General features: G+C 63.1%; 51 protein-coding genes (2 of these 51 only partly in view). 30 read left to right on the forward strand and 21 right to left on the reverse strand.

Features of this window, described 5'->3' with window-relative positions:
* Positions 1–4,765, forward strand: partial view of an alpha-2-macroglobulin family protein gene (locus tag K1T73_RS00645; protein ID WP_220602090.1) — the 3' portion only. 665 nt of this gene lie to the left of the window's left edge; only the last 4,765 of its 5,430 coding nucleotides appear in the window; the start codon falls outside the window, past its left edge; the stop codon is at positions 4,763–4,765.
* A 77-nt stretch (positions 4,766–4,842) separates the two neighbouring features.
* Entirely contained in the window at positions 4,843–6,891 is a 2,049-nt protein-coding gene (gene pbpC / locus K1T73_RS00650; protein ID WP_220602091.1) for a penicillin-binding protein 1C, read from the forward strand.
* 37 nt (positions 6,892–6,928) lie between these two features.
* On the opposite strand, the gene K1T73_RS00655 is transcribed toward pbpC, so the two are convergent.
* The 6 genes from K1T73_RS00655 to K1T73_RS00680 form a co-directional block, all read right to left on the reverse strand.
* On the reverse strand, positions 6,929–7,582 hold the full coding sequence (locus tag K1T73_RS00655) for a sugar transferase (protein WP_220602092.1): 654 nt from the start codon (positions 7,580–7,582) through the stop codon (positions 6,929–6,931).
* A 75-nt stretch (positions 7,583–7,657) separates the two neighbouring features.
* Entirely contained in the window at positions 7,658–8,839 is a 1,182-nt protein-coding gene (locus tag K1T73_RS00660; protein ID WP_220602093.1) for an acetyl-CoA C-acyltransferase family protein, read from the reverse strand.
* Between the two features lie 131 nt (positions 8,840–8,970).
* Positions 8,971–9,312, reverse strand: coding sequence for a DUF2853 family protein (locus tag K1T73_RS00665; protein WP_220602094.1), 342 nt, complete (start codon positions 9,310–9,312; stop codon positions 8,971–8,973).
* A 245-nt stretch (positions 9,313–9,557) separates the two neighbouring features.
* Positions 9,558–10,406: a PRC-barrel domain-containing protein gene (locus tag K1T73_RS00670; RefSeq protein ID WP_220602095.1), complete on the reverse strand. Its 849-nt coding sequence runs from the start codon at positions 10,404–10,406 to the stop codon at positions 9,558–9,560.
* Positions 10,407–10,537: 131 nt separating this feature from the next.
* Positions 10,538–11,938, reverse strand: a complete 1,401-nt coding sequence (gene ahcY / locus K1T73_RS00675) for an adenosylhomocysteinase (RefSeq protein WP_220602096.1) — start codon at positions 11,936–11,938, stop codon at positions 10,538–10,540.
* 90 nt (positions 11,939–12,028) lie between these two features.
* Positions 12,029–12,343, reverse strand: a complete 315-nt coding sequence (locus tag K1T73_RS00680; RefSeq protein ID WP_220602097.1) for a hypothetical protein — start codon at positions 12,341–12,343, stop codon at positions 12,029–12,031.
* Positions 12,344–12,547: 204 nt separating this feature from the next.
* On the opposite strand from K1T73_RS00680, the gene K1T73_RS00685 reads away from it, so the two are divergent.
* Both K1T73_RS00685 and K1T73_RS00690 read left to right on the forward strand, forming a co-directional pair.
* A complete protein-coding gene (locus K1T73_RS00685; RefSeq protein ID WP_220602098.1) occupies positions 12,548–13,150 on the forward strand; it encodes an HD domain-containing protein in 603 nt (200 codons plus the stop codon).
* A gap of 54 nt (positions 13,151–13,204) precedes the next feature.
* The gene (locus K1T73_RS00690; RefSeq protein WP_220602099.1) at positions 13,205–13,759 is read left to right on the forward strand and encodes a hypothetical protein; all 555 of its coding nucleotides are present in this window, start codon (positions 13,205–13,207) and stop codon (positions 13,757–13,759) included.
* Here the strand turns inward: K1T73_RS00690 and K1T73_RS00695 are convergent.
* Together K1T73_RS00695 and K1T73_RS00700 are read right to left on the reverse strand one after the other, a co-directional pair.
* Positions 13,756–14,307: an ActR/PrrA/RegA family redox response regulator transcription factor gene (locus K1T73_RS00695; protein ID WP_220602100.1), complete on the reverse strand. Its 552-nt coding sequence runs from the start codon at positions 14,305–14,307 to the stop codon at positions 13,756–13,758. The two genes, K1T73_RS00690 and K1T73_RS00695, sit on opposite strands and share 4 nt — an antisense overlap.
* Positions 14,308–14,379: 72 nt before the next feature.
* Positions 14,380–15,018: an SCO family protein gene (locus K1T73_RS00700; protein ID WP_220602101.1), complete on the reverse strand. Its 639-nt coding sequence runs from the start codon at positions 15,016–15,018 to the stop codon at positions 14,380–14,382.
* A gap of 107 nt (positions 15,019–15,125) precedes the next feature.
* Here K1T73_RS00700 and regB point away from each other — a divergent pair, with 107 nt between their 5' ends.
* The 11 genes from regB (at position 15,126) to K1T73_RS00755 (ending at position 30,459) form a co-directional block, all read left to right on the forward strand.
* On the forward strand, positions 15,126–16,514 hold the full coding sequence (gene regB, locus K1T73_RS00705) for a sensor histidine kinase RegB (RefSeq protein ID WP_220603555.1): 1,389 nt from the start codon (positions 15,126–15,128) through the stop codon (positions 16,512–16,514).
* A gap of 95 nt (positions 16,515–16,609) precedes the next feature.
* The gene (locus K1T73_RS00710; RefSeq protein WP_220602102.1) at positions 16,610–18,082 is read left to right on the forward strand and encodes a PAS-domain containing protein; all 1,473 of its coding nucleotides are present in this window, start codon (positions 16,610–16,612) and stop codon (positions 18,080–18,082) included.
* Between the two features lie 30 nt (positions 18,083–18,112).
* Complete coding sequence (gene tsaE, locus K1T73_RS00715; RefSeq protein ID WP_220602103.1) at positions 18,113–18,595, forward strand: tRNA (adenosine(37)-N6)-threonylcarbamoyltransferase complex ATPase subunit type 1 TsaE; 483 nt, start codon at positions 18,113–18,115, stop codon at positions 18,593–18,595.
* The gene (locus K1T73_RS00720) at positions 18,582–19,601 is read left to right on the forward strand and encodes an aminoglycoside phosphotransferase family protein (protein WP_220602104.1); all 1,020 of its coding nucleotides are present in this window, start codon (positions 18,582–18,584) and stop codon (positions 19,599–19,601) included. The genes tsaE and K1T73_RS00720 overlap by 14 nt, the downstream gene beginning before the upstream one ends.
* The gene (locus tag K1T73_RS00725) at positions 19,601–20,272 is read left to right on the forward strand and encodes a nucleotidyltransferase family protein (protein WP_220603556.1); all 672 of its coding nucleotides are present in this window, start codon (positions 19,601–19,603) and stop codon (positions 20,270–20,272) included. The genes K1T73_RS00720 and K1T73_RS00725 overlap by 1 nt, the downstream gene beginning before the upstream one ends.
* Entirely contained in the window at positions 20,265–23,216 is a 2,952-nt protein-coding gene (addB, locus tag K1T73_RS00730) for a double-strand break repair protein AddB (protein ID WP_220602105.1), read from the forward strand. The genes K1T73_RS00725 and addB overlap by 8 nt, the downstream gene beginning before the upstream one ends.
* On the forward strand, positions 23,209–26,505 hold the full coding sequence (addA, locus tag K1T73_RS00735; RefSeq protein WP_220602106.1) for a double-strand break repair helicase AddA: 3,297 nt from the start codon (positions 23,209–23,211) through the stop codon (positions 26,503–26,505). Before addB ends, addA begins: the two co-directional genes overlap by 8 nt.
* Positions 26,506–26,569: 64 nt before the next feature.
* Complete coding sequence (gene trxA, locus K1T73_RS00740; RefSeq protein ID WP_220602107.1) at positions 26,570–26,890, forward strand: thioredoxin; 321 nt, start codon at positions 26,570–26,572, stop codon at positions 26,888–26,890.
* A gap of 121 nt (positions 26,891–27,011) precedes the next feature.
* The gene (hslV, locus tag K1T73_RS00745) at positions 27,012–27,569 is read left to right on the forward strand and encodes an ATP-dependent protease subunit HslV (protein WP_220602108.1); all 558 of its coding nucleotides are present in this window, start codon (positions 27,012–27,014) and stop codon (positions 27,567–27,569) included.
* A 103-nt stretch (positions 27,570–27,672) separates the two neighbouring features.
* Positions 27,673–28,983, forward strand: a complete 1,311-nt coding sequence (gene hslU / locus K1T73_RS00750; protein WP_220602109.1) for an ATP-dependent protease ATPase subunit HslU — start codon at positions 27,673–27,675, stop codon at positions 28,981–28,983.
* Between the two features lie 252 nt (positions 28,984–29,235).
* Positions 29,236–30,459 carry an MFS transporter gene (locus K1T73_RS00755; protein WP_220602110.1) on the forward strand — a complete coding sequence of 408 codons (1,224 nt, stop codon included), beginning with the start codon at positions 29,236–29,238 and terminating at the stop codon, positions 30,457–30,459.
* On the opposite strand, the gene K1T73_RS00760 is transcribed toward K1T73_RS00755, so the two are convergent.
* From K1T73_RS00760 to K1T73_RS00770, 3 genes are read right to left on the reverse strand one after another with little or no spacing between them, the layout of a single operon-like run.
* Positions 30,442–31,017 (reverse strand): Smr/MutS family protein, encoded by a 576-nt coding sequence (locus tag K1T73_RS00760; RefSeq protein WP_220602111.1) that lies wholly within the window; start codon positions 31,015–31,017, stop codon positions 30,442–30,444. The two genes, K1T73_RS00755 and K1T73_RS00760, sit on opposite strands and share 18 nt — an antisense overlap.
* The gene (locus tag K1T73_RS00765; protein ID WP_220602112.1) at positions 31,014–32,054 is read right to left on the reverse strand and encodes a murein transglycosylase A; all 1,041 of its coding nucleotides are present in this window, start codon (positions 32,052–32,054) and stop codon (positions 31,014–31,016) included. The genes K1T73_RS00760 and K1T73_RS00765 overlap by 4 nt, the downstream gene beginning before the upstream one ends.
* On the reverse strand, positions 32,051–32,707 hold the full coding sequence (locus K1T73_RS00770) for a Tim44/TimA family putative adaptor protein (RefSeq protein WP_220602113.1): 657 nt from the start codon (positions 32,705–32,707) through the stop codon (positions 32,051–32,053). The genes K1T73_RS00765 and K1T73_RS00770 overlap by 4 nt, the downstream gene beginning before the upstream one ends.
* A gap of 112 nt (positions 32,708–32,819) precedes the next feature.
* Here K1T73_RS00770 and K1T73_RS00775 point away from each other — a divergent pair, with 112 nt between their 5' ends.
* The gene (locus K1T73_RS00775; protein WP_220602114.1) at positions 32,820–33,311 is read left to right on the forward strand and encodes an FxsA family protein; all 492 of its coding nucleotides are present in this window, start codon (positions 32,820–32,822) and stop codon (positions 33,309–33,311) included.
* A 59-nt stretch (positions 33,312–33,370) separates the two neighbouring features.
* Positions 33,371–33,865, forward strand: coding sequence for a protein-export chaperone SecB (gene secB / locus K1T73_RS00780; protein WP_220602115.1), 495 nt, complete (start codon positions 33,371–33,373; stop codon positions 33,863–33,865).
* Here the strand turns inward: secB and dnaQ are convergent.
* From dnaQ to K1T73_RS00800, 4 genes are read right to left on the reverse strand one after another with little or no spacing between them, the layout of a single operon-like run.
* Positions 33,856–34,554 (reverse strand): DNA polymerase III subunit epsilon, encoded by a 699-nt coding sequence (gene dnaQ / locus K1T73_RS00785; protein ID WP_220602116.1) that lies wholly within the window; start codon positions 34,552–34,554, stop codon positions 33,856–33,858. The two genes, secB and dnaQ, sit on opposite strands and share 10 nt — an antisense overlap.
* Positions 34,547–35,140 (reverse strand): dephospho-CoA kinase, encoded by a 594-nt coding sequence (coaE, locus tag K1T73_RS00790; protein WP_220602117.1) that lies wholly within the window; start codon positions 35,138–35,140, stop codon positions 34,547–34,549. Before coaE ends, dnaQ begins: the two co-directional genes overlap by 8 nt.
* On the reverse strand, positions 35,137–35,970 hold the full coding sequence (locus K1T73_RS00795) for a shikimate dehydrogenase (RefSeq protein WP_220602118.1): 834 nt from the start codon (positions 35,968–35,970) through the stop codon (positions 35,137–35,139). The genes coaE and K1T73_RS00795 overlap by 4 nt, the downstream gene beginning before the upstream one ends.
* Before the next feature lies 1 nt (position 35,971).
* Complete coding sequence (locus K1T73_RS00800; RefSeq protein ID WP_220602119.1) at positions 35,972–36,565, reverse strand: nucleoside triphosphate pyrophosphatase; 594 nt, start codon at positions 36,563–36,565, stop codon at positions 35,972–35,974.
* Between the two features lie 373 nt (positions 36,566–36,938).
* On the opposite strand from K1T73_RS00800, the gene hemJ reads away from it, so the two are divergent.
* From hemJ to K1T73_RS00835, 7 genes are all read left to right on the forward strand, one after another.
* A complete protein-coding gene (gene hemJ / locus K1T73_RS00805; protein WP_220602120.1) occupies positions 36,939–37,421 on the forward strand; it encodes a protoporphyrinogen oxidase HemJ in 483 nt (160 codons plus the stop codon).
* Positions 37,422–37,547: 126 nt separating this feature from the next.
* The gene (gene rho / locus K1T73_RS00810) at positions 37,548–38,819 is read left to right on the forward strand and encodes a transcription termination factor Rho (RefSeq protein ID WP_220602121.1); all 1,272 of its coding nucleotides are present in this window, start codon (positions 37,548–37,550) and stop codon (positions 38,817–38,819) included.
* Between the two features lie 27 nt (positions 38,820–38,846).
* A complete protein-coding gene (mnmE, locus tag K1T73_RS00815) occupies positions 38,847–40,130 on the forward strand; it encodes a tRNA uridine-5-carboxymethylaminomethyl(34) synthesis GTPase MnmE (RefSeq protein WP_220602122.1) in 1,284 nt (427 codons plus the stop codon).
* 2 nt (positions 40,131–40,132) lie between these two features.
* Positions 40,133–42,010: a tRNA uridine-5-carboxymethylaminomethyl(34) synthesis enzyme MnmG gene (mnmG, locus tag K1T73_RS00820; protein ID WP_220602123.1), complete on the forward strand. Its 1,878-nt coding sequence runs from the start codon at positions 40,133–40,135 to the stop codon at positions 42,008–42,010.
* Positions 42,007–42,627 (forward strand): 16S rRNA (guanine(527)-N(7))-methyltransferase RsmG, encoded by a 621-nt coding sequence (gene rsmG, locus K1T73_RS00825; RefSeq protein ID WP_220602124.1) that lies wholly within the window; start codon positions 42,007–42,009, stop codon positions 42,625–42,627. The genes mnmG and rsmG overlap by 4 nt, the downstream gene beginning before the upstream one ends.
* Positions 42,611–43,420: a ParA family protein gene (locus K1T73_RS00830; RefSeq protein ID WP_259400381.1), complete on the forward strand. Its 810-nt coding sequence runs from the start codon at positions 42,611–42,613 to the stop codon at positions 43,418–43,420. Before rsmG ends, K1T73_RS00830 begins: the two co-directional genes overlap by 17 nt.
* 13 nt (positions 43,421–43,433) lie before the next feature.
* Positions 43,434–44,357: a ParB/RepB/Spo0J family partition protein gene (locus K1T73_RS00835; RefSeq protein ID WP_220602126.1), complete on the forward strand. Its 924-nt coding sequence runs from the start codon at positions 43,434–43,436 to the stop codon at positions 44,355–44,357.
* Here K1T73_RS00835 and K1T73_RS00840 read toward each other — a convergent pair.
* From K1T73_RS00840 to rph, 4 genes are read right to left on the reverse strand one after another with little or no spacing between them, the layout of a single operon-like run.
* Positions 44,326–44,685, reverse strand: a complete 360-nt coding sequence (locus tag K1T73_RS00840; RefSeq protein WP_220602127.1) for a YbaN family protein — start codon at positions 44,683–44,685, stop codon at positions 44,326–44,328. The two genes, K1T73_RS00835 and K1T73_RS00840, sit on opposite strands and share 32 nt — an antisense overlap.
* Before the next feature lie 3 nt (positions 44,686–44,688).
* A complete protein-coding gene (gene hemW / locus K1T73_RS00845; protein ID WP_220603557.1) occupies positions 44,689–45,843 on the reverse strand; it encodes a radical SAM family heme chaperone HemW in 1,155 nt (384 codons plus the stop codon).
* Positions 45,839–46,447, reverse strand: coding sequence for an RdgB/HAM1 family non-canonical purine NTP pyrophosphatase (gene rdgB / locus K1T73_RS00850; protein ID WP_220602128.1), 609 nt, complete (start codon positions 46,445–46,447; stop codon positions 45,839–45,841). The genes hemW and rdgB overlap by 5 nt, the downstream gene beginning before the upstream one ends.
* Positions 46,440–47,156 (reverse strand): ribonuclease PH, encoded by a 717-nt coding sequence (gene rph / locus K1T73_RS00855; RefSeq protein WP_220602129.1) that lies wholly within the window; start codon positions 47,154–47,156, stop codon positions 46,440–46,442. The genes rdgB and rph overlap by 8 nt, the downstream gene beginning before the upstream one ends.
* A 119-nt stretch (positions 47,157–47,275) precedes the next feature.
* Between rph and hrcA the strand changes: the two genes are divergently transcribed.
* Positions 47,276–48,340, forward strand: a complete 1,065-nt coding sequence (gene hrcA, locus K1T73_RS00860) for a heat-inducible transcriptional repressor HrcA (protein ID WP_220602130.1) — start codon at positions 47,276–47,278, stop codon at positions 48,338–48,340.
* A gap of 11 nt (positions 48,341–48,351) precedes the next feature.
* Positions 48,352–48,912, forward strand: a complete 561-nt coding sequence (locus K1T73_RS00865) for a nucleotide exchange factor GrpE (RefSeq protein WP_220602131.1) — start codon at positions 48,352–48,354, stop codon at positions 48,910–48,912.
* A 133-nt stretch (positions 48,913–49,045) separates the two neighbouring features.
* Here K1T73_RS00865 and mutS read toward each other — a convergent pair whose 3' ends face one another.
* A complete protein-coding gene (gene mutS, locus K1T73_RS00870) occupies positions 49,046–51,667 on the reverse strand; it encodes a DNA mismatch repair protein MutS (protein ID WP_220603558.1) in 2,622 nt (873 codons plus the stop codon).
* A gap of 155 nt (positions 51,668–51,822) precedes the next feature.
* Between mutS and K1T73_RS00875 the strand changes: the two genes are divergently transcribed.
* Positions 51,823–54,078: an NADP-dependent malic enzyme gene (locus tag K1T73_RS00875; RefSeq protein WP_220602132.1), complete on the forward strand. Its 2,256-nt coding sequence runs from the start codon at positions 51,823–51,825 to the stop codon at positions 54,076–54,078.
* 46 nt (positions 54,079–54,124) lie between these two features.
* On the opposite strand, the gene msrA is transcribed toward K1T73_RS00875, so the two are convergent.
* A complete protein-coding gene (msrA, locus tag K1T73_RS00880) occupies positions 54,125–54,793 on the reverse strand; it encodes a peptide-methionine (S)-S-oxide reductase MsrA (protein ID WP_220602133.1) in 669 nt (222 codons plus the stop codon).
* Positions 54,794–55,046: 253 nt separating this feature from the next.
* Between msrA and K1T73_RS00885 the strand changes: the two genes are divergently transcribed.
* The 3 genes from K1T73_RS00885 to K1T73_RS00895 form a co-directional block, all read left to right on the forward strand.
* Positions 55,047–55,955: a D-amino acid aminotransferase gene (locus K1T73_RS00885; RefSeq protein WP_220602134.1), complete on the forward strand. Its 909-nt coding sequence runs from the start codon at positions 55,047–55,049 to the stop codon at positions 55,953–55,955.
* Positions 55,955–56,671 (forward strand): HAD family hydrolase, encoded by a 717-nt coding sequence (locus K1T73_RS00890; RefSeq protein WP_220602135.1) that lies wholly within the window; start codon positions 55,955–55,957, stop codon positions 56,669–56,671. Before K1T73_RS00885 ends, K1T73_RS00890 begins: the two co-directional genes overlap by 1 nt.
* A gap of 98 nt (positions 56,672–56,769) precedes the next feature.
* Positions 56,770–57,671: the 5' portion of a Hint domain-containing protein gene (locus K1T73_RS00895; RefSeq protein ID WP_220602136.1), read on the forward strand. The gene runs 70 nt beyond the window's last position; 902 of the gene's 972 nt are visible here — the first part of the coding sequence; it begins with the start codon at positions 56,770–56,772; its stop codon lies off the right edge, out of view.

The raw sequence follows: 57,671 nt of genomic DNA on the forward strand, positions 1-57,671 counted from the left end.
CGCGCTGGTCGTCCTGGCAGAAGCGCTCGAACAGGACGGGCAAGGCCGCGACATGATCCGTGCCCTTCGGCTCGCGGAGGATATCCAACCGCGGGACGACGTGCTCGCCATGCTTGATGAGGCTATCGGCAAATATGGCTTCCGCATCGTCGAACATCGTGCCGACAACGAGGCCGCGACGCCCCGTATCTGCGCCGAGTTCTCCGAACCCCTTGTCGAAAGCGGCATCGATTACGCGCCCTTCGTCAGGCTGCCCGATTCCGGCCTCGTGGTGCAGGCAGACGAGAACCAGCTTTGCATCGACGGCGTGCAACATGGCGAACGCTACACCGTCACCTTCCGCGAAGGCATGCCCGCCGCGAGCGGCGAAGAGCTGGCCAAGGATGTCGACATCTCGCTCTACATCCGTGACCGCTCGCCCAAGGTGAACTTCCCGGGCCGCGCCTATATCCTGCCCCGCGCGGCGGATGCGGCTCTCCCGATCGAGACGGTCAACCTCGACAAGGTGGAACTCACGCTCAATCGCGTCTCGGATCGCAATATCCTCCGCGCGATACAGGAGGATCTCTTCGGCCGGCCGCTTTCGGAATACGATGTGGAGTATTTCGAGGACGATATCGCCGAGAAGGTCTGGACCGGCACGGGTGAGGTTCAGAACGAGTTGAACCAGACCATGACGACGCGCCTGCCCCTGGGCGACGTGCTGGCCGACATGGAGCCGGGCATCTACACCCTCCGCGCCCGCATCAAGGGCGTGCCGATCTACGACGATCCGGGTGCGACGCAATGGTTCGTCCTGACCAACCTCGGGCTCACCACGCTCGCGGGAACGGACGGGCTGCATGTGTTTGCCCGCGGTCTTTCCGACGCTGATGCGCTCGAAGGGATAACCCTGACGCTTCTGTCGCGCTCGAACCGGGAGCTTGCCACGGCCACCACCGACGCCAACGGTCACGCGCGTTTCGAGCCGGGCCTCACCCGTGGCACGGGCGGCGCGGCGCCGGCCATGGTGCTCGCGCGCCAGGGAGAGCAGGATTTCGCGTTCCTGTCTCTCACCGACCCCGCCTTCGATCTTTCCGATCGCGGCGTCGAGGGTCGCCCTGCCGCGCCCGCGATCGACGTGTTCCTCGCCACCGACCGCGGCGCCTATCGTGCCGGCGACGTGATCCACGCAACGGCGCTCGCCCGGGACGCGCTTGCCGAAGCCGTTCCGGGCCTGCCGCTCACCGCGATCCTGACGCGGCCCGACGGGGTGGAGTACTCCCGCCATCTTTCCTCCGATGATGCGGCGGGCGGCCATGTTTTCGAGTTGCCTGTCGCGACCACCGCGCCGCGCGGCACATGGCGCCTCGACATCAAGGCCGACGTGGACGCCGATCCCCTGGCCACCGAAACCGTCCTGGTCGAGGATTTCCTGCCCGAGCGCATCGACTTCGACCTCGCGCTTCCCGAGACTCCGCTGCGTCCCGGTGAGGTCGTGCCGCTCACCATCGACGCCCGCTATCTCTTCGGCGCGCCCGGTGCCGGCCTGACCGCCGAAGGAACGATCACGCTTCGCGCCAAGCGGGAGCTGGATGCGTTTCCGGGCTACCTCTTCGGCCGCCACGACGAGGGGGCCTATCCCGTGTCGACCTACATGGGCGACGGCCCGACCGACGCAGCGGGCCGCCTCGTGACCGAGATCGAGCTGCCCGAGGCCGAGGTCGCGGACCGGCCGCACGAGGCCACACTCACCATACGCGTGAGCGAGGGCTCGGGCCGCCCGGTCGAGCGCCGCCTGACCCGCATGCTGGCCCCGTCGCAAACGATGATCGGGATCAAGCCGGCCTTTGACGGCGTCGTGCCCGAAGGCGCCGAGGCGTCGCTCGAGGTAATCGCCGTCGGGCCCGACCTCGACCGGAAGGCGCTGCCGATCAGATGGACCGTCAACCGCGTCATGACCCGCTACCAATGGTATCAGCAATACGGCAACTGGAACTGGGAGCCGATCACCACGCGCGAACGTGTCTCGACCGGCGAGGCCACGACCGGGCCCGATCCGCTCACGGTCATGGCCCCGGTCGAATGGGGCCGCTACGAGCTTGTCGTCGAAAGCACCTCGGGCGACTATGTTTCGGCCTCGCATGATTTCTACGCCGGCTGGTATGCCCCTGCGGATGCGTCGCAGACGCCCGACACGCTGGAACTCTCGCTTGATCGCGAGAAATACGCGCCGGGCGACACCGCGCAGCTTCGCATCGTGCCGCGCTACGCCGGCACCGCGCTCGTCACCGTGATGTCGAACCGCGTGATCGACATGAAAGCGGTCGAGGTGCAGGAAGGCGAGAACACGGTGTCCCTGCCCGTCACCGACGACTGGGGCGCGGGCGCCTATGTCACGGCCCAGGTCATCCGTCCGATGAACGTGGCCGCCGATCAGAATCCCGCGCGCGCACTCGGCCTCAGCTATGCCAGCATCGATCCGGGCGACAGGAAGCTCTCGGTCACGATCGACGCGCCCGACACGATCCGCCCGCGCGGTCCGCTCGAAGCCACGGTCAATGTCGGCGGGGTGCCGCAGGACGAGACAGGCTATGTCACCCTTGCTGCGGTCGATGTGGGCATCCTCAACCTCACCGGCTTCGACGCGCCCGATCCATCCGCGCACTATTTCGGCCAGCGGCGCCTCGGCGTCGAGATCCGCGACCTCTATGGCCGCCTCATCGACGGAATGAACGGCGCCCCCGGCCAGGTCAGGTCGGGCGGTGGCGAAGACAGCGGGATGAGCATGGAATCGCCACCCCCGACCGAGGACCTCGTGGCCTATTTCACCGGCCCGCTCACGATCGGCCCGGATGGCACGGCATCGGCCAGCTTCGACATCCCCGACTTCAACGGCACGGTGCGTCTCATGGCCATCGCGTGGACACCGAAGGCGGTGGGCGAGGCAGAGACCGATGTGCTGATCCGCGATCCGGTGGTCGTGACCGCATCGCTCCCTCGCTTCCTCGCCCCCGGCGACCGGAGCGAGATGCTTCTCGAGATCGTCCATGCCGACGGTCCCACGGGGCGCATGGGCCTCGACATCTCGGCCGATGGGGTGATGATCGGCGACGGAACGCCATCGGGCATCGACCTGGGCGATCAGGAAAAGGCCACGCTCAGCGTGCCGGTGTCGGCGGACGAGGTGGGCGATCACGCCATCCGCATCGCCCTCACCACCCCGGACGGACAGCAGCTCACCAAGTCCCTCACACTACCTGTGCGTGCCAACGATCCGGCCGTGTCCAGAACGCGCCGCTTCTCCCTTGCGGGGGGCGACACCTTCACGCTCGACGAGGCGGTCTTCGCGGGCTTCCGCCCCGGCACCGCCGAGGCGGTTCTCTCCGCCGGCCCCCTCGCGCGGCTCGACGCGCCGTCACTCCTGCAGTCGCTCAACCGCTACCCCTACGGCTGCACCGAACAGGTCGCCTCCCAGGCGATGCCGCTTCTCTATTTCAACGAGGTCGCCTCGGCCCTCGGCCTTGGCGATGCGGACCGGATCGAGCAACGCATCAACGACGCCGTGAACCAGATCATGACCCGCCAATCCTCGAACGGGGCCTTCGGTCTCTGGCGCGCGGCGTCGGGGGATTTCTGGCTCGACGCCTATGTCACGGACTTTCTCAGTCGCGCCCGCGCCGAAGGACACGAGGTGCCTGACCGCGCCTTCTCCATGGCGATGGACAACCTGCGCAACCGCGTGAACTACGCCCCCGACTTCGACGACGGCGGCGAGGATATCGCCTACGCGCTCATGGTTCTGGCCCGCGAAGGCGCGGCCAAGATGGGCGATCTGCGCTACTATGCCGACGTCAAGGCCAACGATTTCGGCACACCCCTGGCGCTTGCCCAACTGGGCGCGGCGCTTGCCTCCTACGGGGATCAGACACGGGCCGACCGCATGTTCCGCGCGGCACTCGATCAAGTGTCGAAGGTCACCGAGGCCGAGGGCCAGGTCTGGCGCTCGGACTACGGCACGCGCTATCGCGACCGCGCGGGCGTCATCGCACTCATCACCGAAGCCCGAAGCGAAGTGGCCGACAGCGCGACCTTCGATACCGCGCTGGGACGTACCGGGCCGCACATGTCCACGCAGGAGCAATCCTGGACGCTGCTCGCCGCACATGCGCTCATCGACACGCCCGGCAGTTCCGAGCTCACGCTCAACGACGCGCCTGTGGCCGGATCTCTCGTGACGAGATTCGACGCGGAGACGATGACGCCGAAACGGATCGGCAACACCGGCACGTCCGAGGCCGACATCACCCTCACCACGATCGGCGTGCCCGACGTGCCTGAACCCGCCAGCGGCTACGGCTACATGATCGAGCGTGCCTATTTCGACCTCGACGGAGAGCCCGCATCGGTTGCCAACGTGGAAAGCGGCACAAGGCTCGTCGCGGTGCTGACCGTTCGGCCCTCCAACGATGCCGAGGCGCGGCTCATCATCGACGATCCGCTGCCAGCGGGGCTCGAGATCGACAACCCCAACCTCCTGCGGTCGGGCGACGTGAACGGGCTCGACTGGATCAAGACCGTTTCCACCGAAACGACAGAGTTCCGCTCGGACCGCTTCATCGCGGCGGTGAACTGGCGCGGGGATGAGGCGTTTCGCCTCGCATATATCGTGCGCGCGGTGTCGCCGGGGACGTTCCATCATCCGGCGGCAACCGTCGAGGATATGTATCGCCCCGAGTACCGGGCGCACACCGATACCGGCCGAATGAACGTCGGACGCCGGTAAGCCGGCGAGAGGATCAGCGTGGGAGGCCTCTTCACCTCCCCACGCCGAAGGGGAAACCACCCGAGGGGTCGCTTGCGATGCGCATGGCGCGATGGATGACAGTGACGGCGGTTCTGCTCTTCGCGGCGGGACTGTCCCGCGATGTTATCGACAAGTGGATAGACGCGACAGTTCTTCCCCCGCTCCTCTCCGAAACTTCGGTCGAGGTGCGCGACCGCAACGGCGATCTCCTGCGCGTCTATACGGTGGCGGATGGACGCTGGCGGCTGGCGGTGTCGCCCGCGCAGGTCGATCCGGGCTTCGTGTCCATGCTGATCGCCTACGAGGACAAGCGGTTCGCGGATCACTCCGGCGTTGATCCCCGCGCAGCCCTGCGCGCGGTGGCGCAGGCGCTCCGGGCGGGCGAGGTCGTTTCGGGGGGCTCGACCCTTACGATGCAGGTCGCGCGCCTGCTCGAGGACAGCGGCACGGGCCAGCTCTCCGGCAAGCTCCGGCAGATCCGCGTCGCTCTCGCGCTCGAGCGGGCGCTGACCAAGGATCAGATCCTCGCGCTCTATCTCACTCACGCGCCCTATGGCGGCAATATCGAGGGCATACGCGCAGCCACCCTCACGTGGTTCGGAAAAGAGCCCCACCGCCTGACACCGGCCGAATCCGCGCTCCTCGTGGCGCTGCCGCAATCCCCGGTCGCTCGCCGCCCCGATCGCCATCCCGAGGCCGCCCGTGCTGCGCGCGACCGTGTGCTCGACCGCGTGGCAAGGGCCGGTGCGCTCGACCGAGATGAGGCTCGCGCGGCGCAGGGCGATCTCGTGCCGCGGGCACGGCGGGCTTTCCCGGCGCTTGCCCCCCACATGGCCGACCGTGCGCTTGCCGAGGCACCCACGCTTTCCACCCACCATCTGACACTCGATGCGACCTTGCAGCACAAGCTCGAGCGTCTGGCGCGTGACGCGACGCGGGGACTGCCGCCCGAGACCTCCGTCGCCGTCGTGCTGGCCGACCACCAGACGGGCGAGATCCTCGCATCGGTCGGCTCCGCCGGGTACAACGCCCGGGGCACGCGGCAAGGATTCGTCGACATGACATCCGCGCTGCGCTCGCCGGGCTCTACGCTGAAGCCCTTCATCTACGCCATGGCTTTCGATCGCGGGCTTGCCCATCCCCAGACACTGATCGACGACCGCCCCGTCGCCTTCGGATCCTATGCGCCCCGCAATTTCGACGGGGCTTTTCGGGGCGAGCTGACGATCACCGACGCGCTGCGGCAATCGCTCAACATTCCGGTCGTTCTCCTGCTTGACGAGATCGGGCCGGCCCACCTGATGAACCTGATGCGCCGCGCCGGGGTTTCCCCGGTACTTCCGGGCGATCAGGCGGGTCTTGCCATCGGGCTGGGTGGGCTCGGCGTGACCCTGACCGACATGACGCAACTCTACGCCGCGCTCGCGCGGGGCGGCGTCGCGGTGCCGCTTCGCTGGCGCGCGGACGAGGCTGCCCCGATGACCGGCCGTCGCATCTTCGACCGGGCTGCCGCATGGCAGGTTTCCGACATCCTCGCGGGGCTCGCACCACCTGCGGGCGCGCCGCGCGGGGCGCTAGCCTACAAGACCGGCACGTCCTATGGGCACCGCGATGCCTGGGCCCTCGGGTTTGACGGCCGCCACGTGGCCGGGGTCTGGATCGGGCGGCCCGACGGTACCCCGGTGCCCGGCGCATTCGGCGGCGATCTGGCCGCGCCGATCCTGTTCGAGGCGTTCCAGCGCCTTCGGGACGAGGTCACGCCCCTCGCGCCGCCACCGCCCGAGACCCTCATGGTCTCGACCGCGCGGCTTCCCCAGCCGCTTCGCCGCTTTCATGGCCGAAACGCCGCGTTCGAACCCGCTTCGGATGCGCCCAAGCTGATCTTTCCGCCCGATGGTGCCCGGCTCGCCCTCGGGTCGGGCAACCTTCCGGTCAAGCTGCGCGATGGCACGCCGCCCTTCATCTGGCTGGCGAATGGCGTTCCCGTCCTGACCGGGAGCCACCGGCGCGAGGTCGCTCTCCCGGGGCTGACTGCGGGCTTTTCACAGGTATCGGTCATCGATGCCCGTGGCCGCGCCGCGCGCGTCTCGATCCGGATCGATTGACCCGCCTTCCGCACGATGCCCGGAAGGAGGTTTCGCGTCATAAGCCCTTCCCTCCGACGACCACCGCGACGGTGCGAAGCACGATCCATAGATCAAGCCCGAGGGACCTGTTGGCGACATAGGCCCGGTCGAGCGCCACCCGCGGCTCGTACCCACCGGACCCGGCGACCGTGACCTGCCACAACCCGGTCAGGCCGGGGCGCACGCTCTTGTAGCTCCGCCTCCCCGCCCCGCCGTAGTGAAGCCGCAACTCCTCTGCCATGACCGGACGCGGTCCGACAACGCTCATCTCGCCGCGAAGGATGTTCCAGATCTGCGGTATCTCGTCCACGCGATAGCGGCGAAGCCACCATCCGATCCGCGTCACCCTCGGGTCACGTGCGAGCTTCCGCGTCTCACGCCATTCGCGCGCCTGCGCCGGATCCCGCCGCAATATCTCGTTGAGGGTCTGCGCCGCACCCGGCCTCATCGTTCTGATTTTCCAGAGACGAAAGGGCACACCCCCACGCCCTACGCGCATTTGCGAATGCAAGGGGGAATACCCGTCAAGAATAGTGACCAAGGGCAGGATAACGAGCAGGACCGAGAGCACGACGGGCAAGCTCAGCACCACCAGGCACAGGTCCACCAAGCGCTTCGCGTCGACCGGCGAATGCCGAATCGACCAGACATGACCAAGCTCGACCTGCATGCAGCGCACCTTCCGCGAACCAAAGACCGCGAAAGGCTAGCCTGCAAAGGTAAAGAAGCCGGAAACGCCTGACAGTCAGCCGCCGGTCCGCTCGATGGCAAGTGCGATCCCCTGACCGCCGCCGATGCACATGGTCACGAGGGCGCGCGTCCCGTTGATCCGCTCCAACTCGTAAAGCGCCTTCACGGTCAGGATGGCGCCCGTCGCCCCCACGGGATGCCCCAGCGCAATGGCCCCGCCATTCGGATTCACCTTCGCCGGATCCAGACCCAGCGCACGATTGACCGCAATCGCCTGCGCCGCGAACGCCTCGTTCGATTCGATGACGTCGAAATCCCCGGCTGACAGGCCCGTCCGTTCAAGCAATGCCTCGACCGCCGGCACGGGGCCGATCCCCATCACCTCGGGCCGGACACCCGCATGGGCATAGCCGAGAACCTTCGCACGCGGCGTCAGCCCCGCGCGCTCCGCCGCTTCGCCGCGCGCAAGGACCAGCGCGGCCGCGCCGTCATTGATCCCGCTGGCATTTCCCGCCGTAACGGTGCCGTCCTTCTGGAACGCCGGCCGCAACCCGGCCAGCGCCTCGGCGCTCGTGTCCTTCGGATGCTCGTCCACCTTGAATTCGACACTATCGCGCCTTTGCTGCACCTCGACCGGCACGATCTGATCGGCGAACCGCCCTGAATCGAGCGCCTCTTTCGCGCGCTTCTGGCTTTCGAGCGCGAAAGCATCCTGGTCCTCGCGCGATACGCCGTGCTCGGCGGCGACATTCTCCGCGGTCACGCCCATATGCCCGGTGCCGAAGGGACAATTGAGCGCACCCAGCATCATGTCGAGCGCACGCATGTCGCCCATCTTCTTGCCCCACCGTGCATCCGGCAGCACGAAGGGCGAGCGGCTCATGCTCTCGGCTCCGCCGGCAACGGCGAAATCCGCGTCGCCCAGCGCAAGCGCCTGCACCGCCGAGACGATCGCCTGCGCCCCCGATCCACATAGCCGGTTGACGTTCATCGCCGGCGTGGTCTCGGGGATGCCTGCCTCCATCGCCGCGATCCGTGCAAGATACATGTCTTTCGGTTCGGTATTGATCACGTGTCCGAACATCACCTGGCCGATACGATCACCGGAGACAGCCGCGCGCTCCAGCGCGGCGCGCGTCACGACGGCGCCCAACGCGGTCGGCGGTATCGCGGCAAGCGATCCACCGAAGGTGCCGATGGCCGTGCGGGCGCCCGAAAGAATGACGATTTCATCCATGTGCTTCTCTCCTCGTTTGGACCACTTTACGCCCGGCACCCCGCCCGCGTCCACGACGACCCTTCGTCAGGACAGCACAAAAAAACACCCGCGGCAGACGCGGGTGTCTTTCGAAAGATCTGTAGCGGGTGTCACCGATAAACGGATTCCTTCCCGAAATGCTTTGTCAGCATGTAGTAGATCACGGCGCGATACTTGTTCCGCTCGGACCGGCCATAGGTGTCGATCACTTGGTTGATCGCGTCCATCAAGGCCGGGCTGTCGGCAAGGCCAAGCTTCTTGATGAGGAAATTGTTCTTCACCGTTTCGAGTTCACCTTCCTGCGTCGCCGCCACAGTGGACGCATCCGCGTCATAGATCGCGGGGCCGCAGCCTATCGTGACCTTCTCCAAAAGATCCATGTCGGGTGTCATACCGCACTTGGTGCGCAGGTCCTCGGCATATACGGCGATCAGATCGTCGCGTTTTCCCATGAAATTTCTCCCTCGTCGCCGGCGCTTCGCCTGGCATCATTTTCGGTCCAGCCCTTTGCAGGCATATGTCACATGATAACCAAGAGCCCCTGTGCGACAAAGGGAAAACTTCCTGCCCGAACCTCTGCGCGCTACGCGCACAGGCGGCGATACGCCGTGCGGATTGGGAAAAGGGCATGCCCCCGCGGCATCGCCGCAGGGGCCTCTTGATCGATGACACCGGCTCAGCTGCCGGTGGCGAACCCTCAGTTCTGAACTTCGGGTTCTTCCTCGGTCTCCGCTTCGGTGTCGGCCGAAGCGTCCGCGTCGGCATCGACTTCGGCGTCCGCGTCGACATCCGCGCCGTCCGTCGTTGCCTCGGCATCCGTCCCGGCCTCGGCGTCGGCCCCGTCCGTCGCGGCGTCGCCTTCGGTCTCGGCATCCGCGCCATCGGTGCTCATGTCGCTGTCCGAACCTTCCGTTTCGGCATCCGCTCCGGCGTCCGTGTCTGCACCGTCCGCATCACCTGCGTCGGCATCCGTATCCGTTGCGGCATCGGTGTCTCCACCGTCTGAATCCGCATCGGTTTCCACGTCGGTTTCCACGTCCGCGGCGCCATCGCTATCCGCACCTTCGTCGCTCGCCATGAGCAGGTCCGCGACCGGGGTGTCGTCAGGCAGGCTTTCGGCCCCGCTTTCATCGAACTCGGGCTGCTCTTTCAGGGCATCCTTGTCACGGTCCACGACAAGCGACCACTCCTCGGGATTCAGCTCGAACTCATCGAGCGGAAGGGCCACGGTATATTCACCCAACCCGAGAAAACCGCCGATGCCGATCACCGCCGAAGCCGACTGGCCGTCACTGATCACGTAGTCGATCTCGCCGATCGACTCGGCATTCTTGTTGAAGACCTGCATGCCGAGCACGTCCCCGACGGTCATTTCCTCGAGACTCGTGATCTGCTTGCCTTCGGTTGCGTCCGCGTAACCGGAATCCTGATCGACGGCTTGCGTGTCATCCGACATGGTCGTGTCGTCGGTCGTCGTCTGCGCGCCTGCCGTTCCGGCCAGGAGGGCTGCGGTCGCCGCACTCATGAGAAAGCTCTTGATGGTCATGATCAAACTCCCTTTCATCGCATGATCTGAAGGAAAGACCCACGACGTGAGGATTCGTTCCGACCACGAAAAAAAGCAGGCGGAATGCTGCGCATTGCCACCTGCAAGTTATTGATAACAAATGGTTTGTATCAGTAGCGGTAATGCTCGGGCTTGAACGGCCCTTCGGGCGAGACGCCGATATATTCCGCCTGATCCTTGCTCAACTCGGTCAGTTTCACGCCGATCCGGTCCAGGTGAAGCCGCGCCACTTTCTCGTCGAGATGCTTGGGAAGGATGTAGACGTCGTTTTCGTATTCATCGCCCTTCGTCCAAAGCTCGATCTGCGCAAGCACCTGGTTGGTGAAGGACGCACTCATGACGAAGCTCGGGTGCCCGGTGGCATTGCCGAGGTTCAGAAGGCGACCCTCGCTCAGGAGGATGATGCGATTGCCCGACGGCATCTCGATCATGTCCACCTGGTCCTTGATGTTGGTCCACTTGTGATTCTTGAGGCTCGCCACCTGGATCTCGTTGTCGAAATGGCCGATATTGCCGACGATCGCCATGTCCTTCATCTCGCGCATATGCTCGATGCGGATCACGTCCTTGTTGCCGGTCGTCGTGATGAAGATGTCGGCGCTGTCGAGCACGTCTTCCAGCAGCACCACCTCGTAGCCGTCCATCGCCGCCTGAAGCGCACAGATCGGATCGACCTCGGTCACCTTCACGCGCGCGCCGGCGCCCCGCAGGCTGGCGGCGCTGCCCTTGCCCACATCGCCGTAACCGCAGACCACCGCGACCTTCCCGGCCATCATGGTATCGGTCGCGCGGCGGATACCGTCCACGAGACTCTCCTTGCAGCCGTACTTGTTGTCGAACTTGGACTTCGTCACGCTGTCATTGACGTTGATCGCCGGGAACGGAAGACGCCCGGCCTTCACGAGCTCGTAGAGGCGGTGCACCCCGGTGGTCGTCTCTTCCGAGACACCCTTGATCGCGTCGCGTTGCTTGGTGAACCACCCGGGGCTCGCCTCGAGACGCTTCCTGATCTGGGCGAAGAGATATTCCTCTTCCTCCGATTTCGGCACCTCGATCAGGTCGGTCTCGCCGTTTTCGACACGCGCACCGATGAGGATGTACATCGTGGCATCGCCGCCATCGTCGAGGATCATGTTGCAGGTGCCGCCCTCGCCGCCAAAATGGAAGATGCGGTCGGCATAGTCCCAGTATTCCTCGAGCGTCTCGCCCTTGACCGCGAAGACCGGCGTGCCACCCTCCGCGATCGCCGCCGCCGCATGGTCCTGCGTCGAGAAGATGTTGCACGAAGCCCAGCGCACATCGGCACCCAGCGCCACCAGCGTCTCGATCAGGACCGCCGTCTGGATCGTCATGTGCAGCGATCCGGCGATCCGCGCGCCCTTCAGGGGCTGGCTTGCGCCATATTCCTCGCGCAGCGCCATGAGGCCCGGCATCTCGGTTTCCGCGATATCCAGCTCCTTGCGCCCGAACGCGGCAAGGGAAATGTCTTTCACGATATAGTCTTTGGCCACGGTCTGCTCCTCGGCAATGCTTTTCAAGTCAAGCCAAGTAGCACTCCGAAGGGGGTCTGGCAACTTGCGCGCGGCCCGTGCCGCCCGCGCCTATCCCTGTACGCCAGCGGGCCTCGCTTCGGGGTCGGTGAAGAACGCGTCCGTGCCTGCCGCGAGAACACAGCTCGTCCCGTCCGCGCGCGTGACCAGAACGGTGAACGTCCCCGTTTCCTCCGAGGTCCAGAGCTCCATCATCGCGTGCTTGCCGCGCGTGGCCTGCAATCCGCCCATCCGCATCTGTTCAAGATACTTGCCCTGCAACTTGTCGACCAGATCTTCGCGTTTCCCGCAAGTCTGCGCCGTTGCCATCGTCCCCGTGAGTGCCAGGGTAGCCCCGGCCGAGATCGCCATCAATCGCTTGAACATCCCATGCTCCTTTCGTTACAGCTTCCCAACTGAAAGGGGCACTTCACCGGGTCTGGTTCCACGCCCCCCGGTTTGTCGATCCAAGTCCATATCCGTTCCGGCCCGTCCCTTGGCCCTATCGGATGGCAGCATGGGATTTGGATCGATGACCAGACTGCGCCGCAAATGTGGCAAGAACATGGCAACGGTCAGAGGCATGGCAGAATGGCAACAGAAGTCAGGGCATGGCAGCGGATGTTGTCGGGGCGGCGGCTCGACCTGCTGGATCCCACCCCCGTGGACATCGAGATCGAGGATATCGCCCACGGCCTCGCCTTCGTCGCCCGCTGGAACGGGCAGACCCATGGCGATTTCGCCTATTCCGTTGCCGAGCATTCGCTGCTCGTCGAAACGCTCTTTCGCCGCATCGCACCCAAGGCACCGGCGAAATGGCAGATGGCAGCACTTCTGCATGACGCGCCCGAATACGTCATAGGCGACATGATATCCCCGGTGAAGAACGCGGTCGGCCGCGGCTACGGAGAGCTCGATCAACGGCTTACCGATGCCATCCACATCCGCTTCGGCCTTCCCGCCCAGATCCCCGCCTCGATCAAGAAACAGATCAAGCGTGCGGACAAGCTCAGCGCCTGGATGGAGGCCACCCGGCTTGCGGGCTTCACGACAAGCGAGGCCGACAGGTTCTTCGGCCGGCCACGCCCCGACCTGATCGAGGGACTTGACCTGCGCCTGCGTCCCCCGCTCGAGGTGCGCGCCGATTACACATCACGTTTCGGCGAGTTACAGCTTGCCATGGGCCGAGGTTGATGGACGTCCCGGTCCCGGCCCCCTACGGTTGCCGAAACCTCCGGGAGCTTTCTCATGCGCGCCTTGCTCATCTTAGCGACCCTGCTATTGGCTGCGGGGCAGGCGCAGGCCGATGTCGCCACCTGCGCGGCGCTGTTCCGGAACGCTCCCGATGCGCTCGGCGGCCACCGTCTGACCGCGCGAACCGTCTACGAGCGGAAATCGCCCGGTTCCGGCTATCATCTTCGCTACGCTCGCAATGACCGTCAGCTTGCCAGCGTCTTTCTCTACGACCGCGGCCGCGACACGTTCAGCGAAAGGATGCTTGCAACCGAGCTTTCCGTCACCACGAGCCAGGTTTTCCGAATGCGCGCCGCGGGACGCAACGTGACCGATGGCGATGTCTTCTTCGACCGCACGAAACCCGCCCGACGGGGGCTCTTCGGGATCGGCTTCATTCATATCGAATATGACGGGCGCCGCCTGCAACATGATTTCATCACGCTCGGGCCAGTCGATGGATGCCTGGTCAAGCTCGTCTATTCGTCCCCCGGCAACCGCTATTTCGCCACCCGTCGCTTCGACCGGGTGCTCGCAGACCTGCTCGGCTACGTGGGCCAGAAGCGTTAGCGCGGCGACCGCTTGGCGAGGATACGTTGCAGGGTTCGCCTGTGCATGTTCAATCGCCGCGCAGTCTCGCTCACGTTGCGATCACAAAGCTCGTAGACACGCTGGATATGCTCCCATTTGACGCGATCCGCGCTCATCGGGTTTTCCGGCGGTGGCGGCAATTCGTCATCCCTTGCCAGAAGCGCGTTGGTGATGTCGCGCGCATCGGCAGGCTTCGAGAGGTAATCCGTGGCGCCGATCTTCACTGCCGCGACCGCGGTCGCGATGGCGCCATATCCCGTCAGAACCACGATCCGACAATCCGGCCGTTTCTCGCGCAGCAGTTCCACCACGTCGAGGCCGTTGCCATCCTCCAATCTCAGGTCGCAGACCGCGTAAGCTGGCGGCCGTGCCGTGGCGATGGCGGTTCCCGCGGCGACCGAGTCGGCGGTCTCCACCTCGAACCCGCGCTTTTCCATCGCCTTCGCGAGCCGCCGGAGGAACGGCTCGTCGTCATCGAGGATCAGAAGCGTTCGGTCCTCGCCGAGTTCTTCCAGAGCGTCGGCCATGCGGCATTCCCATCCTTTGACAATTAAAGGATGACTTAGGCCGTCCCTCGCCTCGGGTCAAATCCTCCGGCGTCAGCTGTTTTCGACGAAACATGCCACCTTTTCCGCCATCTCCTCCGCGTTCACGTCGCGGCGGAAGAACTCGACAAAGCCATGTTCGGGCAAGGTCAGGTAGGTGAATGTCGAGTGGTCGACGAGATAGTAATCGGGGTCCTTGGGCGACTCGGGGATGCGGTAATAGGTGCGATAGGCCTGGCTTGCCGCCCTCACCTGCTCCTCGCTTCCGGTCAGACCCACCATGCGCGGGTGCATGTATTCGGTCCACTCGGCAAGAACCTCGGGCGTGTCGCGCGCGGGATCGACCGAGATGAAGACCGGCTTGACCTCGATCCCCCGCTCTTCGAGCAAGGCCACCGCCTCCGCGTTCCGCGCCACGTCGAGCGGACAGACATCGGGGCAGAAGGTGTAACCGAAATAGATGAGCGCAGGCTCGTTCAGGACCTCCTCGCTCGTCACTTCCGTCCCCGTCTCGTCGATCAGCGTGAAGGGCCCTCCGATCTGGTCCGATCCGCCGGCCACCTTGGCCGACCGGCACGGATCAAACGGATCATTCGCCGAGGCCCGGTCGGTCCAACTCCGGTAGGGCCCGATATAGGTCAGTATGGCAAGCAGTCCGATCAGCGCCACGGCGGCAAGAACGGCAATGATCATAACGGATTTTCGTGACATCGGGCTGGCCTCATTCTCTGGGCTTTGGACGCGGCATGTGGCACATCTATCCGGATGACGCCAGCTTGCAAGAGGACCAAAGCGCGCAGATGGACAGCCAACTGACCGGTCTTGCCGGACCCCGGAACAAGGGTCACTGGATCAGGCTGCGAACGCTCGTCCTGTTGCGGTGGTGGGCGGTGCTGGGCCAGGTGACGGCGCTCGTCACCGCACATCTCGCCTATGGGCTCGTGTTCGATATCGGCCTCTGTTTCGCGGTGATCGGCGCCTCGGTCGTGAGCAATCTTGCCGTCTCGCTGATCTACCCCGCGAACAAGCGCCTCGACGAGCGCGAGAACCTCGTCTTCGTGATGTTCGACCTGTTGCAGCTCGGATTGCTTCTCTATCTCACCGGCGGCCTGAACAACCCTTTCGCGATCCTCGTCGTCGGACCGGTGGTCGTCTCGGCCTCGTCGCTATCGGCCCGTTCCACGCTGTTCCTCGGGTTGACGGCGATCGGGATCGTGACCCTGCTGCTCTGGCTGCATCTGCCGTTGCGCACGGTCGATGGCGACATCCTCCGCATGCCCTGGATCTACCGCTTCGGCTTCTGGCTCGCCATCGTGATCGCGGTGGTGTTCCTCGGGGTCTATTCGCGTTGGGTCGTGTCCGAGATGCAGGCCATGTCGCAGGCGCTGCAGGCCACGCAGATGGCCCTCGCCCGCGAACAGAAGCTGACCGATCTCGGCGGTGTCGTCGCCGCGGCGGCGCATGAACTCGGCACGCCGCTCGCGACGATCAAGCTGACAAGCTCCGAGCTGGCCGAGGAACTGCCCCCCGGCAGCGACGCGCACGAGGACGCGCTTCTCATCCGCGATCAGGCCGACCGATGCCGCGACATCCTGCGCTCCATGGGGCGTGCCGGGAAGGAGGATCGGCACCTGCGCACCGCCCCGCTCAGCGCCCTTCTCGACGAAGCGGCCGAGCCGCATCTCGATCGCGGCAAGACCGTGGTGACCGAGCACGGCGCAGGCGGGGATCTTGACGGTCAGCCGGTGGTCTTGCGCCGCCCCGAGATCATTCACGGACTCCGCAACCTCATCCAGAACGCGGTCGACTTCGCCCGCGACGCGGTGTGGATCGAATCCCGCTGGACCGCCGACCGGATCACCATCCGCATCATGGACAACGGACCCGGGTTTCCCCCGGCGCTCATGACGCGGATCGGCGAGCCCTTCGTGCGCCGCCGTTTCTTCGGATCCGAGATCCGGCGCCCGCATTACGAAGGCATGGGCCTCGGCCTCTTCATCGCCAAGACCCTGCTCGAGCGCTCGGGTGCGGACCTCAGCTTCGCCAACGGCAGCACGACCTTCGGCGCCGGACATCGAAAATCGCCGCGCTCCGGCGCGGTGGTCGAGGTCGTCTGGCCGCGGTCGAAACTCGAGGTCGAAACGAGCGATTCCCGCGCGGCACTCGGGAAGAACGAGAACCTCACCTGAGGCGTTGCGCGGGAGAGATATCGCTGTCGCGTTAACCAGTTGTTCACCTTCATTCTCCACCCTCCCGGCAAGCGCGACAAGGAAGGGTGGCTGCAATGATCTCCGAGATGATGAACTGGGTCGGCATCGTTGGTGCCGCGTTCGTCGTGACCTGTGCCACGCTTCTCTTCATCGCTCGCCTCCCGCCCAAGGCGCTTCCTCGCGGGACGCGCGAGCATGGGAACGCCTCGACGTTTCTCTTCCGCGACGGGCAGCTCGCCGATTCGGAGAATTGCGAAGACGACGACCCTTGCGGTGATTGGCCGTCCTTCCGAACCTGGATGCTGCCGCGTTTTCCCGACCTGCCGCTTACGCCCCCGGGCCGCGCCGACTCCGTGATTTTCACGGCCATCGACGACCCCGCCGACAGGCTTCGGCTCGAGACAGGCGACGGCTGGCTTCGCGCCACGCTCTTTACCGAACAAGGCGAAACCTGCGCGCATCGCCACCGCGCCGCGCTCGACCGGCTGGAGCGGGCGCGCTTCGGTGACGTGGCGGCGGCTGCACCCTACCCGATCTGGGTCGAAGACCGCGAAGGCGAGATCTTGTGGCGCAACGAGGCGAGCACGGTCTTTTTCGACCGCGGCGGCACGCGCCACGACCTCGCGCATCCCGAACCGGGCGAGAGGGCCATCGAACGGGTTGCCCTCCATCTGCCGGACTCCGGCTCGAACATCTGGTTCGAGGTGCATGGCATAGGACGCGCGGGCGACGTGATCCGCTACGCCACCGACGTGACCGAAACCGTCCGCGCGGAATCGGCACGCGGTGAATTCATCCAGACCCTGACCAAGACCTTCGCCAATCTGACCATCGGCCTCGCCGTGTTCGACAGCACGCGCAAGCTCGTCCTGTTCAATCCCGCCCTCACCGACCTGACGCGCCTGCCGGTCGACTTCCTGAGCATGACGCCCGATCTCATGAGCTTCTTCGACCGTCTCCTCGACAGCCGCGTCATGCCCGAGCCGCGCAACTATGGAAGCTGGAGAGCCCAGATCGGCGACATGATCACCTCGGCCGAGAACGGGCTTTACCAGGAAACGTGGTCGCTTCCGTCGAACATCACCTACCGCGTCACCGGCCGCCCCCATCCCGACGGCGCCGTCGCCTTCCTGTTCGAGGATATTTCCGCCGACATCCAACTGTCACGACGATACCAGTGCGAACTTGAGAAGCGCGACGCGATGCTCGAAGGGCTCGACCAGGCGATCATGATCCTCACCGCCGACCAATCCCTGTCCCTTTGCAACGCCGCCTTCCGCGACCTGTTCGGCATCGACCCCGAGGGGACGCCGCGCGACATGCGCCTTCGCGATGCTCTCGAGATCGGCGAGGCGCGGCTGCCCAATCCCGCTTTCTGGTCGGAGCTTCGCGCCATCCTCGACACGGGAGACCAGGAAGGGCAGATTTCGCATCCCTCAAGCGGCCGGGACGCACCGCCGCTCTCGGCGCGCGTCGCGCGCTTGCCGGATGGAAACCGGATGGTGGTCATGGCCCGCCGGGCGGGTGCCGAAGCGGCCCACGCTTGAAGCCGCGGGCCGCCCGTGTAACCTGCCGGGATGAGCAGCGGCAGTGTCACGATCTCCCTTCCCGGCCCCGAGGCCACCTGCAACCTGGCCCGCGCCATCGGCGCTGCGCTCGCGCCTGGTGACGCGATCCTGCTGTCGGGCGACACGGGCGCGGGCAAGACACACTTCTGTCGTTGCCTGATCCAGTCGCTTCTTGCCGCGCCCGAAGACGTGCCGTCGCCGACTTTCACTCTCGTCCAGACCTACGACACACCCTCCGGCGAAATCTGGCACGCCGATCTCTATCGGCTTGGCGACACGACCGAACTGGCGGAGCTTGGCCTCTCGGATGCCTTCGCCACCGCCATCAGCCTGGTCGAATGGCCGGATCGCTTGGGCTCCCTTGCACCGGCGAACGCCCTTGGCCTAGAGTTGACAGCGGGCGATGACCCCGAGGCGCGCACCGCCCGGCTTTCGTGGTCCCATGGAAAATGGCAGGACATTCTGAGCAGGGCGCAAATTGACGCAACGTGAAACGAAGCTGGCCGAGTTCATCGCCGCAAGCGGGTGGGGATCGGCCGACCGCAAGGTCATCGCCGGGGATGCCTCGAACCGCCGCTACCTGCGGCTTACCCGGTCATCCGGTGCTACGGCCATCCTGATGGATGCCCCGCCCGAAAAGGGCGAGGACGTCCAGCCGTTTCTCGACATCGCGCGCCACCTCACCGCGCAGGGTCTTGCCGCACCGGACATCCTGAGCGCCGACACCGATGCGGGGTTCCTCCTGATCGAGGATCTCGGCGACGACCTGTTCGCCCGTGTTCTCGACCACCTCCCCAGCGCCGAGAAAAGGCTCTATACCGCCGCGACCGACGTGCTCTTGCATCTTCATGACGCTCCCCTTCCCGAGGGCGTGCCAACTTACTCGGTCGGTCTCATGGCCGACCTGGCGGCGCTCGCTTGCGACTGGTACGCATCGGGCCTCGGCGCCGAGGATACCGACGGTCGGCAGCGTCTTCACGATGCCATGGCCGGTGCGCTGGCCCTTCTCGACGGGCTGGACGAGGTGCTGATCCTGCGCGATTACCATGCCGAGAACCTCCTGTGGCTACCCGACCGGCCCGGCCTGCGGAAAGTGGGCCTTCTCGACTTCCAGGATGCCATGCGCGGCCATCGCGCCTATGATCTCGTCTCGCTTCTCCAGGACGCGCGCCGCGACGTGAGCCGCGACACCGAAATATTGATGATCACGCATTATGTCGATCACTGGGGGGGAAACCCCGCTTCGTTCGACACGGCCTATCACGTGCTCGGAACACAGCGGAACCTGCGCATCCTGGGTGTGTTCGCCCGGCTCTGCCTCCGCGACGGCAAGGCGCACTACCTCGATCTCATACCGCGTGTCTGGGGATACCTGATCCGCGATCTCGACCACGCGGCCCTCGGCCCCCTTCGCGCCATCGTGCACGAGATCCTTCCGCCCCCGACCGAAACCGTGCTTCAGAGGCTGAAAAGCAAATGTGCGACCCGCTCGACGTGATGCTGTTCGCTGCGGGTTTCGGAACGCGTATGCGGCCCTTGACCGACTTGCGCCCGAAACCCCTCATCGAGGTTGCGGGCCGGACCCTTCTCGATCATGCGCTCGACGTCGCGAGCGGGGTGCCCGTGACCCGGATCGTCGTCAACGCGCATTACAAGGCAGACCAGATCATCGCTAATCTGGCCTCGCAAGATATCGCTGTTTCGCTGGAAGAGAGCCGCATTCTTGATACCGGTGGCGGCCTCAAGGCGGCGCTCCCGCTCTTCTCGGCCGAGACGATCGCCACGCTCAACACGGACGCGGTCTGGACCGGTCCGAACGCGCTCGGGACCCTGCTCGCCGCATGGGATCCCGCCCGGATGGACGCGCTTCTTCTCTGCGTCCCGAGCAACCGCACCGAGGGTCGCGCCGGCCCCGGCGATTTCTCCCGTGACGGCACCGGATCTCTCAAGCGCGGCGGCGACCTCGTCTATACCGGCGCACAACTCATCAAGCGGTCGGTGGTCGAGACCTGGCCCGACGACGTCTTCTCGCTCAACGCTCTCTGGAACGCCCTGCTGGACGAAAGGCGCCTGTGCGGTGTCGAACATCCGGACCACTGGTGCGACGTGGGCCATCCCGGCGGCATCGCCACGGCCGAGAAGCTGCTGGGGACAACGCAGGATGTTTGAGCGCGACGACCGTCCTCGCCTTTTCGCGCTTCCTCCCGGCGTGGATTTCAGCACCGAGCTGGTCGCGGGTCTGCGCCAGCGGCTTCGCGGCGCGCCGCCAGACGCGATGGCCCGCGCCACGCTCATCGTCAACACCCGCCGCATGGCCCGCCGACTGCGCGAGGTGTTCGATGCCGGTCCGCCGTCCTTCCTGCCCCGTATCTGCACCGTCACGTCGCTTGACGCGATCTGGCCGATGCCCCAGATGCCGCCTGCTCTCGCCCCCCTGCAACGAAAGCTCGAACTCGCCCGGCTCATCTCGGCCCTGCTCGACCGCGAAACGGATCTCGCCCCGCGCTCCGCCATCTTCGATCTCTCCGACAGCCTTTCGTCCCTCATGGACGAGATGCACGGCGAAGGAGTCGGCATGGACGCGCTCGACGCGCTGGATATCAGCGATCAGTCCGGGCATTGGGCACGTCTGACCTCCTTCCTCGCGATCACCCGCGAATTCGATGCGCGGGCCCAAAGCGCGGGGGCCGAGGCGCGCAACCGGCGCATCGTCGGCACGCTGATCGACAGGTGGCAGCGGGATCCTCCGGCGGATCCGGTGATCCTTGCCGGCTCCACCGGATCGCGCGGCACAACGCAACTGCTGCTCCGCGCCATCACGGCGCTTCCGCAAGGCGCCGTGGTCCTGCCGGGGTATGATTTCGACATGCCCGCCCCGGCATGGGAGGCGCTCGACACCGGCATGGGCGGCGAGGATCATCCGCAATACCGCTTCCGCGCCCTCCATCACACGCTCGATCTCGCGCCCGGGGACGTGCGCCCTTGGACCGACGGCAGCCCTCCGGCCACGTCACGGAACGCGGTGGTTTCCATGGCCCTGCGCCCCGCCCCCGTCACCGACCAGTGGCGCGTCGAGGGACCGGACCTTCCCGATCTCGACACCGCCATGAAGGATGTGACGCTGCTCGAGGCACCAGGCCGCCGGATCGAGGCGCTCACCATCGCGATGCGCTTGCGCGAAGCGGCCGAGACCGGCACCAAAGCGGCTCTGATAACGCCCGATCGTGACCTTACGCGGCAGGTCGCCGCCGCGCTGGACCGGTGGCGCATCCTGCCCGACGACAGCGCCGGCACGCCGCTTCATCATACCGCACCGGGTCGCTTCCTCCGCCATGTCGCCGCCTTGCCGGCTTCACGACTCTCGACCGAGGCGCTGCTGACGCTGCTCAAGCATCCGCTCACCCACCAAGGTGGCACACGCGGCCCCCACCTCCGCCTCACGCGCGAACTCGAACTCTGGTTGCGTCGAAAAGGCATCCCCTTCCCGACGCAGGCCGACCTTTCCGCCTGGGCCGCGATCCAGTCCGACGGTGCCGCGCCCGAGTGGGTTGCCTGGCTCTGCGAAACCATCTTCCGCGATCCGGCCGAGGGTCAGCATCCTCTCACCCGGCATCTTGCCGAGCATCTCGCGCTCGCCCGCCGCATCGCCTGGGGGGCGACCGAACCCGATGACGGCTGGCCCCCGGCCTGGGCCGAGAAGGCGGGGCCGCCCGTGCTTCTCGTCATGGCGGAACTCGAACGGCAGGCGGCACATGGCGGCGCTCTCGGCGCGACGGAATACGCCAACCTTCTCGACAACCTGCTCTCGTCCGGCGAGTGGCGCGACACCGAACGTGCCGATCCCCTGATCCGCATCTGGGGAACGATCGAAGCCCGCGTGCAGGGCGCCGAACTGGTGATCCTCGCCGGTCTCAACGAGGGCACGTGGCCCGAGCCGACGGGTCACGACCCTTGGCTCAACCGGGTCCTGCGCAAACAGGCGGGCCTGCTTCTTCCCGAGCGGCGGATCGGCCTGGCCGCGCATGATTTTCAACAGGCGATCGGTGCGCCCGAGGTCTGGATCACCCGCTCGATCCGTTCGGACGAGGCACAGACAGTCATGAGCCGCTGGCTCAACCGGCTCATCAACCTCCTCGACGGCCTCCCCGAGCAGGGGGGTCAAACCGCGCTCGCCGCGATGCGCGCCCGCGGTCAGCACTGGCTCGCGCGGGCCGACACGCTCGAAACGGTAGAAGCCACACCGCCGGCCCGACGCCCGGCCCCCGTGCCGCCCGTTCACCTGCGGCCCGCAACGCTTCCCGTGACCGGGATCGAGCGGCTGATCCGCGACCCCTACGCGGTCTATGCCCGGTACGTGCTGCGCCTTTCGCCCCTCGCCCCGGTGCAGCGGCTTGCCGATCCCCTCATGCGCGGCACGGCGATCCACGACATACTCGAAGCCTTCATCAGGGCCACGGCGGACGACGACAGCGGCCTGACCCCCACCCGGTTCTTCGAGATAGCAGACCCTATCCTTGCCGAACGGGTCCCGTGGGGGCAGGTGCGCCTGCAATGGCGCGCGGGGCTTGAACGCGTGATCGACGACTTCCTCGCAGACGAGGTCAACCGTCGGATCCTCGCCCGACCCGCCGCGCTCGAGGTGCCGGGGCGTGCGGAACTCACGTCCCCGCCCTTCACCCTCACGGCCAAGGCCGACCGGATCGACATCGCCGCCGATGGCGGGCTCGTGGTCTACGATTACAAGACGGGCAAGCCGCCGACCAAGCCGCAGCAGAAGAAATTCAGCAAGCAGCTCCTGCTCGAAGCCGCCATGCTGGAACGCGGCGCCTTCGCCGAAATTCCCGCCGACTCCGTCACACGCGCCGCCTATATCGGTCTCGGCTCCGACGCGGGCGAGGTCGAGGCGCCGCTCGACGACGTCCCACCTGACAAGACATGGGCCGAGCTCGCCGAGCTGATCGCCTCCTATCTCGATCCCGGGCAAGGCTACGCCTCGCGCCGCGCGATGGGAAAGATATCGGACACGGGCGACTACGATCAGCTCGCGCGGTTCGGCGAATGGGACGTGACCGCCGCCCCCGACCTCATCGAGTTGAGGCTTCCCGATGGATGACGCGACCAGACGACAGATCGAGGCCGCACGGCCCACGCGCTCCACGTGGCTTTCGGCCAATGCAGGCTCGGGCAAGACCCGCGTGCTCACGGATCGTGTGGCGCGGCTGCTGCTCGAAGGCGTCGATCCGCAGCATATTCTTTGCCTGACCTACACCAAGGCCGCCGCGTCCGAGATGCAGAACCGGCTTTTCGATCGGCTGGGCGCATGGTCGATGCTTCCTGACGAAAAGCTCCGCGACCATCTCACGAAGCTCGGAATCACTGCGACCGATCTGTCCTTGCCCCAGGCACGGCGCCTCTTTGCGACCGCCATCGAAACACCCGGCGGGCTGCGCATCCAGACGATCCACTCCTTCTGCGCCTCGCTGCTCCGCCGATTCCCGCTCGAGGCCGGGGTCACGCCCCAATTCACCGAGCTTGACGACCGCACGGCCGAGATCCTGCGCGGTGATGTGGTCGAAGACATTTCGCGCGGACCCGGAGCCGCGCTGCTGCATGATCTCATGCGGCTCTATACCGGCGCGGATTTCGACAAGTTCCTGAAGGAAATCCTCTCCAATCGCGACCGCTTCGCCGCGGACGCGGAGCCGCGGGCGGCCATTGGTCTGCCCATGAGCGTCACGCGCGAAAGCATCGCGGCCCGCGTGTTCACCGGCGGAGAAGAGGCGATCCTGCGCGATCTGATCCCCGCCATGCGTGAGGGTGGCAAAACCGATGCCCGCAATTGCGAGCTGCTATCGGGGTTGAACAGGCTCGATTTTTCCGCTCTTCCCACGCTCGAGAAGGTCTTCATGACCCAGGGCGGCAAGGCGGGCTTTCGTGCCAAGACCGGGCAAGTGCCCACCAAGCCGGTCCAGAAGAAGGTGCCCCACCTTCTCGAAGCGCTCGACGCCTGGATGGAACGCATCGCCGACGCCCGCGATGATCGCCTCGCGCTGCTCACCCTTGAACGAACCGAGGTGCTTCACGGCTTCGCGCGCGTCTTTCTGCAAGGTTACGATGCCGCCAAGGAGCGGTTCGGCTATCTCGATTTCGACGACCTGATATACAAGACCCGTGATCTCCTGCTCGACCCGGCCGTCGCCGACTGGGTTCTCTTCCGGCTGGATGGCGGGATCGACCATATCCTCGTGGACGAAGCGCAGGACACGAACCCGGTGCAGTGGCAGGTGATCGCGGAACTGGCGAGGGAACTGACAAGCGGCGCGGGCGCCCGGCCCGATACGCCCCGCACGATCTTCGTGGTTGGCGACAAGAAGCAATCCATCTATTCCTTCCAGGGGGCCGACCCCCGCGCCTTTGACGAGATGCGCGATGAATTCGCCCGCCGTCTCGAAACCGCCGAGACCCCGCTCGCCAACAGCGTTCTGGAACACTCCTTCCGCTCGTCCCGGGCCATTCTGGACGTCGTCGATGCCACCTTCGCCGGGATCGACGACAAGGCATTTACGCCGAAACAGAGCCACATCGCGTTTCACTCCGCCCTACCGGGCCGCGTCGATCTCTGGCCCCCGCTCCCCAAGCCCGAGACCAGCGAGGAGCCGCCATGGTTCTCGCCCGTGGACATGCCCGCCGAAAACGACCCCGCGATCGAACTTGCGCGCATCGTCGCCCGGCGCATCGCCGAGATGCTGGAGCGGAAGGAGCCGCTCCCCGATCCCAAGGCACCCGGCGGCTGGCGCGCGATGACGCCCGGAGACATCCTCATCCTCGTGCAATCCCGCACCAACCCGGTCTTCCAGGAGATCATCCGCGCCTGCAAAGCGCTCGACCTTCCGGTCGCAGGCGCCGACCGGCTCAAGCTCGGCGCGGAGCTCGCGGTGCGCGACCTGACCGCCCTTCTGTCGTTCCTCGTCACTCCCGAGGACGATCTCTCGCTCGCAACCGCGCTGCGGTCGCCCCTCTTCGGCTGGTCCGAGCAGGATGTCTTCGCCCTCGCCCAGCCACGTGGCACCGCCTATCTCTGGCGCGCGCTCCGGGACGCGGAGGACCGCCATCCCGAAACGCTCGCGATCCTTCGCGACCTGCGCGGCCAGACCGATTTTCTCCGCCCCTACGACCTGATCGAACGCATTCTCACTCGGCATTCGGGCCGCGTGCGCCTGCTGTCGCGACTCGGTCCCGAGGCCGAGGACGGCATCGACGCCCTCCTGTCGCAGGCGCTCCAGTTCGAGCGCAACGCGGTCGACAGTCTGACCGGCTTTCTCGTCTGGATGGAGCGCGACGACGTGGAGATCAAGCGTCAACTCGACAATGCCGGTGACCAGATCCGCGTCATGACGGTTCACGGGGCAAAGGGCCTCGAATCTCCCGTCGTGATCCTGCCCGAAACCCACAAGCGCGGACGCGGTGGCGACAACTCACTGCTGCCGCTCGGCGACACCGTGATCTGGAAGCCCCGGACCGCGGATTTTCCCCCATCGCTCCAGGCAAGCCGCGATGCCGTCCAATCGGCCCAGGACGCAGAGCGCGACCGCCTTCTCTACGTGGCCATGACCCGCGCCGAGAAGTGGCTCATCGTCGCCGCCGCGGGTGAAACGGGCGACGACGGCGAAAGCTGGCACAGCCAGATCGCGGCCGGCCTCGCTTCGTGCGAGACGTGGCCCCTCGACTGTCCGACCGGCGAGGGTCGGCGCGTTCAATTCGGCGATTGGGCTGAAACGGTGCCTGATACGACGTCGCAGGAAGACCCCGGCCGCGCGCCGCTCCCCGACTTCTTCGCGGCACACGCACCGCGGCGCACACCGCCCGAACCGACCGTCAGCCCCTCGTCGCTTCCCGGGGCGAAGGCATTGCCGAGCGAAGACGGGCGCGACACCGATACGGCGCTCCGCGAAGGGCGCGCGCTGCACGAGATGCTCGAACACCTGCCCATGATCCCGCCCGAGCATTGGCCCGAGATCGATCCCGCACCGCTCGCCCGCGCGCTCCTCGAAGCGCCCCACCTGTCGCATCTCTTCGCACCCGACACCCTTGCCGAGGTGCCGATTACCGCGGCCCTTCCCGAACTCGGCGGCCGTCGCCTGCACGGCGTCATCGACCGGCTCGTCATCTCGCCCGATCGCGTCCTCGTCGTCGATTTCAAGACGAACGCGGCGGTGCCCGCGACGCCCGAAGACTGCCCCGACGGTCTGTTGCGGCAGATGGGCGCCTATCGCGCCGCCGTGTCACAACTGTATCCCGACCGCCAGGTCGACACGGCGATCCTCTGGACGACCACCGGCGCACTGATGAACCTGCCGCACGATCTGGTGACCGGCGCGCTTGCCGACACGCCCGCACCTTGACCTTCCCCATAGGGGTCCATACGTTCGCCTCAACTCAAGTCATCCCTTTCCAAGGAGAGCAGCCATGGGCACCGTTGCCGTCACCGACGATACCTTCGACGCCGAAGTGAAGAATTCCGATATCCCCGTCGTGGTGGATTTCTGGGCCGAATGGTGCGGTCCCTGCAAACAGATCGGCCCGGCCCTGGAAGAGATCGCGGCCGAGATGGATGGCAAGGTCAAGATCGCGAAGGTGGATGTTGACAGCAACCCCAACTCGGCGGTGCAGATGGGCGTGCGCGGTATCCCCGCGCTCTTCATCTTCAAGAATGGTGAGGTCGTGTCGAACCGCGCCGGCGCCGCGCCCAAGGCGGCGCTGCAAAGCTGGATCGAAGAATCGATCTGAGCCGGAACAGAGACGGATTTCAGGCCTCGCCCCCTTGGCGAGGCCTTTTCCGTTCCGCCGCTTTGTCTGTGCAGGAATGCGCAACGTTCCCATGCGGGCCACAACGAACAGGAGACACCTCATGCACAACGACGACTTCCCCGGCTGGCACGGCACCACGATCATCGGCGTCCGAAAGGGCGGCGAGGTGGTGGTCGCCGGCGACGGCCAGGTCTCGCTGGGCCAGACCGTCATCAAGGGTACCGCACGCAAGGTCCGCAGGCTGAGCCCCGGCGGTTTCGACGTGGTCGCGGGCTTCGCGGGGTCCACCGCCGATGCCTTCACGCTTCTCGAACGGCTCGAAGCCAAGCTCGAAGCCACGCCGGGACAGCTTCAGCGCGCCTCGGTCGAGCTGGCCAAGGATTGGCGCACTGACAAGTATCTGCAAAAGCTCGAGGCGATGCTCATCGTAACGGACGGGAAGCAGCTTTTCGTGATCACGGGCGCGGGCGACGTGCTCGAACCCGAACACGACATCGCCGCGATCGGCTCGGGTGGCAACTACGCCCTCGCCGCCGCGCGCGGCCTCTATGAAAGCGACCGCGACGCCGAACGGATCGCCCGCGACGCCATGGCCATCGCCGCCGATATCTGCGTCTACACCAACGGAAACCTCACGGTCGAAACCATATCGGGGTGATCCTCCGGTTTCGGCACCCCCGCGGTTGCATGGCCTCCCGCGCTTGATATTCGACAGGTCGGGGCATAGGTCTCCGGCAACCCGACTACGAAAGACGCGCTTCATGACCGAACTCACCCCCCGCGAAATCGTCTCCGAGCTTGACCGCTTCATCATCGGCCAGAAGGAGGCCAAGCGCGCCGTGGCTGTCGCGCTTCGCAACCGCTGGCGGCGCAAGCAGCTTGCCGACGATCTCCGCGACGAGGTCCACCCCAAGAACATCCTGATGATCGGCCCCACCGGCGTCGGCAAGACCGAGATCAGCCGCCGGCTGGCGAAACTCGCGCGCGCGCCCTTCATCAAGGTCGAGGCGACCAAGTTCACCGAAGTGGGCTATGTAGGCCGCGACGTCGAGCAGATCGTGCGCGATCTTCTCGACAGCGCCATCGCCATGACGCGCGAGCATATGCGCGAGGACGTGAAATCCAACGCGAGACAGGCCGCCGAGGAGCGGGTCATCTCTGCCATCGCCGGAGAGGACGCTCGCGAAGGCACGCGCGAGATGTTCCGAAAGAAGCTCAAGAGCGGCGAACTCGACGACACGATGATCGAGCTCGACATCGCCGACACGTCGAACCCTTTCGGCATGATGGACATTCCCGGTCAGCCGGGCGGCGGGCAGATGGGCATGCTCAACCTGGGCGACATCTTCGGCAAGGCGATGGGCGGCCGGACCAAGCGGCAGCGGATGAGCGTCGCCGAGAGCTATGATATCCTGATCGGCGAAGAGGCCGACAAGCTTCTCGATGACGAGATCGTCACACGCAACGCCATCGAGGCGGTCGAGCAGAACGGCATCGTTTTCCTCGACGAAATCGACAAGGTCTGTGCCCGCGCCGATGCGCGCGGTGGTGACGTCAGCCGCGAAGGCGTGCAGCGCGACCTCCTCCCGCTCATCGAGGGCACGACCGTCTCGACCAAGCATGGCCCGGTCAAGACCGACCATATCCTCTTCATCGCCTCGGGAGCCTTCCACGTGGCCAAGCCCTCGGACCTCCTGCCCGAGCTTCAGGGCCGGCTGCCCATCCGGGTCGAGCTGCGTCCGCTCACGGAAGAGGATTTCGTCCGCATCCTCACCGAGACCGACAACGCCCTCACCCGGCAGTACGAGGCGCTTCTCGGCACAGAGAGTCTCACCGTCACCTTCACCGAAGAAGGCATCGCAGCGCTCGCCCGGATCGCCGCCGAGGTCAACCAGTCGATCGAGAATATCGGTGCGCGACGCCTTTACACGGTGATGGAACGCGTCTTCGAGGAACTGAGCTTCAAGGCTCCGGACCTCGCCGGCGAAGCGGTCGAGGTGAATGCCGCCTTCGTCGAGGACAATCTGGGCGAATTGATGAAGTCCACGGATCTCAGCCGCTACGTGCTGTAATCCCGCGCGGCGCTTCGGCGCCGGCGCGACGGCATATCCTTACATCCTGACTTTTCCCGCTCCCCGCACCGCGCGGGGGCGTTAACCTTATTTGTCTGCACATATCGCACCGACGTGATACCGACGTGGATACCGACATGGATACCGACGTCCCGTTCGCACCTCCCGAGAACCGTTAACGAAACGGCCAAGACCGTGCGCTGCTTGGCAAATTCCGCTTTCCCCGATGCGGTTTTCGGGCCACCAAGGGCCATGCGCCCGCTCACCTTCCTCCGCTCCAACCTCCCCTGGCTGTCTGCCGGTTTCCTGCTGACCTTCCTCAGCAGTTTCGGCCAGACCTTCTTCATCTCTCTTTTCGCCGACGGCATCCGCACCGATTTCGGCCTCAGCCACGGGGAATGGGGCCTTATCTATTCGCTGGGCACCGCCACCTCCGCGCTCGTCATGGTTTGGGCGGGTGGCCTGACCGACAGGTTCCGGGCCCGCGGAATCGGCACCTTCGTCCTTGTTCTGCTGGCATTCGCCTGCCTCTTCATGGCGCTGAACCCGGTCTGGTGGCTGCTGCCGCTCGTCATCTTTCTCCTGCGGTTCAGCGGTCAGGGAATGCTGAGCCACATCGCGGTGGTCGCCATGGCCCGATGGTTCACCGCCGCACGCGGCAAGGCACTGAGCTTCGCGACGCTCGGCTTCGCGTCGGGCGAAGCACTGCTGCCGCTCATCTTCGTGTCGCTGATGGCGCTCTTCGACTGGCAGAATCTCTGGCTCCTGACGGCCGCCATCGCCCTTCTCGGCATCCCCGCGCTTCGCCTGCTTCTCACGACCGAGCGAACGCCACAGAGCATCACCGCCAGCTCCAGTTCGGTCGGAATGCTCTCACGTCACTGGGCGCGGCTCGAGGCCATGCGGCACTGGCTGTTCTGGCTGATGATCCCCGCACTTCTCGGACCCTCGGCGTTCAACACGGCGTTCTTTTTCCACCAGGTTCACTTCGCCGAGATCAAGCACATTTCGCATCTTCAGCTTGTGGCCTACTTTCCCTTCTACACGGGCGTCTCGATCATCGCGATGGTGCTGAGCGGTCTGGCGCTGGACAGGTTCGGCACGCCTCGCCTGATCCCCTTCATGCAGCTTCCGATGATCGCGGCCTTCACGATCTTCGCCTATGCGTCGGACGGGGCCGCCCTGTTCCTGGGGTTTGTCTTCCTGGGTCTCACTTCGGGTTTCAACACCACGCTGCCGGCCGCATTCTGGGCCGAGTTCTACGGCACCCGGTTCATCGGTTCGATCAAGGCGATGGCGGCCGCGATCATGGTGCTGGGCTCGGCCATCGGGCCGGGGATCACCGGCTACGGAATCGACCACGGGATCGGCCTGGAAAGACAATATTTACTTGTCGCGGTCTATTTTGCCTTTTCGACGATCTGCATGACCATCGGCGTCATCCGCGCCCGTCCCATGCTACCTGCGGCGCCGTAGATACACGTAAAACGCCCCGCCGCCGCCATGACGTCCATGCGCTTCGCTGACCTGGAGAACGATATGCGACAGCGGCGGAATGGAAAGCCAGTGCGGAAGTTGATGGCGCAGAACCCCTTGCCGCTCCGGGATGAAATCCTGGTGCGCACCGCGCTTCCCCTTGCCCGTCACGATCAGGAGAAGCCTCAGATCGTTCGCATGGGACCGCAGGATGAAACCCGTTGTCGCGTTATGCGCGCGATCAAGTGTCATTCCGTGAAGGTCGAGCGTCGCCTCCGGCTTCAACCTCCCCCCGCGCATCCGCTTGTAAGCCTTGTTGTCCATACGGACCGATGGCTTCGGCGGTGCGAACGCGGCTTCCGCGACCTCGCTTCTCGACCCGGCTTCACCAACGGTAAACGACGTGACGGGGGGTTTATCCGCCGATGCGGACGATGGCGCCGGGTCGGTCGGCCCCTTTCGCAGCAACGACTTCTTCTCCGGGCCAAGCGGTTTGGCCGTCTTCGCCACCTGCCGCCAAAGTGCCAGCTCGTCCCGGTCCGGCCGCCGCCGGCTCACGGCAGCGCCTCGGGCGCCAGCGCATATGCCCGCTGGATCGGCATCAGCACCAGGAGCCGGCCCGGATCCCTCAACCGCCCTGCCGCACGTCCCGCCGCATCGCCCGTGCCCATGAAGATGTCGGCTCGCTGCGCACCCTTGATCGCCGAGCCGGTGTCCTGCGCAACCATCAACCTCTTGATGGGACCGGATCCCAGTTTCTCGATCCAGACCGGCGCGCCGAGCGGCACGAATTTCGGATCGACGGCAATGCTCCGCCCGGTGGTGATCGAGCGGTTCATCGCGCCGCGCGGGCCTTTCTCGGGCGGGAGGGAATCGATCCTGCGAAAGAACACGTATGCCGGATTGTGCCAGAGAAGTTCCTGCCCCAGCTCGGGATTGCGCCGCACCCAGTTCTTGATCACCTGGGCCGAGACCTGATGCGGCTCATACACCCCGCGCTGAACCAGTTCTGCCCCGATCGAGCGATAGGTATGACCGTTCGAGCCACCGTATCCGACGCGGATCACTTCACCGTTCTGAAGCCGTATGCGCCCCGAACCCTGGATCTGCAGAAAGAACAGTTCGACCGGATCATCGACCCACGCGATCTCGAGGCCACGGCCCTCCATGAAAGATCCGGTTTCGATTTCCCGCCGCGTCATCCATGGGCTGATCGCCCGCGCGATTTCCGGCTCGCGATAAAGCGGAAAGCGAAAGCGCTCCGTGCGGGTCAACGATCCGTTGAGCTCGGGCTCGAAATATCCGGTGAAAAGCGCGTCCTGGCCGTCCGAGATCAGAACCGGCCGAAAGAAGAGCTCGAAGAACGGTTTCGCATCCGGCTTCTGCTGCGCAAGCGCGCAGAGCGACCGCCAGTCGACATCGTCCATATCCGGGCATGTATTCAGAAACGTGTCGAGAGCTGCCTCATGGTCGTCCTCTTCCCAATCGGACAGCTCGTCGAAAGTGAGGATGTCATAGACGGTTTCCTCGGCATTCGATGCCTGGGCCACCTGCGAACCCAGCATGAAAAGAGCGATCGAAATCGCGCGGATCATCCGCCCGTGGCCACCAAGCGCCAGTTCGGATCGTCCGATCCCATGACGCGCTCGAAAGTCCAGGTGTCCCTTTGCCGCTTCGATTGGCCCGGCGTTCCCTCGACGATCTTGCCATCGCGATCGCGCACGACGGAGACAAGCTCGCCGACGAACTTGACGGTGATTTCGGCTCTCTTCGTCTTGTCGTCGATCCGGGCATCCACGAGGGATACGTCCCGCACCCCGATGAACTCGGCTTCAACGGTCAGATCCTGTTCCTGCCGCGCGTCGACCACCTGGGAAAATGCGTCGAAGACATCGCTCGAGAGGAACGGCGTTATATCTTCGAGTTTGCCGTTCTCGAAGCTCATGAGGATCATCTCGTATGCGCCGCGCGCACCTTGGAGGAAACCACTCACCGTGAAATCGTTATCGATCCGCTTCATCTCGGCCAGCGCCGCCGCGGCCTCGGAATCCTCGGGAACGTGGTCGATGATGTCATGGTCGGGGCCGCCTTCGATGACCTCGAACGACTGGCGGCGCTCGGCACCGCCGGCCCCTTCGACGCGCGGCGGTTCATACCCGTCACGAGTACCCAGCACCGACCGAAGGCGCAAAATCAGGAAGACCGCGATACCGGCAAGGACAAGAAGTTGAAACACGGCTCCAGTCATTTTCTGTTCATTTCCCCTTGGGAAGTGGAAAGCGAGGAATTCCGTTCCTATGTAGGTCAGGGACTCGGGCGAGTCCACTGCCAGACAACCGCAATCGGCGGGAGAAGACCATATGTGGCTATTCATCGCATTTCTTTGCGTGCCATTGATCGAGATCGCGCTCTTCATCCAGGTCGGGGGGCTCATCGGCTTGTGGCCGACGCTCGGGGTTGTCGTGCTTACGGCCATCCTCGGAACCGTGCTCGTCCGAACACAGGGATTGAAAGCATTGGCAGACGTGCAGGACGCGTTTTCCCGAACGCGCAATCCGGCAGAACCCTTGGCGCATGGCGCGATGATCCTGTTTTCCGGGGCGCTTCTTCTCACACCCGGCTTCTTTACGGATGCAGCCGGGTTCGCGCTGCTGGTTCCGGCCGTCAGGACATTCGTTCTTCGATATCTTCGCAACCGCGTGCGGGTCGAAACGCATGTCTTTACCCAGGACGGTATGACCCGTCGCCGGTCGCCGGACTCCGATATCGTCGAAGGCGAGTACGAAGAGATCGAGACCTCGCGTTCGCCCGCGCCGGATCGATCGGGACCATCGGGCTGGACCAGGCATTGAGGCCATTATGAGGGTCTGATAGATCGTTAATGAATTTTTTATCTTCTAGGAGCATATTGATGACCGAAACCGAAAACGGCAGCGCCGCCCAGGCACCCCAGATCAAGATGACGACACTCACGCAGTTCGTCCGCGATCTGTCGTTCGAGAATATTCTCGCGCAGAAGGGTGTCGGCGGAGAAGTGCAGCCCGACGTGACCGTCCGGGTGAATCTCGACGCCAAGAAGCGCTCTGCCGAACATCAATATGAGGTGGTGACGAAGCTCAAGGTTGAATCCAAGAACAAGGAAGACGATGCACATCTCTTTGTCATGGAGATGGATTTCGTGGGCGTGTTCCATATCGAGAACGTGCCCGAGGATCAGCTCCATCCATTCCTGATGATCGAGTGTCCGCGCATGATGTTCCCCTATCTTCGGCGGATCGTCAGCGACGTGACCCGCGACGGCGGGTTTCCTCCGCTGAACCTCGAGAATATCGACTGGGTGCAGATCTATCGCAATGAAATCGCGCGGCGTCAGTCGGAAAAGCCGTCGGAAGCGCCTCAGGCCTGATCGAAGCGTTTCCAGATCGCCGCATCGCCGATCTCGTCCACGAAAGCGGCATGAGCCGCTTCTTCCTCGGCCGTGAGCCGTGGCGGAAGCGGCGTCTCGCGCGGTGAAGGGCGCCAATCGTCGGCAACCAGGCCCGGTTTCGGTGCGTCATCGGTCACGCTGAGCGCGAAATCTGGTTGGCGTCCCCCGATGAGCTGAAGGTAGACTTCGGCCAGGATTTCGGAGTCGAGCAACGCGCCATGGAGCGTGCGCGCCGAATTGTCGATCGCGAACCGCCGACATAGCGCGTCGAGCGACGCCGGCGACCCGGGAAACTTCCGGCGGGCAAGATCGAGCGTATCGATCGCCTGATCCATCGGAAGCGCCGGAAGCCCGACCCAGCCCAGCTCGGCATTGAGAAATTTCATATCGAAGGACGCATTGTGAATGACAAGCTTCGCATCACCGACGAACTCGATGAACGATTGCGCAATCGCTTTGAAAACCGGCTTGTCCCGCAGGAAATCATCGCCCAACCCATGCACCTCGAACGCATCCTGGGGCATCGCACGTTCGGGATTGATATATTGGTGATAGGTATTACCCGTGGGCATGTGGTTGAAGAGCTCGACCGCTCCGATCTCGACGATCCGGTCGCCTTGATAGGGATCGAACCCCGTCGTTTCGGTATCAAGCACAATCTCACGCATCCTCAAGCTCCTTCCGGATCGCGGCCACGATATCGTTCACCTGGCTGCGCGCATGATCGATCGTGTCGGTGATCACGATGAAATCCGCCCGTTCACGTTTCTCGCGATCCGGCATCTGCTTGGCAAGGAGTCGTTTAAAGCTCTCTTCACTCATGCCGTCACGCTCCATGACGCGTGCGCGCTGCGCTTCGGGTGAGGTGGAAACAACGACCACAGCGTCCATCATCTCGTCCATCCCGTTCTCGAACAGAAGCGGAACGTCGAGGACGACGATATCCGCCTGCGCGGTTCTGATGAACTTTTCTCTATCTTCCGCAACGAGGGGGTGCACGATCTCTTCAAGGCGCGGCAGCGCCGACTCATCGCGGGCTATGATCCGGCGCAGTTCTTCGCGCGACACCGCGCCGTCTGTTACCGCGCCGGGAAACGCGTCGGCAACGGGCGCGACAGCCTCGCCGCCACGCGCATACAACCTGTGCACTGCGACATCCGCGTCCCAGACATCACATCCCGCATCGCGAAACATGCGCGCGGTCGTGGATTTTCCCATTCCGATAGACCCGGTCAGACCCAGCAGGAAACTCATCGCAAGGCAGCCGCCCGGGTCGCGCTGTCGACTGTCGGACGTTCGCCGAACCAGCGTTCGAAACCGGGAACGGCCTGATGCAGCAACATGCCGAGGCCATCCACCGTCGCGCACCCCATTTCTTCGGCAGTTTGAAGCAGGCGGGTTTTCAACGGAGTGTAAACGAGATCAGTCACGAGCGTGTTTTTACGCAAGCCATCCAGCGGCACTCGAAGGGGAGGGTTACCTATCATCCCGAGCGAAGTCGTATTCACCACCAGAGCCGCGTCATCGAGCATGTTGCCGGCCTGCACCCAGTCGACAACCTGGATACGCTTTCCGAAATCGGCCTGTAGCGCCTCGGCACGAACGCGGGTCCGGTTCGAGATCATGATCTCTGGAACACCGGCTTGCAGGAGTGCAGCAATCACAGCCCTCGCGGCACCTCCGGCCCCGAAAAGCGCGGCGGGACCGGCGGCCGGTGTCCAGCTCGTGCCGGCGGCTTCGAGGTTCTTCATGAACCCGTAACCATCGGTATTGTCAGCCTGGATCTTGCCGTCCTTTCGGAAAACGAGCGTGTTGGCCGCCCCGATCAACGTTGCTCGATCCGTACTGAGATCTGCGATTTCAAGCACCCGCTCCTTGTGCGGGATCGTGACATTGACTCCCACGAAGCCCGCTTTGGGAAGCGTCCGCAAAACGCTTTCGAGGTCCTCTGCCTCGACCTTCATAGGGATGTAGTGTCCCGGCAGACCGAGCGTCTTCAGCCAATGGCCATGGATGTTGGGCGATCTGGAATGCGCAATGGGGGAACCTATCACGCCGGCGAGGGGAATTTTCGGATGGGTCATGTCAGATAGCTCCGCGCATGGAGAGATACGACAAAACGTCGAGCAAGGGCAAACCCAGCACTGTGAAATAGTCGCCCTCTACGGCGGAAAAGAGCCGGGCCCCTTCCGCCTCGAGCTTGTACGCTCCGACGGCATCACTCACGTCAGGCCAGTTTCGATCGAGATACGAGTCGAGTTCACGATCATTAAACGCTCGCATGGTCATTTTCACATACCCGATGGCCCGCCAAACGGGTCTCGGACCTTCGCAGATAACGACCGCGGAATAGAGTTCATGTGATTGCCCCCTGAGTTCGTCGAGAAGGCAGCGAGCAGCTTCACGGGTGGGAGATTTGGCAAGAATCCGGCCTTGGAACGAGAGGATCTGATCGCAGCCGATTACGAGCGCATTCTCTCTCCGCGATCCGATCTTGGTGGCCTTGGCCTCGGCCAGGGCGTCAGCGACATCCCGCGGCCTGAAGCCATCCGACACCATGGCGCCGCGTATGATATCCTCATCAATGCGCGGCGAGATCACCTCGCACGATACGCCGGCGTTCCGCAGCAGTTCCCGGCGAATGGGCGAACCGGAGGCAAGGACAATGGGGATGGTCATGGGGATAAAGACGCGAGCTTTCCGAGCGCAATGTCAGACATGGTGTCCGTTTATCAGCACGGAGCGATCATCCCAAGCCAATCGTCGAGCAGCGGTTCGATTCGATCGCGAGTTATCCCATGTGGAAAAGAAGTGGAGTTTCCCATGGGGCGAACCTTCGATGGTGGTAACAGCATGGGCGCGCAAAGATGATTTAAGTTAACTATATGATTACAAATCATATTTTTGTCTCTCCTAAACCTACGTGAGAAATTCTTCGACTTGGGTCCGTGAGTAACTCTGTGGATGAAAAATAATCCACGGCCAGACACTACCCCTACAAAATCATCATCATTTCTCTTTCTCTTTCTATTTATTAAAGCTAGGGCCGTGCATGATCGAACCCTGGAAGCCAGCCTTGGAACTTGTGCAGTCTTTTCTCATCTGGGCGTACCCTTATACCAAGTCGCTTCACATCATTTCAGTGATCGCGTGGATGGCAGCGCTGTTCTATCTGCCCAGGTTGTTCGTCTACCATGCTGAGCAGTCTGATCCGGGTGATGCCCTGGATGACGTGTTTCAGGTCATGGAGCGAAGACTTCTCAAGGCGATCATGACACCGGCGATGGTGGCGACGTGGCTTTTCGGTCTGGCACTGGTCGCGACCCCGGCGATCGTCGATTGGTCATCTGTGTGGCCTTACACCAAGTTGGGCGGCATCCTTGGCCTCACTTGCTTTCATCACTGGCTTGCGATGCGGCGCCGTGATTTTGCCGATGGCGCGAACGCCGTGACTGGAAGAACCTATCGCATCATGAACGAAGTGCCGACAGTCCTTCTCATCATTATCGTGTTCTCGGTGGTCGTCCGCTTTTGAATGCGAGCAAATCTTGACTTGAGAATGGCAGAGCGGTAGGGACACGCAAAGTCCCCGTCCGGGGCAAGGATTCTCCCAAAGAATACCCGCTATACGCGAGCCGCTACGCAGCGAAGGAACAACCGCATGTCCCAGGACCGTCTCAACCTGTCCGATCTCAAGGCGCAAAGCGCGAAGGATCTTCTGGCCATGGCCGAGGAGCTCGAGATCGAAAACGCCTCGACGATGCGCAAGGGCGAGATGATGTTCTCGATTCTCAAGGAACGCGCAGAGGAAGGCTGGACCGTCTTCGGTGACGGTGTTCTCGAGGTCTTGCAGGATGGTTTCGGTTTCCTGCGTTCTCCCGAGGCAAACTATCTTCCCGGCCCGGATGACATCTACGTGTCGCCGGAGACCATTCGCCATCATGCCCTTCGGACCGGTGACACAGTGGTCGGCGAGGTGAAGCAACCCGAGGACAACGAGCGGTACTTCGCGCTTACCTCGGTATCGGAGATCAATTTCGAAGAGCCGGAAAAGGCCCGCCACAAGATCGCGTTCGACAACCTGACGCCGCTCTATCCCGATGAACGCCTGACGATGGAGATCGAGGATCCGACGATAAAGGACAAATCAGCCCGGATCATCGACCTCGTGGCGCCCATCGGCAAGGGGCAGCGGTCGCTTATCGTGGCTCCACCGCGGACGGGTAAGACGGTGATCTTGCAGAACATTGCAGCCAGTATCGAAAGAAACCACCCTGAGTGCTATCTGATCGTGCTTCTCATCGACGAGCGGCCTGAAGAAGTGACTGACATGCAGCGCAGCGTGAAGGGCGAGGTCATCAGTTCGACCTTTGATGAGCCCGCGGCGCGTCACGTGGCGGTTTCGGAAATGGTGATCGAGAAAGCCAAGCGTCTCGTTGAACACAAGCGGGACGTGGTCATTCTCCTCGATTCGATCACGCGACTGGGACGGGCATTCAACACGGTTGTGCCGTCATCCGGGAAGGTCCTGACCGGTGGTGTGGATGCGAATGCGCTCCAAAGGCCAAAACGCTTCTTCGGTGCTGCACGAAATATCGAGGAAGGCGGTTCGCTCACGATCATTTCCACCGCATTGATCGACACCGGAAGCCGAATGGACGAGGTGATCTTCGAGGAGTTCAAGGGAACTGGTAACTCGGAGATCGTCTTGGACCGGAAGATCGCGGACAAGCGGGTTTTCCCCGCCATCGATATCCTCAAGTCCGGCACGCGGAAAGAAGACCTCTTGGTCGACAAGGTCAATCTTCAGAAGACCTTTGTGTTGCGCCGGATCCTCAACCCGATGGGAACAACGGACGCCATAGAGTTTCTTCTCTCCAAGCTTAAACAGACCAAGACCAACGCGGAATTCTTTGATTCTATGAACACCTGACAAGCCGAACGGGGCGCGAGGTGAGCGATGGACGATACGATATTCGCCCTGTCTTCGGCGCCGGGCAAGGCAGGCGTTGCGGTTGTCCGTGTTTCCGGACCATCGGCGTTCACCGCCTGCGAAGCGCTCGCAGGTAGGGTCCCCGAGCCGAGGCGTGCCACTCTTTGCGTATTGCGCCGAGAGGAAGATGTTCTGGATCAGGCACTGGTCCTCAGCTTTGAGGAGGGTCAGAGCTTCACAGGAGAAAAGGTTGTTGAATTTCAGACGCATGGAAGCGTGGCGACCATTTCGGCGATCTGTGATGCACTTTCTGCTGTTCCCGGGTGTCGGCCGGCGGAACCAGGGGAATTCACGCGGCGCGCGCTGGAAAACGACAAGCTCGATCTTGCTCAAGTCGAGGGTCTTGCCGACCTGCTGAATGCAGAGACGGAAGCACAACGCAAATTGGCGCTACGGTCCTTCTCCGGCGAGCTGGGGCGAAAATGCGAAAACTGGCGCGCCAAGCTGTTGCGGGCGATGGCGCTCGTGGAGGTCACGATTGATTTCGCCGATGAGGAGGTTCCGGAAGATGTCGGTCCCGAGGTGAGCGATCTGTTGCAGTCGGTCATCTCGGAGCTGAACACGGAGATAGATGGCGTTGGCGCGTCGGAAAGAATTCGGGAAGGATTCGAGGTTGCCATAGTTGGTGCGCCGAATGTAGGGAAATCGACGTTGCTCAATCGGCTGGCAGGTCGTGAGGCTGCCATCACATCAAGCATTGCTGGCACGACAAGAGATGTCATCGAAGTCAGAATGGATGTCCATGGGCTACCGGTCACGTTCCTCGACACGGCCGGATTGAGAGAATCGGAAGATGTTATCGAAGGGATGGGGATCGATCTCGCGCGCCGTCGGGCACGAGAGGCGGACCTGAGGGTTTTCCTGATCGAGAAAGACATTCCCGATCCCGAACTTTGCGAGCCGGAAGATATCGTGGTGGAAGCCAAGTGTGACAAGCGCGAGGTTCCTTCGGGAATCTCAGGTGTCACAGGGGAGGGTGTTTCCGAGCTGATCGAAAAAATTGGATCCATCCTGCGATCGAGGACCATGGGCGCCGGCTTGGCAACGCGCCAGCGTCACCGGATCGCGATGACTGAAGGCAGAGATGCGCTGTTGAAAGCCCGAGAATCGTTGATAAATGGGTCCGTACCGAGTGAGATCGTTTCGGAAGATATACGCCGCGGCATTCACAGGTTGGATGAGTTGGTCGGCCGCGTGGATGTCGAAGCAATTCTGGGCGAAATCTTCAGCAGCTTCTGCTTGGGCAAGTGAGGATGTTTCACGTGAAACAGTTCGATTATGACGTGATAGTTGTCGGAGGTGGCCATGCCGGCTGCGAAGCAGCTCATGCGGCGAGCCGCATGGGGGCGAAGACCTGCTTGGTCACGCTCACCTTCGAATCAATCGGTGTGATGTCCTGTAATCCGGCCATTGGCGGGCTTGGCAAAGGTCATCTGGTTCGAGAGATCGATGCGCTCGATGGTGTCATGGCGCGAGTCGCGGACAAGGCTGGAATTCAGTTTCGCCTGCTCAACAAGAGAAAGGGTCCCGCTGTCCAGGGACCGCGTGCTCAGACGGATCGTCGGATCTATCGTCAAGAGATGCAGGCGGAGATGCGAAATCAGCCTTTGCTCTCTATTGTAGAAGGTGAAGTAAGTGACTTCGTGCTAGATCGCGGTTCCGTGCGCGGAGTTGTCTTGGTGGATGGATCGCGGATTATCTCGAAGTCCGTGATCTTGACCACCGGCACCTTCCTTCGTGGCGTGATCCATATCGGCGACGTGTCGCGGCCGGGCGGTCGAATGGGTGATGAACCGTCCGTACAGCTCGCGCATCGGATTGACGAGTTTGCGTTGCCGCTTGGTCGGCTGAAGACCGGAACGCCACCTCGCCTTGACGGAAAAACCATCGACTGGACGAATTTGGAACTTCAGCCCGGAGATGATGATCCGACGATGTTCTCGTTTCTCTCGGATGCCCCAACCGCCCGTCAGGTGAGTTGCGGGATCACGCATACGAATCCCAGAACGCACGAAATCATTGAAAAGAACCTGGAACGCTCGGCGATGTATAGCGGGCGCATCGAAGGGGTGGGCCCCAGGTATTGCCCGTCAATCGAGGACAAGATCGTCAGGTTCGCGGAGAAAACCTCGCACCAGATCTTTCTCGAACCCGAGAGCCTCTCGGACGATGTGATCTATCCTAACGGAATTTCGACTTCGCTGCCGGAGGATGTTCAGGAGAGCTATGTCAGGTCCATCGTGGGCTTGGAGAACGCTGAGATAACCCAGCCGGGTTATGCGATCGAGTATGATTACGTTGATCCGCGTGCCCTTGATGACCGGCTCGCGGTGCGGGATGTGCCGGGGCTGTTCCTTGCAGGTCAGATCAACGGCACAACAGGTTATGAGGAAGCGGCGGCACAGGGTCTTGTCGCGGGGTTGAACGCCGCTTGCATGGCGTTGGAGCAGTCGTCCGTGACGTTTTCGCGGTCTGACAGCTATATCGGCGTGATGGTGGATGACCTTATCACGCGGGGCGTTTCGGAGCCCTACCGGATGTTTACGTCCCGTGCCGAATTCCGGTTGTCGTTGCGGGCTGACAATGCCGATCAACGGTTGACGCCGAAAGGCATTGAGATCGGATGTGTCTCGGTGCAGCGGAGTGAGGCGTTCGGGAGAAAGCTGGAGCGGCTTACGGAGGCATCGGAGAGGCTTGACGCGCTATCTTTCACTCCGAACGAACTACGGGATGCGGGGCATCAGGTAAATCTGGATGGGAAGAAGCGCACAGCTTTCGACCTTCTGGCGCTTCCTCAGTTCGACGTGGACACGGTGATTTCCTTGGAGCCGTCGCTTGGCGATCTGGACCGCGAGAGCTTGGTGCAACTGGCGAGAGATGCCGTCTATGCCGGTTATACCGATCGTCAAAGGCAGGACGCCGAGAGTGTTCGAAGGGACGAGACCAAGATGATTCCGAGCAATTTCGATTTTGAGGGCATTGACGGGCTGTCCAATGAGCTGAAATCCAAGCTCTGTGCCGTCCGACCGAGTAATCTGGGTCAGGCGGGTCGAATTGATGGAATGACGCCTGCAGCGCTGACGCTCCTGCACGCGAAGCTTCGCCAGTATGAGAGAAAGCGAAGCGCATGATGTTGTCGGAGGAATGGGAAATTTCCGGCGATACAAAGGAGAAACTTGCTGTTTACGCAGAGCTTCTCAGGAAATGGAATCCCAAGATAAATCTCGTCTCCAAGGACACATTGCAGTCAATCGAAGACCGTCATTTCAAGGATTCTGCGCAACTTTTTCATCTTGACGGGCGTCAATCGGGCCGGTGGGTCGACCTGGGTTCCGGCGGTGGCTTTCCAGGAATGATCATTGCTATCTTGGCGAGTGAACTCGATCGCGACCGAAAGGTTACCCTGGTTGAGAGCGACTCGCGGAAATGTGCTTTTCTGAGGACTGTTTCACGTGAAACATCCACACCCGTCGAGATCCTGAACGATCGGGTCGAGAACGTGCCGGAACTGGACGCGGCTACACTCAGCGCTCGCGCTCTCGCGCCGCTGGACCGGTTGCTTAACCATTGCGAAAGACATTTATGCCCAAGCGGCACGGCTCTTTTCCCGAAAGGTGCCGAATGGGAAAAGGAACTCAATGCGGCACGGGTGAAATGGCGGTTTGACTGCGAAGCCATTAGAAGTGCTACTAATGCAAACGCACGAATTCTCAAGATCTCAGGAGTGTCGCGTGTCGGACAGGAGTAGGCCATCGGGGGCCAGGATTATCGCGGTTGCGAACCAGAAAGGTGGGGTTGGAAAAACCACCACCGCGATCAACCTGAGCGCATCCATAGCGGATATGGGCAAGAAGGTCTTGCTTGTCGATCTGGATCCGCAAGGCAATGCATCGACCGGTCTGGGGATCGACGCGGCGCAGCGCAGCATGTCCACATATGATCTCATCTTCGAGGAGGCCCAGGTCGATGAGGTGGTGTTGTCCACCGAGATAGAAGGCTTGAGCATCATCCCGGCTACGACGGATCTGAGTTCTGCCGATATCGAACTTTATACCAAGGAGAAGCGTCTTTTCCTGCTTCGGGATGCCCTGCGGGCCACGGATCTCGATAAATACGGCTTCGATTACATTTTCATAGATTGTCCACCTTCGTTGAACCTGCTGACTGTCAACGCTCTTGTTGCGGCTGACTCGGTATTGGTGCCGCTGCAAAGTGAATTTTTCGCATTGGAAGGTTTGTCTCAGCTCATGCTCACGATCCGGGAAGTGCGCGAAACCGCGAACACGGCGCTTCGTATCGAGGGTGTCGTTCTTACGATGTACGATGCCAGGAACAACCTTTCGCGGCAGGTCGAGGCCGACGCACGCGAGAATTTGGGCGATCTGGTGTACCGGACGGTGATCCCGCGGAATGTCCGGCTGAGCGAAGCGCCATCTTTCGCTATGCCGGTGTTGAAGTACGATTCGGCGTCGCTTGGTGCGCGCGCCTATATAAACCTGGCGCGGGAAGTCGTGAAAAATTCGGCGCGGCTCGCCGCCTGATCTGGAGCGTGAAATGAGCGAAAAGAAAACGAAATCCAGGGGACTTGGCCGGGGGTTGTCCGCGTTGATGGCGGATGTCGGGGATGCGACGGATACCGGGCAGGCGCAGAAATCGGGAGCGGAGGCTACCGCGGCTATCGAGCTTGTTTTTCCCAATCCAGACCAGCCGCGAAGAAGCTTTGATGAGGAGAAACTCGACGAACTGGCCGAGTCCATTCGCGAGAAAGGCATTATCCAACCCCTTATCGTTCGGTCACATCCGACCAAAGCCAATGCTTACGAAATCGTAGCCGGCGAGCGGCGCTGGCGAGCGGCGCAGCGTGCAAATCTTCATCAAGTACCTGTTATAATTAAAGAATTTTCGGATACGGAAGTCCTCGAGATTGCGATTATCGAGAACATTCAGCGCGCCGACCTGAATCCGATCGACGAAGCCGCAGGATACGTGCAGCTGATGGAGAAATTCGGACACACCCAGGAACAGCTTTCTCGTGCTCTTGGGAAAAGCCGTAGCCACATCGCCAACTCCATGCGCTTGCTTCAGCTTCCGCCGGAGGTTCGGGCATATGTGGCGGACGGCCGGATTTCCGCGGGTCATGCACGCGCGCTCGTTACGGCGGATGATCCGAAATTCCTGGCACAAGAGGTCATCAAGAAGGGCCTTTCTGTTCGACAGCTGGAGAAGCTCGTCAAAGCGGAGCGCTCTGCGGAGGGGAAGGAGAGAAAAAGCTCCAGCTCCAGATCCCGCGGTGATGCCAAGGATGCCGACACTCGTGCCCTGGAAGCGGACCTGGCGGCCAATCTGAAGATGGGCGTGGCGATAAATCACAAGGCATCGGACGAGACGGGCACAGTCACACTCTCCTACAAGTCCCTTGAACAACTCGACGCGCTCTGTTCGCTTCTCAGCGCGGGCCTTCCGGACGAGACCAGATGAAGACGAGGACGCAGGTCAGGACGACTATCTGAATCGCGATGATCTGTGACTTGAGACCCAGCAGCAGTGAGATCGCCAAAACGCCCGCGATCGACGCGGTCGCGAGGTATTTGGCGCGTCGTCTGATGGCGCCGTATGACTGCCAGTCACGAATGGGTGGACCAAGGCGGGGATGTGACAGAAGCCACATGTGCAACCGTCCGGACGATCGCGCGAAACAATAGGCCGCAAGCAACAGGAACGGCACCGTCGGCACAAGTGGCAGGATCACGCCTGCGCCGCCGAGGATCAGACAGATCAGCCCGAGGATGAGCCAGAGAGCCCGCATGGATCAGACGCCTGCCAAGCGTCGGATGATGGAGTTGAGGACGGGGCGGCCTTTCTCGGTCGCCATAACCTTTCGCTCGGTCGTCACGATCATACCCAATTCTTCCAGTGCCGCGATATCGGGCGGGGAGATCTCATCACCGCCCAGCGCGGCATACCGGGATCGATCCATTCCCTCCGTCAACCTCATGGCCATCAGAAGGTACTCGAGAGCCTGTTCCTCCTGCGTAAGCGCTGCGAACTCTTCGTCTCCCGATCCGGTCTTCACTGCCTTGAGCCATGAACCGGGTTCTCTGGGAGCGATCGTTGCAAATCTTTTGCCAGAAAGAGTTAATCTACCGTGCGCGCCGGGTCCGATGCCGATGTAATCGCCGTAGCGCCAGTAGATGAGATTGTGCCGCGAGGCGGCGCCCGGGGCGGCGTGATTCGACACCTCGTAAGCTGCTAGTCCGGCGTCACGACATAGTTCCTGCGTCAGCGCGTACATCTCGGCCGAAAGATCTTCATCGGGAAGCCCGGCGAGCTTTCCCCTGTCGAAGCGCTCGCCGAAGACGGTGCCCGGCTCAATCGTCAACTGGTAGAGGGAGAGGTGATCGACAGCCATCGAGAGCGCGCGGGAAAGTTCGGTTTCCCAAGCTGCGAGAGACTGATCCTGACGTGCGTAGATCAGATCGAAACTGACCCTGTCGAAGTTATCTCGTGCGATCTCGAAAGCGCGCATCGCTTCGTCGACCGTATGGAGACGTCCCAAGCGTCGCAAATCGTGGTCGTCAAGCGCCTGGATGCCCATGGAGACCCGCGTCACCCCGGCGTTTCGATAGCCTTCGAAGCGGGTGGCTTCGACGGAGCCGGGATTGGCCTCGAGCGTGATCTCGAGATCGTTGGCAATGGTCCAGTGTTTCGCGGCGGCGTCGAGGATTGCCGCAACGACTCGCTCTTCCATCAGGCTGGGGGTTCCGCCGCCGAAGAATACCGAATTCAGGAGCCTGCCGGGACACAGTTTCGCGTATCTCTCGATCTCGGCCAAGTAGGCATCGAGCCAGAGGTCCTGGTCCACGTGCGAGGCGACATGGCTGTTAAAGTCGCAGTACGGACATTTCGATTGGCAAAACGGCCAATGGACATAGAGGCCGAAGCCGGCGTTCTTCCAGTCTTCAATCAAAGCAACCCTGCACGAGCTTCGTGAATGCTGCGCCCCGGTGGCTGAGAGTGTTCTTCTCCCACCTGTTCATCTCGGCAAAGGTGATGTCGTAGCCGTCGGGCTGGAAGATGGGGTCATAGCCATGGCCCTGATCGCCCCTCGGCGGCCAGGTGATCCTACCCTCGATCATGCCCTCGAACACCTCGTGATGACCGTCGGGCCATGCAAGAACGAGCGTGCAGCAGAATCGTGCTGTCCAAGGCTCGGGATCGCCTGACGACACGAGGCGATCGTGCACTTTCTGCATCGCCATCGAGAAGTCGCGCCCGTTCGGCGTTTCGGCCCAATCGGCGGTATAGACGCCGGGTGCGCCGTCAAGTGCATCGACGCAAAGCCCGGAATCGTCGGCGAGGGCAGGAAGGCCAGTCGCCTTGCTCGCTGCGTGCGCCTTGATCCGCGCGTTGCCGACAAAGGATGTTTCGGTCTCTTCGGGTTCTTCGAGACCAAGATCACCCGCGCCAACGATGGTGATATCGAAACGTTCAAGGAGATGATCGATCTCCTCGAGCTTTCCGCGATTATGGGTCGCGACGAGCAGGCGATCTTCGTCGAATTTACGCATCTACCGCCGCCAGTTGGATCTCGGACAGTTCAGCCACGCCTTTCTCCGCCAGATCCAGCAGCCCATCCATCTGCTTGCGCGTGAAGGTCGAGCCCTCGGCGGACATTTGCGCCTCGATCAGTTTGCCGGATGCGGTGAGGATGAAGTTTCCGTCGACACCGGCCTCGCTGTCCTCGGGATAATCCAGATCGAGGATGAGCTGGCCCGCGTAGATGCCGCAGGATACCGCGGCCACGGGATCGGTCAGGGGATCGGTTGTTACCTCGCCGGCCTTCAGAAGTTTCTGAACGGCGAGCTTCAGCGCGACCCAGCCGCCGGTGATGGATGCGCAGCGCGTGCCGCCGTCCGCCTGGATCACGTCGCAATCCACGGTGATCTGCCGCTCACCGAGGGCAACGCGGTCGATGCCGGCGCGCAGGGAACGGCCGATCAGCCTTTGGATCTCGACTGTTCTGCCGCCCTGCTTGCCTGCGGTCGCCTCGCGGCGCATCCGGCTCGTGGTCGAGCGGGGCAGCATCCCGTATTCCGCCGTAACCCATCCAAGACCGGACCCCTTGATGAAGGGCGGAACGCGGTCCTCGATCGTGGCGGTGCAGAGCACATGGGTATCGCCCATCCGGATCATGCACGACCCTTCGGCGTGTTTCGTGATACCTGTCTCGATGGAAACAGGCCGCATCTGATCGAGGGTTCGGCCGGAAGGTCGCATAAGATGATCCTTGTATTTCGGTAGACCGCAAATAACTTTGTATCCAGTGGAATGGAAGCAAGATTGCCTTCGATTTCCTTAATTGTCCGATGTCGATGCGGGGGCCGAGCGACGTTTCCATGGCGGAGAACGGAAAGCTACTCGAGGAGTTGAACGACAGATCGCGCGAGGTTTTTCGCCGTGTCGTCGACTCGTATCTGCTCACCGGGGAACCGGTTGGCTCCCGCACGCTTACGCGGGAGATGTCGGAGAAGGTGAGCGCGGCGACCATCCGGAACGTGATGCAGGATCTCGAGTATCTCGGCCTGCTGAGTTCTCCGCATATCAGCGCGGGGCGGTTGCCGACCCAGGAAGGCCTCAGGATATTCGTCGACGGATTGCTCGAGGTCGGGGACCTGGGCCCGGAGGATCGCGAGAAGATCGACGCGACTGTCACAGGCAATTCGCAAGATGTGACGGATGTTCTCGATCGTGTCGGGTCGGCACTTTCGGGCGTCACCAAGGGCGCGTCCCTCGTCCTCGCGCCCAAGCATGAGGCGCCTATCAAGCATATCGAGTTCGTGAGCCTTGCACATGATCGTGCGCTGGTGGTTCTCGTCTTCGCCGACGGCAACGTGGAGAACCGCATTTTCACGCCGCCGCCCGGTCAGACGCCGAGCTCCATGCGGGAAGCCGCGAATTTCCTCAACGCGCTCATCGAGGGCAAGACGCTGTCGGATCTTCGCTCGAAGTTCAGCAAGGAGATCTCGAAGCGACGGCAGGAGATCGACGTGCTTGCGCGGGAGCTGGTCGAGAGTGGGCTGGCTGTCTGGGATCGTGATGGAGAATCCCCCGAAAGGCTGATCGTGAGGGGACGGGCGAACCTTCTGGGCGCCGATGGCACCGAGGCCGACCTCGAGCGCATTCGTGAGCTATTCGACGACCTGGAACGGAAGCGGGATATCGCGGAGTTCCTCGAATTGGCGGATGAAGGGGAAGGCGTGCGAATTTTTATTGGCTCCGAGAACAAACTTTTCTCACTTTCGGGTTCCTCTCTGGTGGTGTCTCCATATATGAACGCTGATCGAAAGATCGTCGGCGCGGTCGGGGTCATCGGACCCACGCGGCTCAACTATGGGCGGATCGTGCCGATCGTGGATTATACGGCACAGCTGGTCGGGAAGTTGATTTCCGACCGCGGTTGAAGAGGTACGACATGGCAGAGCCCAAGAACGATGAATTTCTGGACGACCTGGAGACGGCGATGGCCGAGGAGCAGGAAGTCGAGACCGCGGAAGTGTCTGACGAGGAAGCGGAAATCGATGCGCTTCGGGCCGAGCGGGACGCATTGAAGGACAAGTTCATGCGGGCGCTGGCGGATGCGGAGAACGTGCGCAAGCGTGGAGACAAGGCGCGCCGCGATGCCGAGAATTACGGCGGCGCGAAACTGGCGCGCGACATGCTTCCGGTTTACGACAACCTCAAACGGGCCGTCGAGGCGGCCACGGATGAGCAGAAGGACGTCTCGAAGGCGTTAATCGAGGGGGTGGAGCTGACCATGCGAGAGCTTCTGAGCACCTTTTCGAAACACGGAATTATCCTTGTTTCTCCGCAGCCTGGTGACAAGTTCGATCCGCAGCTGCACGAAGCGATGTTCGAAGCGCCGGTGCCGGATACCAAGGCCGGGGAGATCATCCAGGTGTCGGCCGAGGGGTTCATGTTGCATGACCGGATCCTGCGTCCCGCGCAGGTTGGAGTGTCCTCCAACAGGGGGTAGGCGCCCGGCCTTCCGCAACGTGTTAAGGCGCCCTATGGGCGCCTTTTTTCATGTCGGTATCTACGTCGGTATCCACGTCGGTATCACGTCGGTGCGCGAGAACGGTCGTTTAACGGGTTAACGCAGCGCGCGTTCAGTCCTCGTTAACAAGTTCCTTCAGCTCGTAGATCAACAGCAGCGCCTCGCGCGGGGTGAGCGTGTCGGGGAGAACCTCGCGAAGCCGGCGTTCCGCCTCCGAGGGCCCAAGTGCGGCGGGGCGCGGTGCAGGTGACGGTGTGGCCGAAAAGAGCGGCAGGTCATCGATCACGGCTTCGCGGCTGGCGCCGCCTTCGCGCTCGCCTTTTTCGAGCGCCTCGAGAACGACGCGGGCGCGGTCGACCACCGAGGCGGGCAGACCGGCGAGCTTGGCCACCTGGACGCCGTAGGATCGGTCGGCGGCTCCGCGATGGACCTCGTGGAGGAAGATGACGTCGCCATCATGTTCCTTGACGGCGATCGTCGCGTTCTCGACGCGGGTCAGCCGATCCGAGAGGCGGGTGAGTTCGTGATAATGTGTCGCGAAAAGCGCGCGGCAGCCATTAACCTCGTGCAGATGTTCGAGGGTGGCCCAGGCGATCGAAAGACCGTCGTAGGTGGCCGTGCCCCGGCCGATCTCATCAAGGATGACGAGCGCATGATCGTCGGCCTGGTTGAGGATGGCGGCGGTTTCGACCATCTCGACCATGAAGGTCGAGCGTCCGCGCGCCAGGTCGTCCGAGGCGCCAACGCGGCTGAACACCTGGCTCACCAGACCGATATGGGCCGCGTCGGCGGGCACGAAGCTGCCCATCTGGGCCAGGATCGCGATAAGGGCGTTCTGGCGCAGGAATGTCGATTTACCCGCCATGTTCGGGCCGGTCAGAAGCCAGATGTCGCCCTGATCGCCGAGATCGCAGTCATTGGCGATGAATGGGCCGCCCCCGGATGCGCGCAGGGCCTGTTCCACGACCGGGTGGCGACCGTTCGTGATGGCGAGCGCGCGACTGTCATCGACCTTGGGCCTGCACCAGTTCTCTTCCAGCGCAAGCTTTGCCAATGCGCCGTGGAGGTCGATCTCCGCCAAGGACGAGGCGGTATCGGAAAGCTCGGCGTAGCGATCGAGAATTTCGGATTTCAGCGTGTCATAGAGACGCTTTTCGATTTCGATGGCCCGTCCGCCCGCATTCAGTATCCGCGTTTCCATCTCGGACAAGGGCACCGTTGTAAAGCGGACCTGATTGGCCGTCGTCTGGCGGTGCCTGAACGTCTCGCTGAGCGGGGGCGAGAGCATCTTGTCGGCGTGGGTTGCCGTCACCTCCACGAAATAACCCAGAACGTTGTTGTGCTTGATCTTGAGCGACTGGATGCCGGTCAGCTCGGCATATTCGCTTTGCATGGATGCGATGACACCCCGCCCCTCGTCGCGGAGTTGACGGCTTTCGTCCAGATCGTCGTCATAGCCCGGAGCGATGAAACCACCGTCGCGCACCAATAGGGGTGGTTCGGCGACGAGCGCCTGGTCGAGGAGTTCGAGAAGCTGTTCCTGCCCCGAAAGCCTGTCAAGCGCAGCGGCGAGTTCCGGAGGTGTGTCCCCGGGCCGTGACATCGCGGCGATCTGTGCGGCCTGGGTCAGGCCATTGCGGATCGCGGCGAGATCGCGAGGGCCGCCGCGGTCGAGGCCGAGACGTGACAACGCGCGCTCCATGTCGGGGACGGCACGAAGCGCGGTGCGCAGATCGTCCCGAAATCGAGACTGTTCCAGCAAAAAATCGACGCAAGCGAGACGGGAACGCACGACCTCGGTATTCCGCGACGGGTTCGAAAGACGCTGTTCCAAGAGGCGTCCGCCGCTTGCGGTGACGGTGCGGTCGATGACAGCGATCAGCGAGCCCGCGCGTCCGCCGGAAAGGGAACGGGTCAGTTCGAGGTTGCGGCGCGTGGCGGCGTCGATCTGCATCGCGCCACGAGAGTCGGCCTGGCGCGGAGGCTGAAGCAGGGGGAGCTTCCCCTTCTGGGTGATCTCGAGATATTCGACCAAGGCGCCCATCGCCGAAAGCTCGGCACGGGAAAACGTGCCGAACGCTTCGAGCGAGGCGGTTCTGAAAAGCGCGCAGAGGCGTTTCTCGGCTCCCGTGCTGTCGAATGCCGAGCGGCCCAGCGGCGTGAGGGCCGCGCCGCTTTCCTCGATGGTTTCCATGAGATCGCGTTCGGCGCCATCCGCGACCACCACCTCGGCCGGTGCGAGGCGCGCCAGTTCCGGGCCAAGCCGCACCTGCGGCAGGCGCATGACGATCATCGCGCCGGTGGATATATCGACCCATGCCAAGGCGCCTTCGTCGCGGACATTGCCGAAAGCGGCCAGGAAGTTATGCCGGCGCGCGTCGAGAAGCGTTTCCTCGGTCAGCGTTCCCGGCGTGACGAGGCGCACCACCTCGCGGCGCACCACGGATTTCGAGCCGCGTTTCTTCGCTTCGGCGGGATCCTCGGTCTGTTCGCAGACCGCCACGCGAAAGCCCTTGCGGATAAGGGTGAGCAGGTAGCCTTCGGCCGAGTGGACGGGCACACCGCACATCGGGATGTCCTGCCCCTGATGCCTGCCCCGCTTGGTGAGAGCGATATCGAGAGCCTCGGCCGCCGCCGCCGCATCGTCGAAGAAAAGCTCGTAGAAATCGCCCATGCGATAGAAAAGAAGCGCGCCGGGGTGGCCCGCCTTGATCTCGAGATACTGCGCCATCATCGGCGTCACGGCTGATGTCGCTTCGGTCACGCGTCCCCCCTTGGTCCGCGGGCAATCTATCGGGCCGCCCGGGGGGACGAAAGAGGCTTGTGGTTGTCGCGGGGGGGATGCACGGATAAGACTGAAATCTCGACCCCTCCAGCCGAGCGAGCACCATGCCCAAACCCAAATTCACCCGCGAAGAGGCCCTTGCCTTTCATCTCGAGCCGACGCCCGGCAAGTTCGAGATCAGCGCCACGGTGCCGATGACGACGCAGCGTGACCTGAGTCTTGCCTACAGCCCCGGCGTGGCGGTCCCCTGCCAGGCGATCGCGGAGAACCCGGAAACGGCGTATGACTATACCAACAAGGGAAACCTCGTGGCGGTGATCTCGAACGGGACCGCGGTTCTGGGGCTGGGAAACCTTGGCGCGCTGGGGTCGAAGCCGGTGATGGAAGGCAAGGCGGTGCTCTTCAAGCGGTTCGCCGATGTCAACAGCATCGACATCGAGCTGGATACCGAGGACCCGGAGGCGTTCATCAACGCGGTGAAGCTGATGGGACCGACCTTCGGAGGCATCAACCTCGAGGATATCAAGGCGCCGGAATGTTTCATCATCGAGCAGCGGCTCAAGGAGGTGATGGATATTCCCGTCTTCCATGATGACCAGCACGGGACGGCGGTGATCTGTGCCGCGGGCCTGATCAATGCTCTGCATCTGTCGGGCAAGAAGATCGAGGATGTGAAGATCGTCCTGAACGGGGCCGGTGCGGCGGGGATCGCCTGTATCGAGCTTCTCAAGAGCATGGGCGCGCGGCATGAGAACTGCATCGTGTGCGATACCAAGGGCGTGATCTACCAGGGTCGCAGCGACGGGATGAACCAGTGGAAGTCAGCCCACGCGGTCGATACCAAGCTGCGCACGCTCGAGGAGGCGATGGACGGGGCCGACGTGTTCCTCGGCGTGAGCGTGCGGGGCGCGGTTACCAGCGAGATGGTGGAGAGCATGGCCCGCGATCCGGTGATCTTTGCCATGGCGAACCCGGACCCCGAGATCACGCCCGAGGAGGCGCACGCGGTGCGCGACGATGCCATCGTGGCGACCGGGCGGAGCGACTATCCCAACCAGGTGAACAACGTCCTGGGGTTTCCTTACCTCTTTCGCGGTGCGCTCGACTGTCACGCGCGGGCGATCAATGACGAGATGAAGATCGCCTGTGCCGAGGCGCTGGCGCGGCTCGCGCGGGAGGACGTGCCGGACGAGGTGGGCATGGCTTATGGCCGCGAGCTGTCCTTCGGGCGGGATTACATCATCCCGGCGCCGTTCGATCCGCGCCTCATCTACACGATCCCGCCGGCCGTGGCGAAGGCGTGCATGGAGACGGGCGCGGCTCGGCGGCCGATCGTGGACATGGACGCCTACGAGGTCACGCTCAAGACGCGGATGGACCCGACGGCGAGCATGTTGCGGTCGATCAACGCGCGGGCGCGGGCGGCGCAGGCCCGGATGATCTTTGCCGAGGGCGATGATCCGAGAGTGCTCCGCGCCGCGGTGCAGTACCAGCGCGCCGGGTTCGGCCAAGCCCTGGTCGTCGGGCGCGAGGCGGATGTGGCGGAAAAGCTCAAGGTCGCGGGACTTGGCGATGCGGTGAGCGAGCTCGAGGTCGTGAACGCGGCGAATACCGAGCATCTGCGCGACTACAAGGCGTTTCTCTATTCCCGGCTTCAGCGCCGGGGGCATGACCGGCATGACGTTCACCGGCTCGCGGCGCGGGATCGGCACGTGTTCGCGGCGCTGATGCTGGCGCATGGGCATGGCGACGGGCTGGTCACCGGGGCGACGCGGAAATCGGCCTATGTGCTCGACCTCATCAACCACGTGTTCGACGCGGATGCCGAACATGGTGCCGTTGGTGTGACGGCCCTGATGCACAAGGGGCGCGTGATCCTGGTTGCGGATACGCTGGTGCATGAGTGGCCGGACGAATCCGATCTTGCCAGTATCGCCGAACGCTCGGCCGGGGTGGCGCGGCATCTCGGGTTGGAGCCGCGCGTGGCGTTCGTCAGTTTCTCGACCTTCGGTTATCCCCGTTCCGAACGTGCCGAGAAGATGCATCGCGCGCCGCGTATTCTCGAGGAGCGGGGCGTCGATTTCGAGTTCGAGGGCGAGATGACGGTGGACGTGGCGCTCAACACCGAAGCGCAAAAGAGCTATCCCTTCCAGCGGCTGACCGGGCCCGCGAACATCCTTGTCGTGCCGGCGCGACATTCGGCGTCGATCTCGGTCAAGCTCATGCAGGAGATGGGCGGCGCGACGGTTATCGGACCCATCCTCACGGGTATCGACAGGTCGATCCAGGTCTGCTCGACCACCTCGACCACGAACGATATCCTGAACATGGCGGTGCTGGCCGCGTGCAAGGTCGGGTAGAAGAGCGGTCGATATCCGGGCGGATGCCGACCGGCCCTACGCAGCCTCAGTTCACGAAGGGTGCCGCGTCGCCCCAGAGTGCGCGCACCCGTGCGTCGCGGCCGCATCCGTTGCGATACCGTTTGTAGGCGGTCGATCTCTTCACCCCGAGACCAACCGAGCTGAAGGCGATGCGTTCATCGCTCTTGTAGTAGTCCTGATGATAATCCTCGGCCTCGTAGAAGGTTTGCCGGGGAAGGATCGGCGTCACGATGTCCTGGCCCAGCGCCTTCTCGGCTTCGGCCTTTGCCTCGCGCGCGGCCTCCACTACGTTCGGGTCAGATGCGAAGATCGCGGTGCGATAGCTTTCGCCCCTGTCGCAGAATTGCCCGCCGGCATCCGTGGGGTCGATCGAGCGGAAGAACATGTGAAGAAGCTGCTCTCGCGTGACCTGTGCGGGATCATAGTGGATCCGGGCCGCTTCGTAATGGCCGGTGCCGCCGGCGGTGACATCCTTGTAGGTCGGATTTTCCATGGTGCCGCCGGTATAGCCCGACACGACCTCGGTCACGCCCTTCACCTTCTCGAAATCCGCCTCGACGCACCAGAAACATCCCCCCGCGACGATCAGTGTCTCCTGATCGGCCGCATGGGCGGGCTGCTGCTGCGCGCCAAGGCCGAGCGCGATGAGACCTGCGAGCAGGATGGATTTCCATGTCTTGCCGTTCGAATTCATGCGACTGCCTCCTTCATCTTTCCTGCACCATGCCAAAGCGGGCCCCGAGCCGGAATGCACGGAGTCGTGAGGTCACGCGAAGGTGACCGGGTTTCGGCACACCTGTTGCAGTGCGTTGCAGCGTCATTGAAAGTGCTTGACTGGCCCAGAGGCCCTCTGCCTTGTCAGTGGGCAAATCCGAGCAACTGGAGTATGGGTTTGATGGAATCTCAACCTAGCGTCGCGACCAAAACAGGATGGGGATGTTCTTGCCATGACCGAGCACCAGACGACACATGCCGCGCAGGAGGACGCGCGGAACGAGGATATACTCATCTGGCTTGACGGCAGGGTCGTGCCCAAGTCCGAGGCCATGGTCAGCGTGTATGACAGCGGCTTCATGCTTGGCGACGGTGTCTGGGAGGGATTGCGCCTCTATGACGGGACCTGGGCGTTCCTGGACGAGCATATCGACCGGCTTTTCGAGGCGGCAAAGGCGATAGACCTCGATATCGGGTTGAGCCGGGAGGAGGTGATTTCCGCCGTGCTGGAGACGCAAAAGGCCAATGGCATGACCACCGATGCCCATGCCCGCCTGATGGTGACGCGGGGTGTGAAGACGCGCCCTTTCCAGCACCCGTCGCTCAGCCGGCAGGGACCCACGGTGGTGATCATCATGGAGCATTCCAAGCCCGCCATCGCGCGGCCCATCCGCCTTGCCACGGTGCCGCATATCCGTGGTTTGCCGATGACGCAGGATCCCAAGCTCAACTCACATTCGAAGCTCAATTGCATCCTGGCCTGTATTGCCGCCGAGAAGGCGGGCGCTGATGAGGCGCTGATGCTCGATGTGCATGGCTTCGTGAACACGACGAATGCCTGTAACTTCTTCATCGTGAGGAAAGGGGAAGTTTGGACCTCGACGGGGGACTATTGCATGAACGGGATCACAAGGCAGAAGGTGATAGATGTCTGCCGTGCTGAGGGCATCCCGGTCTATGAGCGGAACTATTCGCTGGTGGACGCCTATGGCGCGGACGAGGCGTTCCTGACCGGGACGTTCGGCGCTCAGACACCGGTGAGCGAAATCGACGGGCGGGTGATCGGCGATGGAAGCCTCGGGCCGATGACGAAACGTATCCAAGGGCTCTACAAGGCTCTGATAAGGCGGGATTCGGCCTGATGCGGATCGCGATGTGGTCCGGCCCGCGCAACCTGTCGACGGCGATGATGTATTCCTTCGGCGCGCGTGGCGACTGTGCGGTGGTGGATGAGCCGTTCTACGCGGCATATCTCGCGCTCACCGGGCTCGAGCATCCGATGCGTGACGAGGTGATGGCGTCGCAGCCGCAAGACCCGGAAGATGTGATCACATCGCTGACCGGATCGTTGCCGGAAGGCCGCATCCAATACCAGAAGCACATGAGCCAGCACATGGTGGAGGGGGTCCGGCGCGACTGGATCGGGAAGGTGCGCAATGTCTTCTTGATCCGTCATCCGGCCCGCGTGATCGCGAGCTATGCCGCCAAGCGCGAGAACCCGACGCTCGACGATATCGGGTTTCGCCAGCAGGCCGAACTGTTCGACGAGGCGGCGGCGCTGGGCGATACGCCGGTCGTGGTGGACAGCCACGATATCCGCGAGGCGCCGGAACCCATGTTGCGCAGGCTTTGTGACGAGATCGGGATCCGGTTCGACCCGGCGATGTTGAGCTGGCCAAAGGGGGGGCATCCCGCCGATGGGGTCTGGGCCGCGCACTGGTACGGGGCGGTGCATCGAAGCACAGGATTTGCCGGGCCGGAAGGACCCCTGCCACGGGTGGACGGGCCGCTTCGCGCGGTGATGGAGGCTGCGATGCCCTGCTACGAGCGGCTGAAGGCGCGGGCGTTGACACCCTAGGATCCAGCCGCGACCTGTGGATCAATGTTCAGGAAACTGTTAAGTTGGCGCCACGGTTGTGCAAGACCCCAGAAAATGGGGCGTTAGGCAGGTGAAGCATGGGTTACACGTACAACATCTCGGATGTTGGCGGCGAGACGTCTGGTGGACGTGATGTCTGGACCGCTACGCTCGATCTTCGGCTATCGGATTCGGAGACGGTGAGCGGCGACTTCAACGTCGTCCTGGTAAACAACAACGGCAACGAAGTCGATACAGGCGAAGCTTCGGGTGGCTATACGTCGTCCGGCCTGAGCAATCCCGCGTTGGGAACCCTGGATTTCAACTCCACGACCGGCGAATACACGTTCACGCCGGACTGGGATGCCGTCAAGGCGACGGGGTCGGACCAGGTCGTGAGCTTCGTCATTACCGGGAGGTCCGGCAACAATTCCGACGATGACACGGTGCGGATCACGCTTCTGATCTGCGTCGCGCGGGGCACGTTGATCGAGACCGAGAACGGTCCGGTCGCCGTCGAGAGCTTGCGGGTCGGCGACAATGTGCTGACGCTCGACGACGGGTTTCAGCCCGTGCGCTGGATCGGCTCGCGGTTGGTGACGAGCGCCGAGCAATGCGCCGATCCCGGCCTTCGACCGATAAGGGTGGAGCCGGAAGCGTTGAGCCCAGGCTGCCCCGAGCGGCCGCTGACCGTCTCACCGCAGCACAGGTTCCATCTTGGCAGTTGGAGAGCGGAGCTTCTGTTCGGAACGGCGGAAGTTCTCGTCCCGGCGAAGGGGCTGATCGACGGCGAACGTGTGCGCCGTGTCGATACCTGCGCGCCGGTGGAGTATTTCCACGTCCTGTTCGACGATCATCAGATCATCTGGACAGATGGCGCGCCGACCGAGAGCTTTCATCCTGGGCGGCACGCGCTGAATGAAATGGGGGATGCGGTGCGCAACGAGCTTCTGACCCTGTTTCCCGAATTGTCGGATAGCGGCGGCTATGGCGAAACGGC

It is taken from the genome of Roseovarius sp. SCSIO 43702 (assembly GCF_019599045.1).
Classification (GTDB): Bacteria; Pseudomonadota; Alphaproteobacteria; order Rhodobacterales; family Rhodobacteraceae; genus Roseovarius.

What these genes read in the sequence shown, in the direction of transcription:
- hslU (WP_220602109.1), top strand. Translation starts at nt 27,673, where the DNA reads ATGACCGAACTCACCCCCCGCGAAATCGTCTCCGAGCTTGACCGCTTC.
- K1T73_RS00770 (WP_220602113.1), bottom strand. Translation starts at nt 32,707, where the DNA reads ATGACTGGAGCCGTGTTTCAACTTCTTGTCCTTGCCGGTATCGCGGTC.
- K1T73_RS00765 (WP_220602112.1), bottom strand. Translation starts at nt 32,054, where the DNA reads ATGATCCGCGCGATTTCGATCGCTCTTTTCATGCTGGGTTCGCAGGTG.
- K1T73_RS00660 (WP_220602093.1), bottom strand. Translation starts at nt 8,839, where the DNA reads ATGGATGAAATCGTCATTCTTTCGGGCGCCCGCACGGCCATCGGCACC.
- trxA (WP_220602107.1), top strand. Translation starts at nt 26,570, where the DNA reads ATGGGCACCGTTGCCGTCACCGACGATACCTTCGACGCCGAAGTGAAG.
- addB (WP_220602105.1), top strand. Translation starts at nt 20,265, where the DNA reads ATGTTTGAGCGCGACGACCGTCCTCGCCTTTTCGCGCTTCCTCCCGGC.
- hslV (WP_220602108.1), top strand. Translation starts at nt 27,012, where the DNA reads ATGCACAACGACGACTTCCCCGGCTGGCACGGCACCACGATCATCGGC.
- K1T73_RS00670 (WP_220602095.1), bottom strand. Translation starts at nt 10,406, where the DNA reads ATGACCATCAAGAGCTTTCTCATGAGTGCGGCGACCGCAGCCCTCCTG.
- dnaQ (WP_220602116.1), bottom strand. Translation starts at nt 34,554, where the DNA reads ATGCGTGAGATTGTGCTTGATACCGAAACGACGGGGTTCGATCCCTAT.
- K1T73_RS00725 (WP_220603556.1), top strand. Translation starts at nt 19,601, where the DNA reads ATGCTGTTCGCTGCGGGTTTCGGAACGCGTATGCGGCCCTTGACCGAC.
- pbpC (WP_220602091.1), top strand. Translation starts at nt 4,843, where the DNA reads ATGCGCATGGCGCGATGGATGACAGTGACGGCGGTTCTGCTCTTCGCG.
- tsaE (WP_220602103.1), top strand. Translation starts at nt 18,113, where the DNA reads ATGAGCAGCGGCAGTGTCACGATCTCCCTTCCCGGCCCCGAGGCCACC.
- mnmE (WP_220602122.1), top strand. Translation starts at nt 38,847, where the DNA reads ATGGACGATACGATATTCGCCCTGTCTTCGGCGCCGGGCAAGGCAGGC.
- K1T73_RS00695 (WP_220602100.1), bottom strand. Translation starts at nt 14,307, where the DNA reads ATGGCCGACGCTCTGGAAGAACTCGGCGAGGACCGAACGCTTCTGATC.
- K1T73_RS00800 (WP_220602119.1), bottom strand. Translation starts at nt 36,565, where the DNA reads ATGACCATCCCCATTGTCCTTGCCTCCGGTTCGCCCATTCGCCGGGAA.
- K1T73_RS00655 (WP_220602092.1), bottom strand. Translation starts at nt 7,582, where the DNA reads ATGCAGGTCGAGCTTGGTCATGTCTGGTCGATTCGGCATTCGCCGGTC.
- secB (WP_220602115.1), top strand. Translation starts at nt 33,371, where the DNA reads ATGACCGAAACCGAAAACGGCAGCGCCGCCCAGGCACCCCAGATCAAG.
- addA (WP_220602106.1), top strand. Translation starts at nt 23,209, where the DNA reads ATGGATGACGCGACCAGACGACAGATCGAGGCCGCACGGCCCACGCGC.
- regB (WP_220603555.1), top strand. Translation starts at nt 15,126, where the DNA reads ATGGACAGCCAACTGACCGGTCTTGCCGGACCCCGGAACAAGGGTCAC.
- mnmG (WP_220602123.1), top strand. Translation starts at nt 40,133, where the DNA reads ATGTTTCACGTGAAACAGTTCGATTATGACGTGATAGTTGTCGGAGGT.
- mutS (WP_220603558.1), bottom strand. Translation starts at nt 51,667, where the DNA reads ATGATGGCGCAGTATCTCGAGATCAAGGCGGGCCACCCCGGCGCGCTT.
- coaE (WP_220602117.1), bottom strand. Translation starts at nt 35,140, where the DNA reads ATGAGTTTCCTGCTGGGTCTGACCGGGTCTATCGGAATGGGAAAATCC.
- hrcA (WP_220602130.1), top strand. Translation starts at nt 47,276, where the DNA reads ATGGCGGAGAACGGAAAGCTACTCGAGGAGTTGAACGACAGATCGCGC.
- msrA (WP_220602133.1), bottom strand. Translation starts at nt 54,793, where the DNA reads ATGAATTCGAACGGCAAGACATGGAAATCCATCCTGCTCGCAGGTCTC.
- K1T73_RS00795 (WP_220602118.1), bottom strand. Translation starts at nt 35,970, where the DNA reads ATGACCCATCCGAAAATTCCCCTCGCCGGCGTGATAGGTTCCCCCATT.
- K1T73_RS00665 (WP_220602094.1), bottom strand. Translation starts at nt 9,312, where the DNA reads ATGGGAAAACGCGACGATCTGATCGCCGTATATGCCGAGGACCTGCGC.
- K1T73_RS00690 (WP_220602099.1), top strand. Translation starts at nt 13,205, where the DNA reads ATGCGCGCCTTGCTCATCTTAGCGACCCTGCTATTGGCTGCGGGGCAG.
- rho (WP_220602121.1), top strand. Translation starts at nt 37,548, where the DNA reads ATGTCCCAGGACCGTCTCAACCTGTCCGATCTCAAGGCGCAAAGCGCG.
- K1T73_RS00685 (WP_220602098.1), top strand. Translation starts at nt 12,548, where the DNA reads ATGGCAACAGAAGTCAGGGCATGGCAGCGGATGTTGTCGGGGCGGCGG.
- rsmG (WP_220602124.1), top strand. Translation starts at nt 42,007, where the DNA reads ATGATGTTGTCGGAGGAATGGGAAATTTCCGGCGATACAAAGGAGAAA.
- K1T73_RS00875 (WP_220602132.1), top strand. Translation starts at nt 51,823, where the DNA reads ATGCCCAAACCCAAATTCACCCGCGAAGAGGCCCTTGCCTTTCATCTC.
- K1T73_RS00710 (WP_220602102.1), top strand. Translation starts at nt 16,610, where the DNA reads ATGATCTCCGAGATGATGAACTGGGTCGGCATCGTTGGTGCCGCGTTC.
- K1T73_RS00840 (WP_220602127.1), bottom strand. Translation starts at nt 44,685, where the DNA reads ATGCGGGCTCTCTGGCTCATCCTCGGGCTGATCTGTCTGATCCTCGGC.
- K1T73_RS00755 (WP_220602110.1), top strand. Translation starts at nt 29,236, where the DNA reads ATGCGCCCGCTCACCTTCCTCCGCTCCAACCTCCCCTGGCTGTCTGCC.
- K1T73_RS00865 (WP_220602131.1), top strand. Translation starts at nt 48,352, where the DNA reads ATGGCAGAGCCCAAGAACGATGAATTTCTGGACGACCTGGAGACGGCG.
- K1T73_RS00890 (WP_220602135.1), top strand. Translation starts at nt 55,955, where the DNA reads ATGCGGATCGCGATGTGGTCCGGCCCGCGCAACCTGTCGACGGCGATG.
- K1T73_RS00775 (WP_220602114.1), top strand. Translation starts at nt 32,820, where the DNA reads ATGTGGCTATTCATCGCATTTCTTTGCGTGCCATTGATCGAGATCGCG.
- K1T73_RS00700 (WP_220602101.1), bottom strand. Translation starts at nt 15,018, where the DNA reads ATGATCATTGCCGTTCTTGCCGCCGTGGCGCTGATCGGACTGCTTGCC.
- K1T73_RS00835 (WP_220602126.1), top strand. Translation starts at nt 43,434, where the DNA reads ATGAGCGAAAAGAAAACGAAATCCAGGGGACTTGGCCGGGGGTTGTCC.
- K1T73_RS00680 (WP_220602097.1), bottom strand. Translation starts at nt 12,343, where the DNA reads ATGTTCAAGCGATTGATGGCGATCTCGGCCGGGGCTACCCTGGCACTC.
- K1T73_RS00885 (WP_220602134.1), top strand. Translation starts at nt 55,047, where the DNA reads ATGACCGAGCACCAGACGACACATGCCGCGCAGGAGGACGCGCGGAAC.
- hemJ (WP_220602120.1), top strand. Translation starts at nt 36,939, where the DNA reads ATGATCGAACCCTGGAAGCCAGCCTTGGAACTTGTGCAGTCTTTTCTC.
- rph (WP_220602129.1), bottom strand. Translation starts at nt 47,156, where the DNA reads ATGCGACCTTCCGGCCGAACCCTCGATCAGATGCGGCCTGTTTCCATC.
- rdgB (WP_220602128.1), bottom strand. Translation starts at nt 46,447, where the DNA reads ATGCGTAAATTCGACGAAGATCGCCTGCTCGTCGCGACCCATAATCGC.